At 55.7% G+C, this 57,671-nt stretch carries 54 protein-coding genes (1 of these 54 only partly in view); 35 read left to right on the top strand and 19 right to left on the bottom strand.

Annotated features, from left to right (window positions below; all coding sequences use genetic code 11):
- The first annotated feature begins 87 nt into the window (after positions 1-87).
- Complete coding sequence (locus CXF87_RS20960) at positions 88-516, top strand: DMT family transporter (protein WP_008959383.1); 429 nt, start codon at positions 88-90, stop codon at positions 514-516.
- A gap of 26 nt (positions 517-542) precedes the next feature.
- Entirely contained in the window at positions 543-1,019 is a 477-nt protein-coding gene (locus CXF87_RS20965) for a DMT family transporter (protein ID WP_008959382.1), read from the top strand.
- Positions 1,020-1,037: 18 nt separating this feature from the next.
- Here the strand turns inward: CXF87_RS20965 and CXF87_RS20970 are convergent, their stop codons facing one another.
- Entirely contained in the window at positions 1,038-1,304 is a 267-nt protein-coding gene (locus tag CXF87_RS20970) for a DksA/TraR family C4-type zinc finger protein (RefSeq protein WP_008959381.1), read from the bottom strand.
- Positions 1,305-1,364: 60 nt separating this feature from the next.
- Complete coding sequence (locus CXF87_RS20975) at positions 1,365-2,117, bottom strand: DeoR/GlpR family DNA-binding transcription regulator (RefSeq protein WP_232774985.1); 753 nt, start codon at positions 2,115-2,117, stop codon at positions 1,365-1,367.
- A gap of 134 nt (positions 2,118-2,251) precedes the next feature.
- Between CXF87_RS20975 and CXF87_RS20980 the strand changes: the two genes are divergently transcribed.
- Genes CXF87_RS20980 through CXF87_RS21000 form a run of 5 tightly spaced genes read left to right on the top strand, consistent with a single transcriptional unit; the run spans position 2,252 to position 7,542 of the window.
- Complete coding sequence (locus CXF87_RS20980; RefSeq protein WP_101148087.1) at positions 2,252-3,256, top strand: ABC transporter substrate-binding protein; 1,005 nt, start codon at positions 2,252-2,254, stop codon at positions 3,254-3,256.
- Positions 3,257-3,258: 2 nt separating this feature from the next.
- Positions 3,259-4,971 carry an ABC transporter permease gene (locus CXF87_RS20985; RefSeq protein ID WP_101148088.1) on the top strand — a complete coding sequence of 571 codons (1,713 nt, stop codon included), beginning with the start codon at positions 3,259-3,261 and terminating at the stop codon, positions 4,969-4,971.
- A complete protein-coding gene (locus tag CXF87_RS20990; protein WP_101148089.1) occupies positions 4,959-6,020 on the top strand; it encodes an ABC transporter ATP-binding protein in 1,062 nt (353 codons plus the stop codon). The genes CXF87_RS20985 and CXF87_RS20990 overlap by 13 nt, the downstream gene beginning before the upstream one ends.
- Positions 6,017-7,108, top strand: coding sequence for an MBL fold metallo-hydrolase (locus CXF87_RS20995; RefSeq protein ID WP_101148090.1), 1,092 nt, complete (start codon positions 6,017-6,019; stop codon positions 7,106-7,108). Before CXF87_RS20990 ends, CXF87_RS20995 begins: the two co-directional genes overlap by 4 nt.
- Positions 7,096-7,542: a phosphatase domain-containing protein gene (locus tag CXF87_RS21000; protein WP_008959374.1), complete on the top strand. Its 447-nt coding sequence runs from the start codon at positions 7,096-7,098 to the stop codon at positions 7,540-7,542. Before CXF87_RS20995 ends, CXF87_RS21000 begins: the two co-directional genes overlap by 13 nt.
- A gap of 11 nt (positions 7,543-7,553) precedes the next feature.
- Here the strand turns inward: CXF87_RS21000 and CXF87_RS21005 are convergent, their stop codons facing one another.
- The 4 genes from CXF87_RS21005 to CXF87_RS21020 form a co-directional block, all read right to left on the bottom strand.
- Positions 7,554-9,617 carry a cache domain-containing protein gene (locus CXF87_RS21005; protein ID WP_157826573.1) on the bottom strand — a complete coding sequence of 688 codons (2,064 nt, stop codon included), beginning with the start codon at positions 9,615-9,617 and terminating at the stop codon, positions 7,554-7,556.
- Between the two features lie 164 nt (positions 9,618-9,781).
- Positions 9,782-10,951 carry an MFS transporter gene (locus CXF87_RS21010; protein WP_101148092.1) on the bottom strand — a complete coding sequence of 390 codons (1,170 nt, stop codon included), beginning with the start codon at positions 10,949-10,951 and terminating at the stop codon, positions 9,782-9,784.
- Positions 10,942-11,946, bottom strand: coding sequence for a GlxA family transcriptional regulator (locus tag CXF87_RS21015; protein ID WP_101148093.1), 1,005 nt, complete (start codon positions 11,944-11,946; stop codon positions 10,942-10,944). The genes CXF87_RS21010 and CXF87_RS21015 overlap by 10 nt, the downstream gene beginning before the upstream one ends.
- Positions 11,947-12,066: 120 nt before the next feature.
- Positions 12,067-12,750, bottom strand: coding sequence for a GntR family transcriptional regulator (locus CXF87_RS21020; protein WP_101148094.1), 684 nt, complete (start codon positions 12,748-12,750; stop codon positions 12,067-12,069).
- A 154-nt stretch (positions 12,751-12,904) separates the two neighbouring features.
- Here CXF87_RS21020 and dctP point away from each other — a divergent pair, with 154 nt between their 5' ends.
- The 19 genes from dctP to CXF87_RS21115 all read left to right on the top strand — a co-directional run bounded on the left by dctP (position 12,905) and on the right by CXF87_RS21115 (position 33,092).
- A complete protein-coding gene (dctP, locus tag CXF87_RS21025; RefSeq protein WP_101148095.1) occupies positions 12,905-13,900 on the top strand; it encodes a TRAP transporter substrate-binding protein DctP in 996 nt (331 codons plus the stop codon).
- A gap of 102 nt (positions 13,901-14,002) precedes the next feature.
- Positions 14,003-14,524: a TRAP transporter small permease subunit gene (locus CXF87_RS21030; RefSeq protein WP_101148096.1), complete on the top strand. Its 522-nt coding sequence runs from the start codon at positions 14,003-14,005 to the stop codon at positions 14,522-14,524.
- 2 nt (positions 14,525-14,526) lie between these two features.
- The gene (locus CXF87_RS21035; protein WP_101148097.1) at positions 14,527-15,861 is read left to right on the top strand and encodes a TRAP transporter large permease; all 1,335 of its coding nucleotides are present in this window, start codon (positions 14,527-14,529) and stop codon (positions 15,859-15,861) included.
- A gap of 11 nt (positions 15,862-15,872) precedes the next feature.
- Positions 15,873-17,249 carry a malonyl-CoA decarboxylase gene (locus CXF87_RS21040; protein WP_101148098.1) on the top strand — a complete coding sequence of 459 codons (1,377 nt, stop codon included), beginning with the start codon at positions 15,873-15,875 and terminating at the stop codon, positions 17,247-17,249.
- Positions 17,246-18,781 carry a malonate--CoA ligase gene (locus CXF87_RS21045; protein ID WP_101148099.1) on the top strand — a complete coding sequence of 512 codons (1,536 nt, stop codon included), beginning with the start codon at positions 17,246-17,248 and terminating at the stop codon, positions 18,779-18,781. The genes CXF87_RS21040 and CXF87_RS21045 overlap by 4 nt, the downstream gene beginning before the upstream one ends.
- A gap of 143 nt (positions 18,782-18,924) precedes the next feature.
- On the top strand, positions 18,925-19,383 hold the full coding sequence (locus tag CXF87_RS21050; RefSeq protein ID WP_232774986.1) for a DUF2170 family protein: 459 nt from the start codon (positions 18,925-18,927) through the stop codon (positions 19,381-19,383).
- Between the two features lie 83 nt (positions 19,384-19,466).
- Positions 19,467-20,162 carry a PspA/IM30 family protein gene (locus CXF87_RS21055; protein WP_101148101.1) on the top strand — a complete coding sequence of 232 codons (696 nt, stop codon included), beginning with the start codon at positions 19,467-19,469 and terminating at the stop codon, positions 20,160-20,162.
- Between the two features lie 36 nt (positions 20,163-20,198).
- The gene (locus CXF87_RS21060; protein WP_101148102.1) at positions 20,199-20,921 is read left to right on the top strand and encodes a DUF2491 family protein; all 723 of its coding nucleotides are present in this window, start codon (positions 20,199-20,201) and stop codon (positions 20,919-20,921) included.
- 20 nt (positions 20,922-20,941) lie between these two features.
- Entirely contained in the window at positions 20,942-21,355 is a 414-nt protein-coding gene (locus CXF87_RS21065) for a DUF350 domain-containing protein (RefSeq protein WP_101148103.1), read from the top strand.
- 26 nt (positions 21,356-21,381) lie between these two features.
- The gene (locus CXF87_RS21070) at positions 21,382-21,990 is read left to right on the top strand and encodes a DUF1190 domain-containing protein (protein WP_101148104.1); all 609 of its coding nucleotides are present in this window, start codon (positions 21,382-21,384) and stop codon (positions 21,988-21,990) included.
- 18 nt (positions 21,991-22,008) lie between these two features.
- Positions 22,009-23,175 carry a glutathionylspermidine synthase family protein gene (locus tag CXF87_RS21075; protein WP_101148105.1) on the top strand — a complete coding sequence of 389 codons (1,167 nt, stop codon included), beginning with the start codon at positions 22,009-22,011 and terminating at the stop codon, positions 23,173-23,175.
- Between the two features lie 165 nt (positions 23,176-23,340).
- A complete protein-coding gene (locus tag CXF87_RS21080; protein ID WP_101148106.1) occupies positions 23,341-25,362 on the top strand; it encodes a methyl-accepting chemotaxis protein in 2,022 nt (673 codons plus the stop codon).
- Between the two features lie 33 nt (positions 25,363-25,395).
- Positions 25,396-26,463: a chemotaxis-specific protein-glutamate methyltransferase CheB gene (gene cheB, locus CXF87_RS21085; RefSeq protein WP_101148107.1), complete on the top strand. Its 1,068-nt coding sequence runs from the start codon at positions 25,396-25,398 to the stop codon at positions 26,461-26,463.
- Complete coding sequence (locus CXF87_RS21090; RefSeq protein ID WP_101148108.1) at positions 26,460-27,869, top strand: CheR family methyltransferase; 1,410 nt, start codon at positions 26,460-26,462, stop codon at positions 27,867-27,869. Before cheB ends, CXF87_RS21090 begins: the two co-directional genes overlap by 4 nt.
- 1 nt (position 27,870) lies before the next feature.
- Positions 27,871-29,979: a hybrid sensor histidine kinase/response regulator gene (locus CXF87_RS21095; RefSeq protein ID WP_101148109.1), complete on the top strand. Its 2,109-nt coding sequence runs from the start codon at positions 27,871-27,873 to the stop codon at positions 29,977-29,979.
- 42 nt (positions 29,980-30,021) lie between these two features.
- Complete coding sequence (locus tag CXF87_RS21100; RefSeq protein WP_101148110.1) at positions 30,022-30,378, top strand: response regulator; 357 nt, start codon at positions 30,022-30,024, stop codon at positions 30,376-30,378.
- A 69-nt stretch (positions 30,379-30,447) separates the two neighbouring features.
- The gene (locus CXF87_RS21105) at positions 30,448-32,121 is read left to right on the top strand and encodes a diguanylate cyclase (protein WP_101148111.1); all 1,674 of its coding nucleotides are present in this window, start codon (positions 30,448-30,450) and stop codon (positions 32,119-32,121) included.
- Entirely contained in the window at positions 32,111-32,671 is a 561-nt protein-coding gene (locus CXF87_RS21110; protein WP_101148112.1) for a chemotaxis protein CheW, read from the top strand. The genes CXF87_RS21105 and CXF87_RS21110 overlap by 11 nt, the downstream gene beginning before the upstream one ends.
- Position 32,672: 1 nt before the next feature.
- Complete coding sequence (locus tag CXF87_RS21115; protein ID WP_101148113.1) at positions 32,673-33,092, top strand: hypothetical protein; 420 nt, start codon at positions 32,673-32,675, stop codon at positions 33,090-33,092.
- Between the two features lie 10 nt (positions 33,093-33,102).
- Here CXF87_RS21115 and CXF87_RS21120 read toward each other — a convergent pair whose 3' ends face one another.
- The 11 genes from CXF87_RS21120 to CXF87_RS21170 form a co-directional block, all read right to left on the bottom strand.
- Complete coding sequence (locus CXF87_RS21120; RefSeq protein ID WP_101148114.1) at positions 33,103-34,308, bottom strand: molybdopterin molybdotransferase MoeA; 1,206 nt, start codon at positions 34,306-34,308, stop codon at positions 33,103-33,105.
- Positions 34,301-34,822: a molybdenum cofactor biosynthesis protein B gene (gene moaB / locus CXF87_RS21125; RefSeq protein ID WP_035580813.1), complete on the bottom strand. Its 522-nt coding sequence runs from the start codon at positions 34,820-34,822 to the stop codon at positions 34,301-34,303. Before moaB ends, CXF87_RS21120 begins: the two co-directional genes overlap by 8 nt.
- A gap of 5 nt (positions 34,823-34,827) precedes the next feature.
- Positions 34,828-35,160: a DUF1244 domain-containing protein gene (locus tag CXF87_RS21130; RefSeq protein WP_101148115.1), complete on the bottom strand. Its 333-nt coding sequence runs from the start codon at positions 35,158-35,160 to the stop codon at positions 34,828-34,830.
- 88 nt (positions 35,161-35,248) lie between these two features.
- Positions 35,249-36,349: a formate dehydrogenase subunit gamma gene (locus CXF87_RS21135; protein WP_101148116.1), complete on the bottom strand. Its 1,101-nt coding sequence runs from the start codon at positions 36,347-36,349 to the stop codon at positions 35,249-35,251.
- An 11-nt stretch (positions 36,350-36,360) separates the two neighbouring features.
- Positions 36,361-36,975, bottom strand: coding sequence for a formate dehydrogenase FDH3 subunit beta (fdh3B, locus tag CXF87_RS21140; protein WP_022521832.1), 615 nt, complete (start codon positions 36,973-36,975; stop codon positions 36,361-36,363).
- A gap of 106 nt (positions 36,976-37,081) precedes the next feature.
- Positions 37,082-39,934, bottom strand: a complete 2,853-nt coding sequence (locus CXF87_RS21145; protein ID WP_101148117.1) for a molybdopterin-dependent oxidoreductase — start codon at positions 39,932-39,934, stop codon at positions 37,082-37,084.
- Between the two features lie 24 nt (positions 39,935-39,958).
- Positions 39,959-40,159: a twin-arginine translocation signal domain-containing protein gene (locus tag CXF87_RS21150; protein ID WP_008959353.1), complete on the bottom strand. Its 201-nt coding sequence runs from the start codon at positions 40,157-40,159 to the stop codon at positions 39,959-39,961.
- A gap of 81 nt (positions 40,160-40,240) precedes the next feature.
- On the bottom strand, positions 40,241-40,855 hold the full coding sequence (locus tag CXF87_RS21155; RefSeq protein ID WP_008959352.1) for a TorD/DmsD family molecular chaperone: 615 nt from the start codon (positions 40,853-40,855) through the stop codon (positions 40,241-40,243).
- A 4-nt stretch (positions 40,856-40,859) separates the two neighbouring features.
- On the bottom strand, positions 40,860-42,587 hold the full coding sequence (locus tag CXF87_RS21160) for a 4Fe-4S dicluster domain-containing protein (RefSeq protein ID WP_101148118.1): 1,728 nt from the start codon (positions 42,585-42,587) through the stop codon (positions 40,860-40,862).
- A 198-nt stretch (positions 42,588-42,785) separates the two neighbouring features.
- Positions 42,786-43,412 carry a DUF3306 domain-containing protein gene (locus tag CXF87_RS21165; RefSeq protein ID WP_101148119.1) on the bottom strand — a complete coding sequence of 209 codons (627 nt, stop codon included), beginning with the start codon at positions 43,410-43,412 and terminating at the stop codon, positions 42,786-42,788.
- Positions 43,412-43,849 carry a DUF3305 domain-containing protein gene (locus CXF87_RS21170; RefSeq protein WP_008959349.1) on the bottom strand — a complete coding sequence of 146 codons (438 nt, stop codon included), beginning with the start codon at positions 43,847-43,849 and terminating at the stop codon, positions 43,412-43,414. The genes CXF87_RS21165 and CXF87_RS21170 overlap by 1 nt, the downstream gene beginning before the upstream one ends.
- Positions 43,850-44,025: 176 nt before the next feature.
- Between CXF87_RS21170 and CXF87_RS21175 the strand changes: the two genes are divergently transcribed.
- Genes CXF87_RS21175 through CXF87_RS21195 form a run of 5 tightly spaced genes read left to right on the top strand, consistent with a single transcriptional unit; the run spans position 44,026 to position 48,840 of the window.
- Positions 44,026-44,895, top strand: coding sequence for a formate dehydrogenase accessory sulfurtransferase FdhD (locus CXF87_RS21175; protein WP_101148120.1), 870 nt, complete (start codon positions 44,026-44,028; stop codon positions 44,893-44,895).
- Positions 44,892-45,503, top strand: coding sequence for a molybdenum cofactor guanylyltransferase MobA (gene mobA, locus CXF87_RS21180; RefSeq protein ID WP_101148121.1), 612 nt, complete (start codon positions 44,892-44,894; stop codon positions 45,501-45,503). The genes CXF87_RS21175 and mobA overlap by 4 nt, the downstream gene beginning before the upstream one ends.
- Positions 45,500-46,771 (top strand): molybdopterin molybdotransferase MoeA, encoded by a 1,272-nt coding sequence (gene moeA, locus CXF87_RS21185; protein ID WP_101148122.1) that lies wholly within the window; start codon positions 45,500-45,502, stop codon positions 46,769-46,771. Before mobA ends, moeA begins: the two co-directional genes overlap by 4 nt.
- Entirely contained in the window at positions 46,768-47,808 is a 1,041-nt protein-coding gene (gene moaA, locus CXF87_RS21190) for a GTP 3',8-cyclase MoaA (protein ID WP_101148123.1), read from the top strand. The genes moeA and moaA overlap by 4 nt, the downstream gene beginning before the upstream one ends.
- Positions 47,809-47,811: 3 nt before the next feature.
- Positions 47,812-48,840, top strand: a complete 1,029-nt coding sequence (locus CXF87_RS21195; protein ID WP_101148124.1) for a CobW family GTP-binding protein — start codon at positions 47,812-47,814, stop codon at positions 48,838-48,840.
- Here the strand turns inward: CXF87_RS21195 and CXF87_RS21200 are convergent.
- Complete coding sequence (locus CXF87_RS21200) at positions 48,820-51,870, bottom strand: bifunctional diguanylate cyclase/phosphodiesterase (RefSeq protein ID WP_101148125.1); 3,051 nt, start codon at positions 51,868-51,870, stop codon at positions 48,820-48,822. The genes CXF87_RS21195 and CXF87_RS21200 overlap by 21 nt on opposite strands.
- 191 nt (positions 51,871-52,061) lie before the next feature.
- On the opposite strand from CXF87_RS21200, the gene CXF87_RS21205 reads away from it, so the two are divergent.
- On the top strand, positions 52,062-52,964 hold the full coding sequence (locus tag CXF87_RS21205; protein WP_101148126.1) for a LysR family transcriptional regulator: 903 nt from the start codon (positions 52,062-52,064) through the stop codon (positions 52,962-52,964).
- 58 nt (positions 52,965-53,022) lie between these two features.
- Here CXF87_RS21205 and CXF87_RS21210 read toward each other — a convergent pair whose 3' ends face one another.
- Entirely contained in the window at positions 53,023-54,540 is a 1,518-nt protein-coding gene (locus CXF87_RS21210) for an NCS1 family nucleobase:cation symporter-1 (protein ID WP_101148183.1), read from the bottom strand.
- Between the two features lie 636 nt (positions 54,541-55,176).
- Here CXF87_RS21210 and CXF87_RS21215 point away from each other — a divergent pair.
- The 3 genes in view from CXF87_RS21215 to CXF87_RS21225 are tightly spaced (at most 40 nt apart) and all read left to right on the top strand, a layout consistent with a single transcriptional unit that may run on beyond the window.
- Positions 55,177-56,043, top strand: coding sequence for a nitrilase-related carbon-nitrogen hydrolase (locus CXF87_RS21215; RefSeq protein WP_101148127.1), 867 nt, complete (start codon positions 55,177-55,179; stop codon positions 56,041-56,043).
- Positions 56,044-56,074: 31 nt separating this feature from the next.
- Positions 56,075-57,514: a dihydropyrimidinase gene (hydA, locus tag CXF87_RS21220; protein ID WP_101148128.1), complete on the top strand. Its 1,440-nt coding sequence runs from the start codon at positions 56,075-56,077 to the stop codon at positions 57,512-57,514.
- Positions 57,515-57,554: 40 nt separating this feature from the next.
- Positions 57,555-57,671, top strand: partial view of an NAD(P)-dependent oxidoreductase gene (locus CXF87_RS21225; RefSeq protein ID WP_101148129.1) — the 5' end (the start) only. Its footprint extends 1,263 nt past the window's final position; the window shows 117 of its 1,380 coding nt (coding positions 1-117); it begins with the start codon at positions 57,555-57,557; its stop codon lies off the right edge, out of view.

Consider the following 57,671-nt stretch of genomic DNA (forward strand, 5'->3'; position numbering starts at 1 on the left):
TGCAATAGTCCTTTGCTGTTTTGACGCATTGTAGCAATAACGCTAACTCTCTACAGTACGCGCTTCTTTTACTTAGCGGAGCCACCTATGCGTCACGCACTTATTCTGCTCGGCGTGCTAATTGCCGGGATGGGGCTATCGGTCGAAGCCGGCTTGCTAGGCCCGCTTGGCGAGCAGGTTGGACACTTATCGGCCACCTTGTCGATTTTTATGGTGGGCGCGCTACTGCTCTCACTAGCACTGGTGTTTGCGCCTAAACGACAGCTGGGAGCCCTTTTTAAGCAGCCGCGCTGGCTACTGACGGGCGGCATCTTAGGCCCGGTCTACGTCATTGTGTTAACGCTTGCGACGCCGCTGGTAGGTGTTGGAATGACGATGGTGGGGATTTTGTGCGGCCAGGTAGCGGCCAGCGTCGCTATCGACCACTTTGGCTGGCTGGGAAGCGAACAGCGTAAAGTCGATGGCTACCGTATTGGCGCCTTGGCGATGATTCTTGCCGCCCTGTGGTTAATGTAACGGCTAACGTATTCAGGAGCTAAACCATGCTACTCCCTCTTATCTTTATCTTACTGCTCGTCGGCGGTGCGGTACTGGCAGCTCAGTCCTCCATCAATGGCCGTTTGGGTGCAAAAGCAGGCGTCATCGAGAGTTCTTGGCTGACCTTTGTGATCGGCGCCGTCCTGACCTTTTTATTGATGTTCTTTTTTGAGCCAGCACAGCAAGCGACGCTCTTCAGCGTACCCAAATGGCAGCTAACCGGCGCCCTGTTTGGCGTGGTCTATATGTTGGCAATTGTGTTTGCCGTACCCCGAGTAGGCACCGCAGCGGCCACGGTAGCGGTCATTTCTGGCCAACTGTTGATGAGCCTGCTGATTGATCATTTCGGCTGGTTAAGCAATGCCGTGCGACCGTTAGATGCGTCACGCTACATTGCGATGGCGCTGCTCATAGGTGCTATCGGCTTAATCTATCTAAGTCACCAGCAGCGTCATCGTCGACTGGCAAGCCAGCCAAGTTAGTTATTCAGGCTCACCACTTTAACGTAGCTGGCTATCTTTGCTGCCGCGGCGATTATAGCCACTAAAGCTCGACTGCTTTTTATCTAGCTCACTCTGGCATTCCACGCAGAGCCGAACGCCTGGAATTGCCTTGCGGCGCGCTTCGGGAATGGGTTCGCCACACTCCTCACAAGTCTCAAGACTTTCACCGCGAGGCAATTGGCTACGCGCACGCTGCACCGCATCTTCCAGCGTGCTCTCCATCTGCTCTTGTTCGGCGCCATCTTTCGCCCATCCACCTGCCATCATCGCGCTCCTCGCTTCGGCACTAGCAATCTATCAGCATAGCAGTAACGAGAATCGCCGTTAGCCTAAAAACTTAACGCCTTGTGCCGCCAGTGGGCTTCTTAATTTATCGGGTAGCGGCACATCGGTGACTACGGCGTCATAGTCACTCAGTTGCCCCGCGGCGCAGCGTAGTGGCAGGTCAAACTTGGTTTTATCCAGCACCAGCACACGATAACCGGCATGGGCTAATAGCGCCTCGCGCGCCATCACTTCGTCGTCGTTGTAGTCATAAAGCTGGCCATGGCTATCCATTCCCCCCACCGAAACAATCCCCACATCGGCACGGTAGCGTTGAAAAAAGCGCCAGGCATCGCCGCCAATCACATCCTGATCGCGACGACGCACTCGCCCACCCGCCACCACTAGCTCACACTTCAACTGGCACAGCTTAATCAGGGCATGCAGGTTATTGGTCATGATATGCAGACCTTGCTTATCACTCAGCGCATCGGCCAACTGTTCAACCGTGGTGCCCGTGCCTAAAAAAAGTGCTTGATGATTCTGTACCAAGCTCGCTGCCCGCGCCGCAATCTGCCGTTTACCCGCCACATTGACAATCTGACGCTGGTCGTAGCCGATGTTTTCCTGCTCGGGAAACGGCAGCACCTCACCTTGGCGGCGCAGCACCAAGCCCTTATCAGCCAGGTGACGAATATCCCCACGCAGGGTTTGCACAGAAACCCCAAACTCATCTGCCAGGCTGTCTACCGACTGGCGCCCTTGTGAGTGGATCCGCTGTAATAGCTGTTGTCGACGTTCGAACTGGCGCATAGCCCCTCTCGGCACAACGAAAGCAAAAAGTGCGGCAAACGAAAGCCATAAAATGTTGAACGAAAGCATAGTGTCACTTTGTTGTAAGCAGATGACAGTAGCTTAGGTGGGGTTCACTCACTGGAGGTTTACCCATGTTGAAGCGCCCCCTGTTATCTATTCCAACATCTGCCCTGACGGCTGCCGTCGCGGTAGCCAGCTTTTCCCTGTCGGCCCAGGTAGCGGCGAACGAAACGCTAACGCTCTACACCAGCCAGCCCAATAGCGATGCTCAACAGACCGTTGACGCCTTTGAAGCCGCCCACCCTGATATTGAAGTGGAGTGGGTACGCGACGGTACCACGCGCTTGATGACCCGGCTGCGCTCGGAGCTTTCGGCCGGAGTGAGCAACCCCGACGTGCTGCTAATCGCCGACAGCATGACCATGGAATCACTCAAGCAAGAGGGTCATTTACAGCCTTACCTCAGCGATGAGCGCCAAGCCTATGACGCTGACCTGTATGACCCAGAAGGCTACTACTACGGCACCAAGCTGATCACCACAGGGATTGTCTATAACACCGGCGCCAAGCATCAGCCGCAAAGTTGGCAAGATCTGCTGGGGCCTGACTACGAAGGGTTGGTCACCATGCCCAGCCCGCTCTACTCCGGCGCTGCGCTTATCCATATGGCGGCGATTAGCGCTAATTCAGAACTAGGCGCCGAATACTACGACTCTCTGAAAGCCAATCGCACCGAAGCACAGGGCGGCAATGGTGGCGTCTTTAACGCCGTGGCTGCAGGTACCAAGCCCTACGGCATCGTGGTGGACTTCCTACCAATCCGTGAAGCCGCCAAAGGCTCGCCGGTCGAATTCGTGTTCCCGGAAGAAGGCGTGAGCGCGGTGACCGAACCAGTCGCCATTTTGGAAGGTGCTGAGAATGTCGATGCTGCGCAGAAGTTTGTTGATTTTGTGCTTTCCCAGCAAGGCCAGGAGCTGGTCAGCCAGCAGGGCTATCTGCCTGCCCACAACGACGTTGCTCCACCGGAAGGCTTCCCCGAGCGCGATAGCATTACCCTGATGCCGGTTGATACCGAGCAGGCATTGGCGCAGGAAGAAGAACTCAAACAGCGTTTTAGCGACCTCTTCGGCGGGTAACCATGACGCCCGCTCTCAACTATGACAACAAGTACGGCAGCCAGCATCGCTGGCTGCTTTCAAGTCTGCTGATCGCCATTGTGCTGCTCAGCCTGGCGCCCAGCCTGCGCCTGCTGATTGAAGCATTGAGCGACCTTACCCAAGGCCGCCAGTCACCCCTGTGGCAGGTGCTCAATAGCGCCAGCACTTGGCGGGCACTCTGGCATAGCCTGTATACCTCGGGGCTCGGCATGCTGATCGCTCTGGTGCTGGGCAGTCTATTCGCCTTTGCCATCACGCTCACCAATGTGCGCGGAAAAGCGTGGCTGGTGTTCTGCTTTATGCTGCCGATGATGATTCCGCCGCAGGTCACCGCTTTGAGCTGGTTGCAGCTATTCGGCCCGGCCAGCCCCCTACTGAAAAGTATTGGCATGGCACCGCCGCTAGGTAGCCCGCAACCACTCTACTCCGCTGAAGGCATCGCCTTATTACTGGGTATCCAGAGCGCACCACTGGTGTTTCTGGCCCTGCGCACCAGCCTGCTTTCGCTGCCCCGTGAGCTTATTGAAGCCGCCCGCATTAGCGGCGCCAAACAGACCCAGGTATGGGGTCACATTATTCTACCCGTGACCCGTAGTGGCATGATTGCCGGGGGCGCGATGGCGTTTATCTCGAGTCTCGGCAACTTTGGCATTCCCGCCATGCTGGGTATTCCTGCAGGCTATTACGTGCTGCCCACGCTGATCTACCAGCGTATGGCCAACTTCGGCACCGGGGTGCTGGCAGAAATGGCCGCCCTGTCGCTGCTGATTGGGTTATTGGCGCTAGCCGGGGTGGCGCTGCAGCAACAGCTTATGAACCGTAGCCGCTTCGGGCTGGGCGGCCATAGTGGACGCTCCCACGATTTCACCCTGGGCCGCTGGCGTCCTCTGGTCACCGCTACATTAGTCGGGATCTTATTGATCATCCTGGTCGCGCCGCTGCTCGCTCTGGTCATCAGTTCGCTAGTGCCCGCCATGGGCGTTCCGTTAAACGCCGAGACCGCCACCCTGAACGCTTACGCCGAAGTGGTCGGCCGCCAAGGCGCCACATGGCGAGCGGTAAACAACAGTCTAATGCTTGCAGGTAGCGCGGCAGGGGTGCTGATGTTGCTTAGCCTGCCATTAGCTTACCGGCTACAGCGCCTACCGGAACGCTGGCGGGGCGTGGTCCTCAGCGCTATCGAAATACCCTATGCGCTTCCTGGCGTGGTATTGGCCATTGCTTGCATCCTGCTATTTGTCCGCCCGCTGCCGATTATCAACGTAGCGCTATACGGCACCCTGGGACTGATTTTTATCGCCTATCTGGCGCGGTTTTTGGTGGTTTGCGTCAAACCCGTCGCCGCCAGCCTGGCGCAGCTGGATCCTTCCCTTGAAGAGGCGGCTCAACTCGCGGGTGCAGGCCCCTGGCGCCGTCTTGGCGGCATCATCTTGCCGCTGGTCGCGCCCGCGCTGTTCGCAGGCGGCTTGCTGGTGTTCTTGCTGGCGGTCAACGAACTGACCGTGTCAGCGCTGCTCTGGAGCGCCGGAAATGAAACTCTCGGCGTGCTGATTTTCAATCTCGATGAAGGCGGCGAAAGCGTGCTGGCCTCAGCGGTATCAGTGCTGGTGGTGATCATGGTCGCTTCACTGATGCTGACACTCAGCTTGCTGGCACCGCGTTTACCCAAAGGAGTCATCCCATGGCAGGGCTAACGATCGATCGTGTCACCAAACGCTTTGGCGAGCAGACGGCAGTCGATGCACTGTCGCTGACGATCAACCCAGGCGAGTTTGTCGCCCTGCTCGGCCCCAGCGGCTGTGGCAAAACTACCATGCTACGCATGCTGGCAGGTTTTGAGACGATCAACGACGGCAGCATTCAATTAGGCAATCGCACCCTGGCCAGCGCCGATACCCATATGCCTCCAGAGCAGCGCAATATGGCCATGGTGTTCCAGTCCTATGCGCTATGGCCGCATATGAGCGTGGCGGACAACGTGGGCTACCCGGTCAAACTGCGAGGCCTGCGCGGGGCGGCGTATCACCAAAAGGTGCAGCAGGCCCTTGCCCTGGTAGAGCTTGATGCCTACGCCAACCGTATGCCCCAGGCCCTTAGCGGTGGCCAACGCCAGCGGGTGGCCCTGGCGCGCTGCCTGGTTAGCGACCCGTCGGTGGTACTGCTGGATGAGCCACTGGCCAACCTTGATCGCCACCTACGCGCCACCATGGAGCACAGCTTCCGCGATTTTCACCAGCGCACTGGTGCCACGCTGGTCTATGTCACTCACGACCAGACCGAAGCCATGGCGCTGGCAGACAAAATCGCCGTAATGAAAGCGGGCAAACTGGTTCAGTGGGGTGCCCCTGAAACCCTTTACAGGCAACCGCGCACCGCCTGGATAGCGGGATTTATCGGTCAGGGCAGCCAATTAAAAGTTGCCGCTGGCAATCCTGGGAAATTGCTTGAGGGCTCCTCCTTGATGCGTGGTCTGAACGCTATCGAGTCCGAGCGCACCCAAACGGTACTGGTGCGCCCTGAGCATATTCAGATCAGTACGACGCCCTCTTCCTCAGCGACTCCTACTCATAGCCAGCTTACCGCTCAGGTAGAAAGCGTAATTTTTCGCGGCGAGCGCTATGAGCTCACACTGCGCTTGCCCAGTGGCGGAACCCTGCTGGCCTACCATCACAGCCCGCCTGACCTGGGTAGTCAGGTTGCCGTCGACCTTCATCAGGGCTGGTGTCTGGAGCCCGATCAATGAGTGTCCATATTGAGATTCTCAGTGGTTTAGGCGCCAAAGGGCCAGCGGCGATAGTCGTGGAGGCTCAGGGAAAACGCCTGCTGCTAGATGCAGGCGGCGCGCTCCACCCGGATGACACCATCTCCTGGGCGAACAACCTGGATATCGACGCAGTGCTGATTAGCCACGACCATATTGATCATATCGGCGGCGTGGCCGAGTTAGCCGAGAACGTGCCGCTTTATTGCACGCCGCTGGTAGCTAAATCATTGCCCAAGAACCGGCTATGGCACCCCCTGCCAGAACGCGGCTCGATAGAGGTGGAAGGTATTACCGTCACCACCGGTCAAGCAGGGCACTCGTTAGGCGGTGTTTGGCTGCATTTAGCGGTGGAAGGGGGTGTTTTCTACAGCGGCGATGCCTGCTTTGAATCGTTGGTGTTTCCGTTTGATACACCACCAACAGCGCGTCTTGCGCTGCTGGATGCCTCCTACGGCAGTTTTGATCAACCCCAACCTGCGTGCATTCAAGCAATCAGCAAACACTTTACCCAGCCTTTGGCATTTCCCGTGCCTGCCACCGGCCGTGCATTGGAAATGGCGCTGTGGCTGCTTGAGGAAGCTAAATCACGAGGGTTAACGCTCGCGATTGATGCGGAGATACGCGCCAACCTCACCGCCCTGCTGGCAATGCCAGCCGCCCTGCGTCGCCCAGGTATTGATGCTGCAATCAACAATGTGTTGGCACGACAAAATGATGAAAATGCCACGCTGCGGCTGATAAGTGATCACGATGACTCCCCCCAACAGTGGCCCGAACACCGGCTACTGCATACCGGTTACTTAACGCCTGAACGTCAAGTTCAGCTAGCGGCAGGGGAAATAAGCTGGCAACGCTGGAATGTGCATCTGCGCGCCTCGCATCTGGTGGCGCTAGCCGATCAGATGGACGCCTCTCAAGTGGTGCCACTATTTACCCAGCTTAGAGATAACGAATTAAAGGCGTGGCAAGGTCTTCTAGGCAATCGCCTTTACACTTCCCAGCGCTTCAAAACTGATTCTCGTACAACCCACTTTTCCTCTTTAAGGAGTTTTGCATGTCCGCAGTGATTGTCGATGTCGACGGCACCTTAGCCGAATTTCATCCTCACCAAGTTAGCGACTGGGTGCTCGGTAGCCAAAAACAGTGGGAGCCCTTCTTTGCCCATATGGCCGAAGCACCTGTGATTGAAGCGATCGCCAAGCTGGTCAACATTCTTAAGGCGCAGGGTCAGCAGATCGTGATTTGCAGCGGTCGGCCGGACAGCCACCGTGAGCATACCCTGCGCTGGCTTGAGCGGCATAGTATCCCCTTTGATGCCATGTACCTACGCCCAGAAGGCGATGACCATGTGGATGATGAAACAGTGAAAGAGGCGCTTCTAGAACGTATGCGCAGCGACGGTTTTGCGCCTTGGCTAGTGCTGGATGACCGCGACGCCGTAGTCGCCCAATGGCGCGCGCTTGGATTAACCTGCCTCCAGTGCGCGCCAGGGGATTTTTAGGCCAATCAAGATTAGACGATAGGCAGGCAGGTGATCGAGATCACATCATTTCGGTAATGATCGTTACGCTTGTATTCTCGATAGCCAGTTGAGGCAACCATGGCGGACAAATAGCTGTTGCCCTCGTACTCTAGTCGCTGAATCAAGCGCTCTCCATCTCGTAAGCCAAGTACTTCTGCATAGCAGCCATCTAGCAGCTGAGGTAGGCAAATAGTGGCTAATGTAGAAGAGATCACCTGACCTTCCGCATCTATAAACAGCGCAAAAGGTGGCAGCGATTGCGCCCTGCTGACGGGGAGGTTATCCGCCAGGATTTGCCGAAATTCCGGGGTCGCATCGAATACAGTGGCAATGCCGCCAACAATCGTATTGCTGTTAAAATCGACCACGGGCGCGCAATAAAGATAAGTGCCGCCATTGGCATAAAGCTCACTCTCACTAAAGGCTGAAACCACATAATCTTGATCAGAATCCGTCATGAGACACGCTGCCAGCGGCAGGGATTTAGGGACTTGCGTTCCAATCAAACTGGCAGCGTTATTATTAGACACCGCGACGATCATGCCCTGTCGATCAAACAATAAAATATTGGTGTAAACGGTATAGAGAGTGTTAATAGCATGAATAACCGCTGAGAGCTCCTTACGCGCTTGCTCATCACCTTTCGAGGCGGCGAGTAACTGGCTGCGAATACGCTCATCAAGTGCCCACCAACGTACATCATTGGCACGTTCGTAAAGATTGCGATCCATAATGCTGACCATGCTAAAGGCCCTCATGGTGGCATCAGCAGTGGCGGTTAAACTCATTCCTTGCCGCAAGGTTGAAATGGAGTCTTCAAACAACTGATCAGTTAAATGACCAATCTCACGAATCTGATGCAGTACCGGTACGAGCTCTACTGCTTTGTGGCGCACTGAAATAATATGGCCATTGATAACCGCCAGATTCAGCTGTTGCGCAATTATCGCGGCTTGGTGGCGAATATTGCTTAGCTGCCCTTTTACTACATCACCATCGGCGGATGAATGCATAACGTTGCGCTCTATCATGGTATCTCTCGATAGCTCAGTGAGGGCAAGGCAGCGCCAGCCTAAACCTGCGTATCCTTGATAGGTAGCACCGGTCACTTGTCGACATGCATACGCTTTTCCATTGAGCATGATGACATCCACGCCATTGACGCCTACTTGCCACAGCGATTCGTTTAACGCTAACTGGGGTAAACTTGAGGCCACCACCCGGCCACTCTTATCTAAAAGTGCAAGTTCAAACTCACCATCGGCAACCTCTTCAAAAATACCATGCACTTCTTCATTCAGGTTAAAGCTCAGCGCAAGATATCCTAAGCGCTGTGTTGATTCATCATTATAAATGGGTGAAATAAAAAGCAGGGATCGTTGCTGGTGAGGGTCTAGTGGAGTGGTAGCAAAATATTCAACGTAGCCACCCTCTAATTGAGACGATGCAAGTTGAGACAAGGTTTGATTCAGGCCGTTATCGTGAAACGTCGTACCCTCAGGAAACGTAAGGCTTGTGCGCAGCGTGCCATCTAAATTAAACAGCATTACATCATCATAAACCGAGTATTTAGCAACATAGCGCGCTAAATGCTGATGAATATTTCCATCTACTGCACGGCTCTCCATATACGCGCGAAGGGTACTATCGGTCGAGAGAAAACCGATATCAGCAGAACGCTCAAATAGATTGCGTACCAGCATATCTATCGCGATTGACGCCCTGCTTCCCAGCACCATTTCATACTCGCGGGCATACTCTTCAGTTAGCGCAGCGGCAAGTTGGACTCGCAAGAGACGAAACCGATCTTGGACTTCGGTGACACGATCCAAGACGCCATTACCCCCACTACGACTGGCTACCTTACCCACCAAAGCAATAATGGCTAACCAATTATCCAAGTGGGATAGCTGGCTGTCGTAATGTTTAACGTAAGCGGGAGGTTCCAACGCACGAGGCGCATGCGCTCTGCTAGCGGTAGAGTGCGTACCAGAGAGAGAAAGTCGAGCGTCAACTCGACTAGTCAAGCTTGGTGATAAAGAGCGGGTAGTCATGGGGCCACCTTGCTATCAAAGCATCTGCCTAGACGTTACAACCAAGAGACGTTAAAACCGAGAGACATTAAAAAAGAGCCAAGTGACTTACTATAACCTTTTGCCACTCAACTCAAAGCATTAAGTCTAATAGAAGAGCATCTGCAGAGTGTGTAAGCACACGTTCAAATCTTCGATGATGCCATGCTGCTTTTTCGCTGCCACAGCAGCACCATCAACGGTACCAACGCAACGGGAATCAACAGCAAGTTAAGTGTCGCCCAGCCTAAGCCGCTGACCAAGGGCCCAGCGAGCAGCGCAGTGATAGCCGCGGTGCCAAACACCAGAAACTCGTTGGCTGCTTGTGTTCGCGCTTTATCCACCGGACGGTAGCTTTCGGTGAGCAGCCCGGTGGCGGGCAGAAAAGTAAAGTTCCAGCCAAGCCCCAGCAACATCAGCGCCACATTGAAACCGGCTAAACTGATACCTAATTGTGCGACTAAAGCACTCGCCACCAGTAGCAAGCAACCTGCCACAATGACTTGTTTGGCGCCGAAACGGGTAGCCAAATGCCCGGTAAAGAACGAGGGCAGAAACATCGCCACTACGTGCCACTGAATGGTCATTGAAACGTGGTTAAAGTGGTGTCCGGCTCCCGCCATAGCGAGTGGTGTGGCGGTCATGGTCAGGTTCATCACGCCGTACCCAACCATCGCCGCGCTTACTGCCACAATAAACCCAGGCTGGCGCATTATCTTACCCAGCGGCAGTGCGATGCCTTCGCCATGGGTGCGAGATGCGGGTGGTAGTTGTGTCCGCATCAACACCACCAAGGCCAACGCGTAGAGCGCGGCTAAACCCACAAAGCTGCCCAGAAACGGCACTTCGCCCAGCTCACGGCTTACTCTTGCCAGCCATGGCCCGGCAAACGCGGCCAGCACACCGCCCCCCATTACCAAGCCAATCGCGCGATCACGCATCGGCGTAGGCGCAGCTTCTACCGCGGCAAAGCGATAGAGCTGGCCAAAGCCAATGCCGATACCAATTAACCAAGTTGCCAGTAAAAACAGCCCAAAGCGCTCGCCGATCAGCGCCTGCACAGCAACCAGCGCGCCGATTAGACCAACGAGGTTGCCCAGCATGAAACCGCGCTTACGGCCCAACCTTGCCATGATCAACGAAACAGGAATGGTCGCGCACATCAGTCCAAGCCACTGGGTGGCAACCGGAGCGGTCGACCAAGACGCGTTTGGGGCTAACGATGCGCCAATCAGTGGCGAGACGGCAATCAGCAGGACATTGCCGGTGACCAGCAGCGCTTGGCAAAGCGATAACAGTGTGACGGTTAAAGGCATGAGGCGCTCTCCTGAAGTGGATCGGTATGGGAAGACGCAAAACGTTGGCGATAGACCGAAGGTGACACACCGTAGTAGCGCTGAAACTGACGGCGCAACTGCTCTGCACCGCCCAGTCGCCAGCGTTGTGCGAGCCGCTCAAGGGAGACCGGCTCGCGTTTACTGAGCAGTGCCAGGCGCGCTTGTTCAAGGCGTAGCTGGGTCAGGTAAGCACCCGGGGTCGTATTTAGGTGGCGTCTAAACAGTCGGGTTAAATGACGCGTGGAGACGGCCACCAGATCGGCCATGCTCTCAAGCCCGTGGTCTACGCTGGGGTCGGCGTGGAGTTGATCCAGCAAGCGGCGCAGCGGCCCTGCCTCTTGTTGGTGTCGCAGTATCTCGCTGAACTGCGACTGGCCCCCTGGGCGCTGCAAAAATACCACCAACTCACGAGCCACTCGCCCAGCAAGATCAGCACCGTGATCCGCCTCTACCAGCGAAAGCGCCAGATCAATACCCGCCGTGACGCCTGCGCTGGTGTAGCGACCGTTGCTTTCGATATACAGCGCATCGGGCTCGACGCTTAGCGCGGGGTACTCCTCAGCCAGTTGAGGTGCATGACGCCAGTGGGTGGTAACGCGACACCCATCCAGCAACCCTGCAGCGGCTAACAAAAATGCCCCGGAGCAGATAGAACCTAGCCGCCTCACCTCTGGGGCGATCTCACCAAGCACCTGCTTCACGGCGGCTATGTCACGCTGCTGCATCACGCCACTGCCGCCCGCTACCAATAGCGTATCCAGGGGCAGTAAACGAGTAAGTTGCTGGTAGGTGTGGGTGGCATGCACGGCCAGGCCGCCGTTGGTGACAACCGGGCCGACGGCATCGGCAATCAGGGTCAACTGATAGAGCGGCTGGGGGCTTAACGCATTGGCGCTGGCAAACACCTGCCAGGGGCCGCTGACATCCAGCAGCTGGCAGTCGGGGTAAGCCAATAGGGCAATATGACGAGTCACTATCTCTCTCCGGGGGTATCGAAGCATTAGAGAGAGTGTCAGCGCTGCGCTCGATGTCGGCAAGGACCATTACCCCACCGATTCGGACATGGGGCTAGGTCAACCATCAGCGGGCCAAAATTAGCCCGTTCTTTCTAACGGTGCCTCCATACGGCGGACGCTGGAAACGAAGTCACTAAAGCGCTCGCCCTGAATCAGTACATGGTCACTAAGCGCTTGCTGTGCAGCCAAGGGATCACCTTTTTCAATCGCTTCCACGATGGCTTGGTGCTCGCTAAGGGAATTATTTACCCGTTGGCGTACCTGTAACTGCAGGCGCCGATAAGGCTTTAAGCGCTGTTTCAGCTGACGCGCTTCGCTGGCCAAAAAGGCATTGTGGCTAGCGGTGTAGATACAGTCGTGAAAACCTTCGTTTTCGTAGTAATACTCATCGCTATCACCGGCCAGCGCCGCCGCTTCGCAGCGTTGGTGTGCTTCGCGAAGCGCGACCAGCTCGGGCTCGGTGATCCGGCGGGCCGCTAGGCGCCCGCACATGCCTTCAAGTTCCGCCATGACCTCGAACATCTCGATCAATTGATCAATTCCTACCTTCGCCACAAAGGTGCCTTTTTTGGGCGAAACCGTCACTAGGCCACTCGCCACCAGCTGCTGAAAAGCTTCACGCACCGGCGTCCTCGAGACCTGAAACTCACGCCCCAAAGCTTCCGGGTCCAGGCGCTCTCCCGGCAAACGGCGGCCATTGATGATGTCATCCTCAAGAGAATCCCTTAATCGCTGAGCGTTGGAGCGCTTGGTGCCCGTCATGTTTACCTCCATGGATCGCGACTTATTTCAGGCCATTAAAATTGTCATAAAGTTGACATTAGCATATTTAAGCGCTATTGAAATATATATCAGATCTTCTGATAAACATATAAAGCTCATCCAAACACACAACAACAATTGTTGGAGACGCCACATGCAACGCTATTTAATCTCAACTGCCGCCGCCCTAGGCCTCGCCATTGCGGCGTCACACGCCTCTGCCGATACCGTACTGCGTGCTTCGCATCAATTCCCCGGTGGCCAAGGGGACGTGCGTGATGAAATGGTGCAAATGATGGCCCGCGAAGTAGCCGATGCAGATGTCGGGCTGACCATTGAAGTCTATCCCGGCCAATCGCTGTTTAAAGCGCGTGAACAGTGGGGCGCCATCGCCCGTGGTCGCCTGGACATCACTTCTCTACCGCTGGATTACGCTAGCGGCCGCCATCCTGAATTCTCGGCTACGCTGATGCCGGGGTTGGTGCGTAATCAGGAACATGCCCAACGCCTGAATGACTCTGAGTATATGGAGATGATTAAAGAGGTCATTCGCGAAGGCGGCGCTCGGGTACTTGCAGATGCTTGGCTATCGGGCGGTTTTGCCTCTAGCGAGCAGTGCGTTACGTCCCCCGATACCGTCGAGGGCCAGAACTTCCGCGCCGCCGGGCCTGCGTTTGAACAAATGCTGGAAGCCGCCGGTGCCTCCATCGCCTCGATGCCCTCTTCCGAGGTTTATACCGCCATGCAAACCGGCGTGCTGGATGCCGCCAATACCTCATCAATGTCGTTTATCTCCTTCCGGCTTTACGAACAGGTTGAGTGCTTGACCGAGCCCGGCGACTTCGCGCTGTGGTACATGTACGAACCCATTCTTATTTCCGAGCAGGTATGGCAAGGGCTCAACGAAGAGCAGCAAACAGCCCTGATGGAAGCAGGTGAAGCCGCCGAGGCGTTCTTTGCGGAAGAGGCCGCCGCCATTGACCAGGAGATGGTCGACCTCTACGAAGAGAATGGCGTGGAGGTGGTCAGCATGAGCGAGGACGACTACAACGCCTGGCTCGATATCGCTAAGGAAACCTCCTACAAAAACTTCGCCGAGAACGTTCCCAACGGCCAAGCCATTATCGATGCGGCGCTGGCCGTCGAGTAAGCAATAGCCAATCGCCTTACGGCACGGCCATTCCGACAGGAATGGCCGCGTTCTACTGATGATTGCTTGGCTTGGTGAGATAACCAGCTTGACGAGGGAACTATGGCACCTGCAACGACACACACTGCCCTTGCGCGGCGGGGCATCATTGGCGGCTACATTCGCGTCATGGACAAGCTCTCGCGGCTTTCTGCCTACTTGGCCTGCGCCCTGTTTATCGCTGGCGTACTCGTGATTTGTCAGATGGTATTTATTCGCTACTTACTGGGAATGAGCACCAGTTGGCAGACTGAATTCACCATCTTCTCAGTAACGGCAGCGATGTTGATGGGCAGCCCCTATGTATTGATGACTGGCGGCCATGTCGCCATCACGATTGTTCCCGATGCGCTAGGCGGTATTACCCGCACTATCATGCGCTTGATCGCGTCGCTGTTTGGGTTAGGTTTTTGCGCTGCATTGGCGTATGCCAGTTGGGTCTATGTTTTTGAGGCGCTCCACGGCGAGTGGACCACCGGCTCGGTATGGAATCCGCCACTGTGGCCCGCCTTACTGCCTATGGCGGTCGGCGCCACCCTACTTTCGCTGCAGTATATAGCTGAAATTTTGCGTGGGGAGAACTGAGTATGGATCCCATCACGTTAGGCATTATCGTTGCCATCGCGCTGATTGCTCTGATGGCCATTGGCACCCCTATCGCTTTCGCCCTGGGCGGTGTATCGCTGCTGGCACTGATCTACGACCGTGGCCTTGCTGAGCTCACCTACTTCGGGGAAACCTTTTTTGACCGCATCGCAGAGTTTGGTTTTGTCGCCATTCCGATGTTTATTTTGATGGGCGCCGCAGTGGCCTCCTCCCCCACCGGGCGTGACCTGTATCGCTCGCTGGATCTGTGGATGGGCAAACTGCCCGGCGGTCTGGCGGTTTCCAATATTGGCGCCTGCTCCATTTTTGCGGCTCTGTCGGGATCATCCCCCGCCACCTGTGCGGCAATTGGTAAAATGGGCATTCCTGAAATGCGCAAGCGCGGCTATCCCGATGGCGTGGCAGCAGGCTGTATTGCAGCGGGCGGTACCCTGGGCATTTTGATTCCGCCGTCGGTCACCATGATCATCTACGGCATTTCCACCGAAACCTCGATTGGTCGGCTGTTTATTGCCGGAGTGGTGCCGGGCTTCATGCTCGCTGGCCTGTTCATGATCTGGACCATGATCGCCTGCAAGATGGCCGGTGGTTATAACAACCCAATGGCAGAGTCCGTCGAACGGCTCAAAAACAATGTTAAACAGAATGTCGATACCAACCTAAAGGCCTTAGTGCGCGTGCTGCCCTTCCTTGGCGTGGTCGCGGGCATCCTGTTTGCCCTCTACGGCGGGGTGGCAACGCCTTCTGAAGCCGCTGGCGTTGGGGCATTTCTCTGTTTGGCGTTGGCCATCCTGATTTACCGCATGTGGCAGCTGGGCCCCATCAAGCTGATCATGCGCGACTCGCTGCGTGAAAGCGTGATGATCATGTTGGTGATCGCCACCGCCGAGGTATTCGCCTACGCCCTCTCCTCCATGTTCATCACCCAGACGGTGGCAGCCGCGATTGCTGGTCTGGAGATTAACCGCTGGGCACTGATGGGGGTGATTAACCTCTTTTTGCTAGTAGCTGGCTTCTTCCTGCCGCCCGTGGCCGTGATCGTAATGACGGCGCCGATTTTGTTGCCCATCATCCTGGCGGCTAATTTTGATCCCTATTGGTTTGCGGTAATTTTGACCATCAACCTGGAGATCGGCCTGATCACACCGCCGGTAGGTCTCAACCTGTTCATTATTAAAGGCATCGCGCCGGATATCTCACTGCGCGACATTCTGATGGGGAGCTTGCCCTACGCGCTATGCATGGTGCTGGGAATTTTGTTGTTATGCCTTTTCCCAGGCATCGCGCTTTGGCTACCTAACTTGATCATGGGGTAAGGAGTTCGACCATGAACATGATGTTTTTGCAGGAGCTGTTTAACAACATCACCCAGCGTGATGCCTTGTTACGGCGACGTCAGCCTGAGACAGTGACGCCCGACCATCAGCAGTTGGTCAACGCTTGCCACAAGTTGCTGGAAAGCGATGGCGAAGCCTCCAGCATTGCGCTAGCAAGCCGTGCTTTGGCGATTTACCAGCGGCTCCCGGCAACTGAAAAAAATAGTTTCTTTGACCGTTTAATAACAGACTTTGCCGCCGACCCAGGCCCTATTGATGCGGCCTATACGGCGTATCGGGAAGCCCGCGACAACCCCACTTTACAGCGGCTATTTGAAGCCAGCGAACCTAGGCGCCAGGAACTTTTCCGGCGTTTAAATCTGGCCAGCGATGGTACCTATGAGTTGGTTAAAATGCGTGAAGATCTTCTGTCGTTGCTGCGTGAGCAGCCTGAGCTGAAGGCCATTGACGACGATTTTGCTCACCTGTTCGGCTCCTGGTTCAATCGCGGCTTTTTGATGCTCAAGCGCATTGATTGGAATACCCCCGCTTCGATTCTTGAGAAGATCATCCGCTACGAGGCGGTACACGAAATCCAGGACTGGGACGATCTACGTCGGCGGCTGGATGCACGTGATCGCCGCTGTTTCGCCTTTTTCCACCCAGCGATTGGCGACGAGCCGTTGATCTTCGTGGAAGTCGCCCTGCACAAGGGACTGCCCAGCCGTATTCAGCCTATTTTATCGGGAGAAAGGGCGGGCGAAAGTAGCGCTAAAAAAGCAATCGAAGAACCTGAAGACGCTGATACCGCGGCGTTCTTTGGTATTAGCAATTGCCAGACCGGTCTGCGCGGCATCTCCTTTGGTAACTTTTTGATCAAGCAAGTGGTGCAGGAGTTGTCTCAAGAGCTGCCGCAGTTGAAATACTTCGTCACTCTTTCGCCGGTGCCCGGCTTCGCCCAGTGGTTACAAGAACAGCGCGATGATGAGCAGTTGCCCGAGTCACTGCGTCAGTCGCTAAAAGGGCTTGAAACGCCTGGCTGGCATCAAGATAAAACCCGTGAGGAGCCATTGAAAGCCGCGATCCGCCCGTTGGCGGCGCGCTACTTAGCTGAGGAGAAGAACCGCCACGGCCTGCCGCTGAACCCGGTGGCCCGTTTCCACCTTGGCAATGGCGCAGAGCTGCATCGTATCAATTGGCTGGGCGATATCTCCGAGAAGGGCATTAACCAGGCCGCAGGCTTGATGGTCAACTACCTGTACGTGCTGGACGATATCGAACGCAACCACGAAAACTATACCGCCAAGGGCACCGTTGCCTGCTCCAATGAGGTGCGCGACCTCGCTCGTCGTGCCCGCAAGCTGGCCAAGGGAGAGACCACCAAATGAGCCATAACCTGTTTGAAACCTTTGCGGCCAAGATGCGCGAGCGCGCTGACGCCGATTTCATTACCACTCGTGAAGGCCGCCGCTACAGTTATACCGATGCGCTGAGCATAAGCGCGAAACTTGCCGGTGCGTTGACTGAGCTGGGCGTTAAGCAAGGCGACCGTGTCGCTGTGCAGGTGGATAAAAGTCCTGAAGCGATACTGCTTTATTTGGCCTGCCTGCGCATTGGCGGGGTCTACTTACCCCTCAACACCGGCTATACCGGCGATGAAATCCGCTACTTTTTGAATGATGCCGAGCCTGCGTTGTTTGTCTGCCGATCCAAGATAGAAGAGGAAGCGCGAGCGCTTGCCGTTGAAACCGGCTGCCCGGCCGTGGCCACTCTAGGCAGCGCCGCCGATGGCAGCCTGATGGAAGCTGCCCGCGCAGCAACGCCAAGGGAGGATATCGTGGCACTGGGCGAGCGTGACCTGGCCGCTATTCTTTACACATCCGGCACCACCGGGCGCTCGAAAGGCGCTATGCTGACGCACAAGAACCTCGCCTCCAATGCTGAAACATTGGTGAAAGCGTGGCACTTCAGCGCCGATGACCGGCTGATCCATGCGCTGCCGATCTTCCACACTCACGGTTTGTTCGTGGCCTGCAATGTCACTTTGATGGCAGGCGCCAGTATGCTGTTCTTGCCGAAGTTTGATGCCGATGTCATTTTCGAAGAGCTGCCCCGTGGCACTGTGATGATGGGCGTTCCTACCTTCTATACGCGCTTGGTTCAGGATGAGCGCCTGACGCCTGACGCTACTGCTAACATGCGGCTGTTCGTCTCCGGCTCTGCCCCGCTCACCGCCGAGACCCACGAGGCGTTTGAAGCCAAAACCGGCCATGCGATCCTTGAGCGCTACGGCATGACCGAAACCAATATGAACCTCTCCAACCCCTATGAAGGCGCACGGCGAGCAGGCACCGTGGGCATGCCGCTACCCGGTGTGGAGATGCGTATTACCAATCGCGAAACTGGCAATGAAGTGCCTTTAGGTGAGATCGGCATGCTGCAGATTCGCGGTCCGAATGTGTTTATCGGCTACTGGCGGATGCCCGAAAAGACCCGCGAGGAGCTGTTAGACGATGGCTTTTTCATTACCGGCGATCTCGCCATGGTCGACGAGCAGGGCTATGTGCATATTGTGGGTCGCGACAAAGATCTGGTGATTTCAGGCGGCTACAACGTCTATCCCAAAGAGGTGGAGCAGGTGATTGATGAACTTGACCAAGTTGCTGAATCCGCGGTCATCGGCCTACCTCATCCCGACTTTGGTGAGGGCGTGACCGCGGTGGTGGTGCGCCAGCAAGGCAACCTTGAAGAAAATCAGCTTAATGAAGATAAGGTGATCAGCCATCTAGACGGTCGGCTAGCCAAGTATAAGCAGCCCAAACGGGTCTTCTTTGTCGATGAACTACCCCGCAACACCATGGGCAAAGTGCAGAAAAACGAGCTGCGCAAACAGTTTAACGATACCTATCGCACGCCATAGCTTTCTTTCCTGCCCGTATACGCCTGCCGCCCTTTTGCCCCGCCGCGTGCGGGGCTTTTACCAGCGCTTTGCTGGGAAAAGGAACCATTTGCTCTACTAAGTGTTAAGGTGAAACTACTTAACGAACGATGGAGCAAATCACCTTGACTACGCCTACCGTCACAAGTGGCATTACTGCCAGCGAACTATATAAGTTAGTCAGCCAACCAGCTCCCGCCAGCAGCGAAAATGCGACCCTTGAATGGCCCGAAGCGACCATTAGCCTGGATGAGACGAACCAGACGCTGATCTGGGAGCTCAACGACTACGGCAGCTTGCCGATTACCCTCTCGCGCAGCGAAAATGAGTGGGTCGCCATGGCGCCCATTGTGGCCATCGACAGCGTCAAAAACAGCGCCGAACTTAACGAAGTGCTGCTGCGCCAGGGCATCTCGTTACCGCTGGCCTCTGTGGGTATTGTCGAGATCGACGGGCACGACTTTTATGTGGCATACGGACAGCTGTTTGGCGACTCCAAGCTTGAGTCAATTTGCGCTGAGCTGCACGCCACAGCCAGCGCAGCCATGGACGTCGCCGAACTGATACAAACGCACTTCGCCTAACGTTTACCCATTGTTCGTCTATTATCCAAATCACCATTATCAATTAGTGTCACCACCCAGGTGACGTATAAGCGAGATTATTTATGTTAAGCAAAATCATGACCGCCCTACGTGGCAAAGCGACTGAAACCGGTCAAACAGTGGTAGATTCCCAGGCACTGCGCATTTTAGACCAGGAAATCCGCGACTCGGAAAATCACCTGAGCCAGTCTAAAACCGAGCTCACCCGCTTGATGGGCCAGCGCCAGCTGAACAGCAATAAAGCCGACACGCTGGAAGCCAAGATTGCCGAGCTGGAAAAAAGCGCCGAAGCCGCGCTGGATAAAGGCGAAGAACAGCTCGCCGTTGAAGTGGCAGAACGTATGGTGGCGCTACAGGATGACCTGGAGGCAGAGCGCGCGATTGTTAGCGAGTACGATGCCAGCATCGAAAAACTGCGTGGTGCCATTCGCGGTACCGACAACCAGCTTCGCCAGCTCAAGCAGCAGGTGAGCGTCGTTAAAGCCACCGAGTCAGCGCAAAAAGCCCAATCTGCCGTCGCGTCTCGCCACTCTGGTCAGAACAGCGCGATGAGCAGCGCTATGGAATCACTCGATCGCATCAAAGAGCGTCAGCAGCTTAATTCGGCGCAAATGCAGGCCGCTGACGACATGGCCGCGGAAGAGAGCGGTAGTTCGCTGGAAGCCCGCCTCAAGGCAGCCGGGATTGGCGGTCAAGAGCGTAAAGCGGATGATGTGTTAGCGCGCCTGAAAGCCAAGAAAAACGCTCCACAAGAGTAAGTTCTCTCTAAAACCAGCTCATTAGCGAGGCAGGCCATGCTTAACAACTTGAAAGCACTTTTTCGCGCGACTACACAGAAGCAGCCTGAGCAGGCAACGGGCCGCCCGGTAGCCGCAGGCCTGCCGATGGGTGTCAGCCAGGAAGATCTTGAAGGCTTGCGGCTGGATGGTCGCGTCAATATTAAGCTGATTGGCCTGCGCGCCCATGCCGATGCGCTGTTTCACTGGGACGACGATGCCTATCACCACATTGCCGCCGTCGGGCATGTCGATTTAGGCCAGGGGGCGCACCTCGTGCGTTTCTATCTGGATAACGATACGTGGCTGCAGGCCAATATTGAGAACGGTCAGGTGCTTGAATATAAGCTGTTCGACTTTTACCGTGTTGCCCATCTCTCGGATGCCGAATTTGATAATTTGATCAACGGGGAAGATAAGCAGCCCGACAGCCTTGGCGCTCAAACCGTCTCGCTTACCTCGACCACTGAGGAGCCACGCACCTGTACGTATCAGCGAGTGTGGGGGGATAGCGACAGCCTTTGGTCGCCACCGGTGGTTTTTGAAGAACAAGTAATGACCACCGAGAGCGTGTCTGCACGCCATGTGACCCATCATGCGATGCTCTATGAGCGCACTATTCTAGATACTGAACGCATGGAATACCTGCTGCTGAGCGCTGAAAACGACGGTGAAGGCAGCTTTATGCTGGTTCAAAACGTGGGGGTTGATGTGGCCTCCATCGATATCGACGCTATGTAATTTCAAAGGAAACGACCACCATGGTGAATTATCTCTACGGCTTGCCGTCATTTATCGCCTATCTAGTGACCGCGATTGTACTGCTTGCCGCTTTTATGTACTGCTACAGCCGCATTACCCCGCACCACGAGTGGACACTGATTCGCGAAGGAAATGCGGCGGCGGCCTCCGCCTACGGCGGTTCCATTCTGGGCTTTACCATTCCGCTGTATAGCGCAATGGCGCACTCGATCAACTTTATCGATTTTGTGCTTTGGGGCATCGTCGCTTTTATCGTTCAGTTAGCCACCTTCTTTGGCGTTAAGCTGTTTCTGCGCAAACAGGGCGAAAGCCTTTCCCAGCACATCACCGAAGGCCATCAGGCCTACGGCATTTTAATGGCCAGTGTGGCCGTGGCAGTCGGCTTGCTCAACGCCGCTTCGATGACTTGGTAACGACGACGTGGTAAAGGAGAGCCTGCATGTCTAAACACGATCACACACCCCATCTGCCCCGCCGTAAACGTAGTGCGCGTCTGTCATTGGCGATGATGGGCGCCAGCGCCTTTGGACTCACCGCCTGTGGTCAGCCGCCCCAGGAAGAGCAGATCACTGAGATCGAATTTGACGAGCCACGTAGCTTTGAAAGCGTAGAAGCCTGTGTCGCGGAGAATGTCTATACCCGTAGCGCCTGCGAAGACGCCTACGAAGCCTCTTTAGAAGCGGTGCCGCGTTATAGCACCCTGGAAGAGTGCGAAGCTGAGAATGGTGAAGGCGCTTGTACCGCGCCAACCGACGAGCAGTCTCAAGCGGCGACGGGGAGCACTGGTGGCAGTTGGTTCATGCCCGCCATGATGGGTTATATGGTGGGCAGCATGATGTCCAACACCAACCGTGGCCGCTCTTTTGAACGGGTTTACCAGGAGCCCGTGTACCGCAACCGGCAAAATCAGGGCAACTGGAATACGGCCACTAATCAGGCGACCCAGCGGGTAAACCAGCGAAACGATGCCATGCGTAACTCGGTAGCGACCTCTCAGCGTCGAGGCTTTGGCTCACGCTCTTCAGCCCGGGGTGGCTGGGGCTCCTAGCCTTCATCGGATACTACCATGCTGCGAATCGATATCCCTGAACGAAGCAACTGGAAAGCCCTGGCTCACGAGCTGGGCTTTCATTTTCATACCATCGATGGTGAGCCTTACTGGAAAGAAGACGCCTACTACCAGTTCACCATGGAGCAGGTAGAGCGGGATATTGAAGGCCCTACCGAAGCGGTGCACGAGATGTGTATGGAGCTGGTCGATAAAGTCTGCCACTCCAATGCCTTAATGCAGCGCTTAGCACTGCCAGAACATATGTGGGACAGCATCCACAACTCATGGAAATCGGGTCAGCCGCATCTCTACGGGCGAATGGATTTTGCCTACTCTGGCGATGGCCCAGCGAAACTGCTGGAACTCAACTACGACACCCCTACCTCGCTCTACGAAGCGGGCTTTTTTCAGTGGGTGTGGCTTGAGCAAGCGATCCAGCAAGGCATTCTTCCCCGCCATGCTGACCAGTACAACTCGATCCAAGAGCGGCTGATCAATGCCATGGCGCACCTTGGTGACCGCATTGAAGCGCGCACGCTCTACTTCTCCTGTATCAAGGATAACGCCGAAGAGCGCGCCACCGTGCACTACTTACAGGATGTCGCAGTGCAGGCGGGGCTCAAAGCGCCATTTATCTACACCGAAGATATTGGCCTGCGGCCAGGTGCCGAGCATTTCGTTGATCTGGATAACCAGCCCATCCACGCACTGTTCAAGCTCTACCCCTGGGAAGAGATGGCTGACGATGCGTTTGGCGAGTACATCCCGCAGCTAAACACCCACTGGTTTGAGCCGCCCTGGAAAGCGATTCTCTCTAATAAGGGAATTCTGCCGCTGCTATGGGAGCACTTTGAGGGCCACCCCAACCTGCTACCGGCGTTTTTTGAGGATGCCAATAGCCCGCCGCTGCCAGCAGGCTGGGTGCGTAAGCCATTCTTCTCTCGGGAAGGCAGCAACATTGAGCTGATCACACCAACCGGCCATCGCGAGGCCGTAGATGGCCCCTACACCGACAGCCCCTGGATTCGCCAGGCCTATCACCCCATGCCGCGCTTTGGTAATAACCATGCGTTAATCGGCAGTTGGGTGGTCGGGGACCGCGCGTGCGGCATGGGTATTCGCGAAGACGTTGGCCGCATCACCAAAGACTCCTCCTGCTTTGTGCCCCACGCCATCGTGTAAACGCAAGCACCCAAACTAGTCAATACAGGCTAGACAGCTCTCACAAAAAAGCTGAAATCGTTGCTACCACCCTAAGTAAAGTGGTAAGTATCACTCTACTTTTTACCCTGAGCGCTATTAAGCAGCGTCGTTAGGGACACCGTTTATTTTGGAGCAACGGCAAACATGATGGCGCGCTGGAAATCCCTACCTCTACGGCTTCGGCTATTTCTCTCTTTTGGAACGGTCTTAGCGCTCGCAATGCTCCTGGCACTCTACCTTCAGGCTCGCTCACAGAGTCAGGCGCGGCTGGATAACTTGCTAAACAATGAGCTACCGGCTCAGGTCGAAGCGCTTGCCGCCCATATCAATCTTAGCCTCAGCAAGGACTTGGCCGTTTCTGAGAGCCTTGCTAACAGCTACTTTATTGAGCAGTGGGTGCAGGATGGGCTACCTCAAGAACGCCAGGGTGAGATTACCACTTACCTCACGCGATTAATGGCACAGCTGGATACTGAACTACTGTTTATCGCCGCGCAGTACCAAGGCCGAGGCTATTATTTCCAACTGCGCAACGGTGAATTTCTGCAGCGCATTATTCAACCGCCGGGTAATGAAGACGACTGGTACTACGATTTTACTGATGGCAATGCTTCTTACGAATTGAATTTGGATAGTGATACTTTCTCGCCCGATGATGCCTTTGTGTACGTTAATTACCGCAGCGCAGTAGACGCCGCTAACGGGCGGCCTTTAGTGGTGGCCGGTGCCGCGCTTGATCTTTCTGAAATGGCCGCGCTCGTTGAAGACTTTCAGCTAGGTGAATACGGCCGTGCCTCGTTGCTTAGTGCCGAAGGCGAACTGCTTATTCGTAGTGACGCAGCCACTATGGATACTCTGCCTGCACAAGCATCGCAGCGCGTTCAAAATGGCGACCAGCTACAGATACACGACATTGAGCGTGACGGCCAAACCTTATTGGTCAACACGCTTTGGTTACCCGAGCTGCAGCGCTATCTAATGGTCGAAGTCGATAAAGAGACCTACCTGACGTCTACCCGTGAGCGCTTTCTGGAATCAAGTGGTATCGGGCTGTTCATTTTGCTGGTGGGTTTACTGGTGCTCTACCCACTAACCGGCACGCTGGTACGACCAGTGGTTCAATTTCAGCGCCAGTTGAAAGAGATCACTCACAGTTTAGATCTAACGCGCCGGGTCAGCACCGATGACCGAGCAGAGCTAGGCGATTTAGCGGATCAAACCAATGAACTCCTTGAACGCCTCTCCCGCGCTATTGTGGCGGTAGCTAAGAATTCACAGGCACTGACACAGATAGCAGAACGACTTGCCAGCACCGCCGGCCTTTCCGGTGTGCACGGCAGTGATATTCATCATGAAGCTAGCCAGACCATGGCGGCGGCAGTCGAAGAGATGGCCTCATCGGTAGCCGAAATCACCTCCACCATGGAAGAGCTTTCCACCTCTTCGACTCAAATAGCCGATCACTCCCAGTCGGTGGTCGATGTGGCCAACCAAACGCTAGAGCGTAGCCGTAAAGGCAGCACCGCCATGCAACTGCTACAGTCCAAAATGCAGGACATTCGTAGCGATAGCGAGCAGAGCCTGGCCGAAATCATGGTGTTGGGAACCAAGTCCAAACAGATCAGTAAGGTCATGGAGCTGATCAACACCCTGGCAGCCCAGACCAAGCTGATTGCCTTTAATGCCGCGTTGGAAGCCTCAAGTGCAGGTGAGTCAGGACGTCGCTTTTCGGTGGTGGCCAATGAAATACGTCGCTTGGCGGATAGCGTGACTGACTCTACCCAAGAGATTGAAAGCCATACCGATGATATTCAGACGGCGATTAATCGTTTAGTGATAGCGTCTGAAAAAGGTGCTGCTTCCATTGAGCAGGGCGTTGAGGCAAGTATGAGCACCGCTCAGGATCTGGAGGCGCTGCTTAAAGCGGCTAGTCAAACCAGTAGCGCAGCACAACAGATATCGCTTTCCACCCAACAGCAAAAAACAGCCAGTAGCCAAGTAGTGATCGCCCTACGCGATATTGATACCGCCAGTTCACGCAACGCTCACTCAGTGCGCAGTATTACTGAGATCAGCCAAGACATGATTCATATGTCGGCAGAGCTTAAGGAGCTGGTAGAGGAGTTCAACTTGGCTCAAACAGAAACAGCCCATAAAAATACTTAACAATACTTAAAGAACCGCTGATAAGGATACCGGATGACTGTAATTCGGGTAGTCATTGCTGACGACAGCCAAGTAGCCCGCGACGTGCTACGCGATATCCTTAGCCGTGACGGTGACATTGACATCGTGGGTGAAGCCACCAACGGCCGCGAAGCGGTAGAGCTTGCTAAACGCCTGGTGCCGCAACTGATCACCATGGACCTCAACATGCCGGTGATGGATGGTCTAAGTGCCATTGAAGAAATCATGCACACCAAAGGTATCCCTATTTTGGTGATCAGCGACCGTTCTGATGCACAGTCTGCTTATCAAGCAATAGAGGTGGGCGCATTGGAAGTCATGCCGAAACCCTCGCTGGATGAGGCGGATGGAGACCGTCTGTTAGAGCGTGTGCGCTTGCTCGCTGGGGTGTCAGTCATTACTCGCTTGCGGCGTCGCAGTAAGGCGCCTGCCCCACTTACCCCCATGTCAGCACCGCTCACCCCAACGCGGGGCCTACCAAGGGATTTTCAACACGTCATCGCCATTGCTTGCTCCACCGGCGGCCCTCAAGCCTTAGTCCGTGTACTACGCCTACTACCCGCCGGATTTCCAGCCCCGATTGTGATCGCACAGCACATCAGCCATGGATTTATCAATGGCATGGCCCAGTGGCTAGCGTCGCTGTGTGCCATGCCGGTCAGTGTTGGCCAAGAGGGCGAGCAGCTGCGCCCTGGGCACATTTACCTGTCACCTTCTGAGTGTGATTTATGCGTGACCCCACGGCACCGTTTTCGGCTTCAACCCAGCCCCGAAATATCTATCTACCACCCTAGTTGCGATGTGTTGTTGGCAAGTGTCGCTGAGGTTTACGGTAGCGATGCTATCGGCATTATTTTGACGGGCATGGGGCGCGATGGCGTTAATGGCATGCGGGCTATTTATCAGGCAGGTGGAACCACCTTCGCCCAGGATGAAGCCAGCTCAGTTATTTATGGTATGAACCAAGAAGCGGTCAAAGCGGGTGTTATCCAATATGAATTACCGCTCGACAGCCTTCCTGACCGGTTGATGCGTGATTTAAGCGCCTTCACCCATCGCCGTCCGGAGCCCTCGGAATGAATGCGTTGGCCCCTTTTAAAAGCCTGGTTCATGAACGCTGCGGTTTGCATCTGGAAGGCTTGGCGGAAGCCCGGCTCTTCCGGGCAATCGCTAGCTTAAAAGCCTCCACCGGGCTCACCGACACTACCCCGTTAATCAGGCGCTTAACCAGTGATCCAGCGCTGTTTGAGCAGTTTGTCAGTCAGTTGACGGTTAATGAAACCTATTTTTTTCGCGAACCGGATCCCTTGAACTGGCTGGTTAACACCTATTTACCTACGCGTTTAGCCGCGAGGAATACACCCCTATCTATCTTCAGCGCTGGCTGCTCTTCTGGCGAAGAGCCCTATAGCGTCGCCATGCTGCTGCATGAACGTTTTGGTGAACGCGCAAAAAAGCTGGTGACAATCACCGGTGGCGACCTGGATCATCAAATGCTCGCCAAGGCACGCCAAGCCGTTTATGGCGGCATGGCGTTTCGCGCCCTTTCGCCCGCCTTCAAGGAACGTTACTTTAGCCCTTATCAGGGGCGTTTTAAGCTTCACGAACCACTGCGCGAATGGGTGACCTTTCACTCCTTCAATTTACTAAATGCCAACGAGAGCAGCCCAGGCGGCCCGTTCGATGTCATCTTGTTTCGCAATGTATCGATTTACTTTGACGAGCAGACGCGGCGCCATATTCATCAGCAGCTCAGCCAATTACTGGCACCGAACGGTATTTTACTTTGCGGGGTCACCGAAACCTTAGGTAATGATCTGGGCGTTTTTGAACTGGCTGAAGCTCAGGGAGTCTTTTATTTTCGCCGCGCCGAGCAATCTCCGGCCTTTTTTACAGCTCCTCATCAGTTGCCATCGGTCGCCATCAATAACAAAGCGGATGAACGAATTGAAAGCAGCGATGACATCGCTAGCGGGGATGACTTACTTCCCGCAATACCCCATGAGCCAGCAGCGGAAAGCAAAACAACAGACAGCATTACCCAACAGCTTTACACCGCCCATAGGCTGCTCGATCAAAACGCCTTCGACGAAGCCGCTACGCTGCTAGAGGCGCTACTTAAGCAACAGCCGTGGTCAATTGATGCGCTGTTACTGGCCGGGTTAGTCGCCCGTTGGCAACAACAGCCCCACCTAGCCTACGACCACTTTAAGCGAGCCATTTATGTGGCGCCGGAGTGCTGGCCCGCGCACTTCTATTTAGCCGAGCTTTATCGCCAGGGCGAACTCACCGACGAGCCGTTACAGCGTCAACGACGCTATGCCGCCGTGGCTCGCTTGCTAAAAGCCGCGCCGACCTCAAACGGTGGGCTAGCGACCATCGCCCCGCCACTACCACCGGGCGATGCACGCTTTCTAGCCGAACGGCATCTGAAAGCGGTTAACATGACACTGGCAACGACCAGTTACACACAGGGAGTGGATTAACATGGCGCTGGATATACGCCGTTTTATACAGCGCTTTGTGGAGGAGGCTGCCGATCATTTGCCCCGCCTGCGCGAAGGGATTAATGCCTTGGAGCAGGGTAACGCTGATCGCGAGCAGATCAACGAGCTGTTTCGCGCTGCCCATACACTGAAAGGCTCATCGCGCATGCTGAAACTGGTGCCCATCACGGCACTAGCGCATAGCACCGAAGAACTGCTCAGCGCTTTACGCGAAGGCACGCTCACCATAACGCCTGAGATTACAAGCTTGCTCAACCAAGCGGTTGATGAGCTGACAGACTTTGTTGGTCGGCTGGCTGAAGGGGCCACGGGTGAAGAGCTACCCGCGGCGGATGCGGCGCTATGCAGTGCGCTGGAAAACGCCGCGCATGGCCAACTGCCCACTCAGCCTAGTGCACCACCCGTTCCCGTTACGTCAACCGCCGCCCAGCGCCCTCCCTCAACGCCAGTGACGGAGAGTGAATTACGTCTCAGCGATACGGTACGCGTGCGCCTGAACCGACTAGACGACGTGATCCGCTTGATGGGCGAAGTCCTTTCTGGCCACCATCACCTCCACTCCCTCGTCGATCAGGCGCGTGAGCTGAGCGCTACGCTTCCTGCCGATCAACAGTCGCCGTTTCAAGCCTTTCACCGAGAGCTGAAAGATAGCGTTTTAACGCATGATTCGCTGATGAGCGACCTGCATGATCGCGCCCTGCAAATGCGTATGCTGCCGCTCAGCGTGGTATTGGACCCTTTCGCGCAGATGTCGCGTGAATTAGCCCAATCTCTTGGCAAGCAGGTCGACTGTCGCGTACGCGGTAGCGAGATCGAACTTGATCGCCAAATGATTGACCGCCTTTCTGACCCGCTTATCCACCTGCTACGCAATGCGTTAGACCACGGCTTGGAGCCCCCCGCCGAGCGCCAGGCGGCGGGTAAACCACCCCGCGGCCAGCTAGTCATCGAAGCGAGGCAAGACGCTGGCTGGGTGGTGATTGAGATGCATGATGACGGCGCCGGTATTGCGCTTGAAGCGGTGCGCCAAAAAGCGCTCGCTAAACAGCTGGTCAGCGAAGAACAGTTGAATGCGCTCAGCGAACAAGAAACGTTAGAACTTATTTTCCTGCCCGGCTTCTCTACCAAAAGCATGATTACCGACTTTTCTGGCCGCGGCGTGGGTATGGATGTGGTAAAACGCACCGTGGTGGATGAGCTTAACGGCGATTTACAGCTTTCAAGCGTCAGTGGCCGAGGCACACGCTTCACGCTACGCTTGCCGCTTTCGCTGGCGATGATGCGGGTATTGCTGGTCCGTGTCGTTGGCGTCACTTTGGGGGTGACGGCGCCTTACGTATCGGAACTCGTCGAGTGTTCAACAGATACCTTTATTGATGCCGCTGGGCAGCGCACGCTAATTTTACGCAATGAATTTGTCCCCGTCGTCTCCCTGGCGCAACTACTTAAACTGCCTAACACCGCCTCAAGTAATGAATTTTCCCTGCTACTGGTCGTTCATCAACGCCATCAAAAACTTGCCCTAATCATAGACTCACTGATTGATGAACGCGATATGGTCATCAAGCCACTGCCTGGGCATCTACGCCATTTACCGCTGGTATCGGGGATGGTGTCCATGGGGCGCAATGCACTGGTGAGCCTGCTGCACGTACCCGCCTTATTGGAGGCAACCCGACGTCGTGTTGTGCACCCAAGCGTTGAGCGCCCATCATCAACCAGCGCGCAGCGAATTTTGGTGGTCGACGACTCGCTAAACACCCGTGAAATTGAAAAAGATGTCCTCGAAGCATGGGGCTACCATGTGACGCTGGCCGAAAATGGCCGTGACGGCTTAGCCAAAGCACTGGCTGAGCCGTTTGACGCGGTACTGACCGATGTGGAAATGCCGGTAATGGACGGCTTTGCGCTGACTGCCAGACTGCGCGAAAATGAGGATTATCGTCATCGGCCCATTATTATTATTACCTCGCGGGAAAAAGAGGCCGATCGCCGACGCGGCATTGAAGTCGGCGCTGACGCTTATATCGTCAAGGGCAGCTTTGATCAAAACAACTTGGTAGAGACACTTCAGGCTTTACTGGGCTAACCGCGAATACCACTTATAGAACAATCATGACGAGGTTATGGGATGCACATTCTGGTCGTAGACGACGATCCACTTGCCGGGGAAATGACGGCCGCACTGATTGAATCACAAGGTTATGAAACCTTAATAGCCTTTGATGCGATGGGCGCCGTCGAGCAACTGGACACACACAGTGATATCGCGCTGATTGTCAGCGACATGCATATGCCTTTGATTAGCGGGTTAGCGCTGCTGGACATGCTCCGTGAGCAAGATAATGACCTGCCGTTTATCTTACTCACCGGCGATACGCCAGATGCAGAGCTGCGCCAGACGTCAGGCCTCAACGCCTGTCTGAGCAAAGATGCAGAGCTGGCTAGCAACCTGGAAACCGCCATCAAACAGGCGCTTAATAAATAAGCAACGCAAGGTGGAAGGAATAATGGATGGAATGGATCGCCGCTTTCGATCACTCACGCAGGTAGTTTGATGTCTAAGCCCGCCCCCTCGCTGCACGATAAGCTAAATCAGCTGCGTGAGCGTTTTATTGAGCAGTTGCCACCCCGCTTAGCGACAACCACGGAGCAGTGGCAGTATAGCCGCCTGTCGGCGGAAGAACAGACGCGACTAGCACCAGAGCTGCATCGTTTCTTCCACAGCCTAAAAGGCACCGGTCGCTCACTGGGTTTTGAGCGCCTTGCGATGCTTGCAGAACAGGCAGAAGAGGCCCTCACTACAGCGCCTCCACGTGGCGATATTGATGCTTACATCAGCCAACTGTTACTAAAACTTGAGGCTGAACAACAGCACCTGCGTTCTCACCATGGTCAACAGAAAGCGCTGGCGGCAGTGAATAGCTTCGAGTTTTCTAGCCAAGCCCAGCCTTTGCGTAATAAGCGCCAGCGGTTAATTTACCTGTGTGACGATGAGCCCGACCAGGTCGATCAACTGATTCATCATTTGCGCTGCTTTGGCCATGAAGTCGTGCATTTTATCGACACGGAAGCATTTTTTAACGCCGTGTTAACCTGTCGCCCAGACGCGGTGATTATGGATGTCCACTTCCCCTTAGGACAAACTGCCGGCACTGAAACCATCACCAGCTTGAATAAACTCACTGGCGAGCCACTCCCTACCATTGTGTTGTCTGCCTATGGCGATTTTCACTCGCGCCTCAGTGCCGTTCGAGCAGGCTGCGACGGGTACTTCACCAAGCCGGTGAAACCGCTAGACCTAATGCTGGCCGTAGATGAAATCACCGCCCCAACGGCAGAAGAGCCTTTGAAGGTGCTGATTGTGGATGATGAGCCCGAAGCAGCTGCGTACCACGCCTTATTGCTTGAAGAAGCCGGTATGATTGCCCAGCAGGTACACCACCCCGCTGATGTGCTTCATGCATTGGACCACTTTAGTCCTGATTTACTATTGGTCGATGTGTATATGCCTGTCTGTTCGGGTGAAGAACTGGCAACCATTATTCGTCAGCAGCCGGAACACTTGGGCCTGCCGATCATTTATCTCTCAAGTGAAACGGATAGCCAAAAGCAGATTTCCGCCATGGCCGCTGGCGTTGAAGCATTTCTGACTAAACCCGTGCAGCCCGAAGAGCTTGTTTCAGCCGTGCGACTGCGCGTCGAACGCCTGCGCTTGCTGCGCTCATTAATGACCCGCGATAGTATGACCGGGCTGTATAACCACAGCACGACGACCGAACTGATTAATAAGACCCTCGCTCAGGCGCACCGTGAAGATAGCCAGCACGCCATGGCGATGATTGATATCGACCATTTCAAGCAAGTGAATGATACCCATGGCCACCTAGCGGGTGATCAAGTGATTATCACCCTGGCAAGGCTGCTTAAAAGTCGCTTGCGGCTCTCGGATATTATCGGCCGCTACGGCGGTGAAGAGTTCGTCGTATTGCTGAAAGGCGTTAGTGGGGAGCAGGCTGCTAGGCTCATCGAAAGCTTACGTGAAGACTTTGCACTGGTTGATTTTCACGCCGGTGATGTTCGCTTTCGCTGTACGTTCAGCGCAGGTGTTAGCAGTTTTCCCGAGCAGCCGTCGACCGAGTCGCTGCGCCTAAGCTCCGACCAGGCGCTTTACCGCGCTAAAGAGCTGGGTCGTAATCAGGTGAGTACGGAGTTAGCTGATGAATTCTGAAACCTCCCGCGACAGCCACGCTAATGATCAGCAGCAGATCTCCCAAACATTGGAAGAAGCGTTAGCTGCCCACCATGATGACGAAAGCGTTGTGGATGTTGATGAGCCCACGCAGCAGCTAGTGTTATTTCGTATTAACGGCCAGCGTTTTGCGCTGCCCGGTAGCGCGGTGAGTGAGATTTTACCCAGCGACCAGCCTGTCTATTATGTGCCAGGGCTACCCGCATCTACCGAGGGTGTGCTGCACCTGCGTGGCAAAATTGAGTCGGTAATAAATCTGCAGCCGCTGCTCGATTTACCCACACTGGAAGGCACGCCTAGTGGCATGATTTTGTTGGTCAGTGCATCGGGTATTCGCAGCGGCGTGCGCATAGAGCAGCTTGATGATGTGTGTGAAATCGCCCAGAGCCTGCTACAGCCACCCCCCGAAACGCTCTCCAGTACATTGCTTCCTTACGTTAGCGCGTTATGGCAGATAGATGAGCGCCAAGCGCTTGCCCTGCTTGACCCGGAGGCGTTGTTTAGCGCCTACCAACAAGGATTGGGTTAAGGTGCCCCTGGAACGCGAGCATCATGAGCAAGCCCAAGTCGCCTTGGTGCTATTTTGGGTAGGGCCTTATCGTGCTGCTCTGGAAGCGTGTCACGTGCTCGCCATGACCGCACGCCCTACAGCACTGCTCACTGCCAACGCCCACTCGCTACTCTATGAAGGCGGCGACCATCACCCCCCACCTAGCCGCTGGTTAACCTTGCGCGATACTCAAACAGCCAGTGACCACGCCGCCAGCACTTGGCAATTGGGCGTGGACGGCGACATCACGCTTCAGCACCTGCCCGCCAGCACGCTCTACCCACTGCCGAAACTACTCCAATCCCGCCGCTTTTCGCCAGCGCTATGCGGTTTCACCTTTGAGCAGCAACAACTTGTGCTACTGCTGGATGCAGGCAAGCTTAGCCTTCACAAGCCCTAGTCCACCAGCCCTAGACCGCCAGCCATAAGCAGCTAATCACATCGCCTTCTGCGATTTCGCTATTAGGGGGAATCACCGCGAAGGCGTCCGCGTTGATACACGACGAAAGCACGCCAGAATTCTGGTCCTCAAAGGCCATCGCCGTCACGCCGCGGGGGGTAAATGTCAGCGTCACACGCATATAGTGCTCGCGTGGCCCAGTGGCGGTGGCAAACCCAGCGCTGGCGGTAATCGTCGGTAGTGTTCTCAGCGCAGGACAGCTAAGCATTGCCCCCAGCAATGGGCGCAAAAATAGCCAAGCACCGACAAACCCTGATACCGGATTCCCTGGCAAACCAACAAATCGCGCCTGGCTGCCGTCATCCCGCGGCAAGCGGCCGAGCGCTAACGGCTTACCGGGGCGAATCGCCAGCTTCCACATATCGAGCTGGCCAATCGCTTCCAGCGCGGCTTTGACGTGGTCCTCTTCGCCGACGCTCACGCCGCCGGTGGTGACCACCAGGTCTGCTTCAGCAGCGGCGGCCGTTAACAGTGCCACGGTGCGGGTGTAGTCATCCGGTACGCTAACGGTACTCACCACCTCGGCGCCAAAGTTCTCTAACAGGCGTCTAAGCATCGGCCGGTTTGAGTTGTAGAGCTGCCCCGGCTTTAACGGCGTGCCGGGATCAATAATCTCATCACCCGTCGAGAGCAGCGCCACACGGGGCCGTTGACGCACACTGACCTGGATAATGCCTTGGCCTGCTAAGTGGCCAAGGGCCGCTGCTTCGAGCCGCTCACCGGCATTTAACAGCACGCTGCCCTGACGCACGTCGCGCCCTTGGCGGCGGACATTATCGCCCGCTGGAATATCGGCAGGCAGCCACGCACGTTCACCGTCAACTTTAACGCGCTCCTGCATCACCACGCAGTCAGCCCCAGGAGGAATCTCTCCGCCGGTAAAAATACGCGCGCAGCTTTCAGGCGCAAGCGCTTTCGCCTGCGTGCCGGCAGCAATGCGTTGACTCACCGGCAGCCACCGTCCCGCATCAGCGGCGCGCAAGGCGTAGCCATCCATCGCGCTATTATCGAAGGGTGGCACATCCAACTGTGCGGTGACGGCGGCGGCCAACACACGCCCTCCGGCGGCTTCCAGCGGAACGCTCTCTGCACCGAGTGCACTAACGTCTGCTAGCAGCGCTTCAAGCGCGGCGGATATCGGCTGCAAATCAGCCATGCTGACCTCGGCCTGGGATGACCAGGTTGGCGAAGTTGCAGGGCTTGTGGCGGCTATCCAACTGCTCGGCCAGAATGCCGTCCCAACCGGTGCGGCAGGCGCCGGTCGAGCCAGGTAGGCAGAACACTACCGTGGCGTTAGCTAGCCCACCTAGGCAGCGGCTTTGAATAGTGGAGCTGCCGATTTCCTCACCGCTTAGCTGGCGAAAACGTTCGCCAAAGCCTTCGATGCGCTTATCCAGCAGCACAGAGATAGCTTCAGGGGTGGAGTCTCGGCCAGTAAAGCCGGTGCCACCGGTGGTGATCACCACCTGTACTTCCGTATCGGCGATCCAGTTCGCGACCACCGCACGAATGCGGTAGACATCGTCTGGCACGATGCGTTTTTCAACCAGCGTGTGCCCGGCACTGGTTAATCGTTCAACCAGCGCCTGGCCGCTGCGATCCGTCTCTTCTGTGCGAGTATCGGAGACCGTGAGTACGGCTATATTGAGGGGCACCATTGGCTCACTCATCGACGTCACCCTTGTTTGGCTGCTTTCTTTTTGGCGTGGTGGGCTTCCCAAGCCGCCATTTGCTCTGGCGTGGCTTCCGGTTGATAAAGCTCTTTCCACTCGCTGTAAGGCATACCGTAAACGTACTCGCGGGCCTCATCATAGTTGAGGCTTTCATCCCGCGCTTCAGCGGCGCTAACCAGCCACTTCGATAAGCAGTTGCGGCAAAAATCCGCCAGAATCATCAGGTCGATATTCTGAACATCTTTGTTATCGTCCAAATGTTGTAGCAAGCGCCGAAACGCGGCGGCTTCAAGCTCGGTACGCGTGGCTGGGTCTAACTGATCAAACGCTGACATAACCATTCCTCTAATAAATATGACTTGTGTTCAAGCATAACAAAAGACACCGCCGGAAGGCGGTGTCTTAGCTACCAAAATGTGATCATCAACTGGTTCGCGTCGCCGACGGTTCACCGCCGCCGCCAGATGATTTGCGTGCCGCCACCTCTTCTTCCGATAGCGTTTGGTCTTTGACCTCTTCGTACCAAAGATTATGGTGCTCTTTAGCCCAGGTCTCATCCACATAGCCCGTGGTCATACCTTCTAGCGCGCCTTCGGTACCCAACGTGCCGATATAGATATGCCCGAGGGAAACCGCCGTAAGACCCAATGCGCCCACTGCGTGGATAATATTGGCCCACTGCATGGTGTCACGGCTCTGGTCGAAGTTGGGGAAGTCGAGCACAAAGCCACTGGCAATGACTAGAATACCGACGGTCGCTAACAGCCAATACCAAGCTTTTTCGCCACCGTTGGCAAAGCCGGCATCCACATGCTTTTTGCCAATCATGCCGCCGCCTTTCTTAAACCACACCCAGTCGTGCTTTTTGGGGATGTTGTCTTTGATCAAGCTGACCAGCAGGATCACCAGCAGAATGCCGAAGATTGGTCCCAGGTAGTTATGCAGCACTTTCGTGGCCGCAATCATCCACGCCCAAATCCCATCGCCAAACAGGGGGCGGAACACGAACTTGCCGAACAGTAGCGTCATCCCGGTCAGCGCCAGAATGATAAACAGCGTCGCTACCGTCCAGTGCAGTGCGCGTTTCATTAGCGTCCAGCGCAACAGCAGGCGGCCCGTGCGCGGTGCTTCAAGCTCCTTACGGCCGACGATGAAGTAGAACAGCGCGATCAGCGCCGCCATACCAAATACCGCAATCAATCCAAACGGCGATACCCAGCGGTTACGAATCTCCCGCCAGGTTTCACCGCTTGAGTTGATCAGGCTGTAGTTGCTTTCATAGCGCGAGTCGCGGTAGTTGGGGCCAGTCTCACCACTACGCACCTGACGCCACTGATCAGCGGTAATGCCAGGGGCAGCGGTGGTCATTTCGCGATCAGGGTCTGCTTGAGCTACTGCCACTTGTGTAAAGCCGAGGCTTAGCACCAAAGCAAGCGCCACCAACATAAAACGCCAAATGCCCAGGGCGAGCCCTTTACCTGAGCTTGGCACCCCACCGGGTGCCTGTGCAGTCAACAGGTTCATGACACGCCTCCTTACCCTTTATGGGCAGCATCATAGGCTAGGTTGTCGGCGCTGGCCTGGGGATTGTTGGACCAGGCGCCATCTTTATGGCCACGGTGTACAACGCGCTGGCGGAAGATATCGGCAACGTCTTGGGCATCACCGGCAAGCAGTGCTTTGGTAGAGCACATTTCTGCACATAGCGGCAGTTTGCCTTCGGCAATACGGTTAGAACCGTACTTCTCGTACTCTTCTTCTTTGCTTTCGGCCGGGCCGCCCGCGCAGAAGGTACATTTGTCCATCTTGCCGCGCTCGCCGAACGCATCCTGCTGGGGAAACTGCGGGGCGCCAAACGGGCAGGCGTAGAGGCAGTAGCCACAACCGATGCAGAGGTCTTTATCGTGCAGAACGATGCCGTCATCGGTCTTGTAGAAGCAGTCGGTCGGGCAGACGGCCATGCAGGGGGCGTCGTCACAGTGCATACAAGCGACGGAAATGGACATTTCATCCGCTTCGCCATCATTCAGTGTCACCACGCGGCGGCGCTGGATACCCCACTCGACATCGTTGGCATTTTTACAGGCGGTGACACAGCCGTTGCATTCAATGCAGCGTTCTGCGTCACACATAAATTTCATTTGAGCCATGGTGTTCTCCTCATGCCGGTGCGGGATGGCTCCCGCACCGCCGTACTGTCAGGTCGGGCGCGTCTTTTGTTCTAAACTCAGTTTTCTAGACTCAAGTTTTCTAGACTCAGGCGCGCTCAATGCGGCAAATGGTGCACTTGGTCTCTTGCATCAGTGTCACCGGATCGTAGCCGTAGGTGGTGGCGGTGTTAGCCGCTTCACCGATGATGTACGGGTCAGACCCATCCGGGTAACGGTCGCGCAGGCTTTCGCCTTGGAACATGCCGCCAAAGTGGAACGGCATGAATGCGACGTTACGATCAACGCGAGGCGTGACCAGCGCTTTAACTTTCACCCGGCCCCCTTCAGCCCCTTCAACCCAGACATCATCACCATCTTTGATACTGAGGTCGTTGGCATCGGCCGGATTGATCTCGACAAACATCTCTTGCTGCAGCTCGGCAAGCCACGACATGGAGCGCGTCTCTTCACCGCCCCCTTCGTACTCAACCAAACGCCCGGAGGTGAGAATCATCGGGTAATCCCCGGTGTTGTCACGATCCTGAATGGTTTTGTACATGGTCGGCAGGCGCATGATCGAGTCAAAGTCCTCCCAAGTAGGGAAGCGTTCAACCAGATCGCGGCGCGTGGTGTAAAGCGGCTCACGGTGCTTCGGCACTTGGTCGGGGAAGGTCCAGACCACAGCGCGGGCCTTGGCGTTGCCGTAGGGCGCACAACCATGCTCAATCGTGACACGCTGGATACCGCCGGAGAGGTCGGTTTTCCAGTTTTTGCCTTCCGCCGCCTGCTTCTCTTCGGCGGTCAGGTCGTCCCACCAGCCCAGATCCTTGAGCAGTTGGTCGTTGAACTCCGGATAGCCGTCGTCAATATCGCCGCCGACAGGCGCTGAACCTTCCGCCAACAGGTTGATCCCGTCACGCTCGATACCGAAACGGGCGCGGAAGCCCATGCCGCCTTCCATCACAGGAACACTGGTGTCGTAAAGATTGGGCGAGCCCGGGTGTTTAAACTCAGGTGTACCCCAGCAAGGCCACGGCAAGCCGTAGTAGTCACCATCCGCCGGGCCACCCTCTGCGCGCAAGTTCTCGAAGCTGAAGGTGTGCCAGTTTTTCTGGTGCTCTTTGAGGCGTTCAGGGCTTTGCCCGGTATAGCCTACCGTCCACATGCCGCGGTTGATTTCACGCAGAATATCGTCGATCAACGGCTCGTCGCCGTTCATCTGGTAGTTTTTCACCAGCTCATTACCAATGCCCAGCTTGCGGGCAAACAGGTACATAATTTCGTGGTCTGGCTTGGACTCAAACAGCGGCTCAATCACGCGGTCGCGCCACTGAATCGAACGATTGGTGGCGGTAACACTGCCGGTCGTCTCAAACTGGGTGGCTGCTGGCAGCAAATAAACGCCATCGGTACGGTCATGCATGACGGAAGCGACGGTGGGATAAGGGTCAACGATGACCATCATCTCCAGCTTCTGCATCGCCTTTTGCATTTCTACACCGCGGGTTTGGGAGTTAACCGCGTGGCCCCAGTAGAACATCGCTTTCAGCGCGGTGCGCTGGGAGATGTTTTCGTCGTCTTCGAGCACGCCATCGACCCAACGCGACACGGTAATGCCGGGGCTGTACATGGGCTGACCATCGGCGTATTCGGTATCGTCATAGCGGCCTTTAATCCACTCGTAGTCGACATCCCATACCTGTGCCCAGTGTTGCCATGCGCCTTCCGCCAAGCCGTAGTAGCCCGGCAGCGAGTCACAGCCAAGGCCAAGGTCAGTAGCACCCTGCACGTTATCGTGGCCACGCAGGATGTTGGCGCCGCCGCCAGCGACACCAATATTGCCCAACGCCAGCTCCAGAATGCAGTAAGCGCGGGTGTTGTTGTTGCCGGTGGTATGTTGGGTACCGCCCATACACCAGACGACACAGCCCGGGCGGTTGTCGGAGAGACGTTTGGCGACATCGTACATCTCGGCTTCGGGGACACCGGTGACTTCTTCGACGACGCTGGGCGGGAAGTTGGCGACTTCGGCGCGCACTTCATCCATCCCGTAAACGCGCTGGTTGATGTACTCGTTATCTTCCCAGCCGTTCTCGAAAATGTGCCACAGCAGGCCCCAGATATACGCCACATCTGAGCCAGGACGCAGACGCACGTATTTATTGGCTTTGGCGGCAGTACGGGTAAAGCGCGGGTCGACCACGATGATGTCGCAATTATTGCGCTCTTTGGCGATCAAGAAATGCTGCATCGCCACCGGGTGGGCTTCACTAGGATTAGAACCGATAAACAGCATCGACTTACTGTTATGCATGTCATTGAGCGAGTTGGTCATCGCCCCGTAACCCCAAGTATTCGCCACGCCTGCCACGGTGGTGGAGTGGCAGATACGCGCCTGGTGGTCGGTGTTGTTAGTGCCCCACAGCGAAGCAAGCTTGCGCATCAAGTACGCCTGCTCGTTACTAAACTTCGCAGAGCCCAACCAGTAAACGCTGTCCGGGCCGTGTTCTTCGCGCAGCTCAAGCAGTTTGTCGCCAATTTCGTTAATGGCGTCATCCCAGCTCATGCGCTCCCACTCACCGGCCACCAGTTTCATCGGGTACTTAAGGCGCCGCGTGGAGTGACCGTGCTGGCGCAGCGAAGCGCCTTTTGCGCAGTGTGCGCCGCGGTTGATAGGGTGGTCAAAAGCAGGTTCTTGCTTGGTCCAAATGCCCTCTTGAACTTCGGCATAAACGCCACAACCCACCGAACAGTGGGAGCAAATGGTGCGCTTGGTCTCTACCGGAGAGTCCAGTACCGGTGTTTTGTCCGCGGCTTCAGAGCGCTGCATCATCGGCGCCCCCATGAAGCCGACAGCGGCCACGCCGCCTGTGGCTGCACCGGTGCGCTTAAGGAATTGACGGCGGGAAATTCCCAGTCCAGAGGCCTTGGGGGTGTCTGTTTTGCGAGTTAAACGCATGGCAAATCTCCTGGCATTCCGCCGTCAGTCACGCAACGAGGCGTAGTAAGCGCGGACGTGGTCGGTCTCACGGTAGTTAGCCGTTTGTTTTTCGTTTTTCACTGGGGCAGTGTCAGCCTGTGCCAGGGTGACATGACCGACTGCCGCTGCAGCGCCAGCAGCGGCGGTTCCCAACCCAACGGTTTTCATAAAACGGCGGCGCTCAGGATTGTGTGACGGGTGCATGGGTTTCTCCTCTTGCATGCCTTTATAGCGGGTCTTTTTATGCTGTTTTTTGATTTTTACTGATTTTTTATGGAGCCTGCGTTAAGGCTCAACAATACGCACCGGCGTATGACCCGCATCAACACTCAAGCGAGCCTCCTCACTCTCCATAAAAGCGCCACCCAACTGCCCCAGCGCTGCATAGAAAGCGGTGTCTACCTGCCCCAGGTCGGCAAAACAGCTGGCCGCCCAAGGGGCTAAATGTTGGCTAAAGAAATAGGCCTGCTCGTGACTAGCTGAGTCAATCAGCATTGCCATCACTTCGCATAGTGCCGCCAAGTGATCTTCTGGGTCACGGTTATGTTCACTGCGCACAAAGCCGAGCACCTTCAAATCCTTACGCAGCGCCACCAGCGCCGCTTCCATCAATTCGCCATTGCGGTACCAAGAAGCATACGGCACCACCTCACCCTGAATGACGCCGACCAGGAGGCGGAAGTGAGCACGCTGCAGTCCCTCGACGTCGGTGTTCTTGGCGGCGGCTGCCAGCGCATGCCAACACTCGGCCAAACGGCTGCCGTCTTGTTCGATGTCCAGTTCAGCCAACCAATCTAGCAACTCAGCATCCGGAGTCCGGCGTAATAATGTGGCCAATAGCCGGTAAATATCGGCACGTAGCGCATCCGCTTCTTTCAGCGTGGGCAGTGCATCCGTCATCGGCTTATACCTTCAGTTGCGCGTCGGGATCGCGAATCATGGTTTTCCAGACATCCTTAACGCGGCAGTCTTCACACATTTCCAGACGAATCATCGCTTCGCCAGCAAAGTAGGGGTGGTTGACCAGCTTCTCTTTAATAGTAGCTACCGTGCTGACAGTAGCAAACGGCTTGCCGCAGTTGATGCATTCAAAGGCTGCTTCTTCGTGACAAATATGGCGCGTTTCGCGAGCCTCCGAGGCCAAGAAGCCGGGCATCAGTGTAATTGCATCTTCGGGGCAGGCTTGTTCACACAAGCCGCACTGCACACAATCCGCCTCAAGGAAACTCAGCGCGGGCGTTTTGCCACCCGACTTGAGCGCGGGGGTTGGGCAGTTGCTGACACAGGCGTGGCACAGCGTGCAGGCATCGCGATCCACCTGAATGGCGCCGTAGGCAGCGCCCACCGGCATAGCAACCCGCTCGTTGCTGGGGTTACCCAACTCTGCTAACCGTGCCAGCACGCGGTTCAAGCGTGCCCGCTTTTCGGGTTCAGGTAGACTAAGCGGCGCCTCAGTCAGTGGAGTAAGCGCCGGAAGCGCGTCGCGAGCGGCGTGGTCGGCTACCTCAATCAGCGTCACACGGGCGCGGTCATGGCCCAGCGCGTCCAGCAAGGCATGTGCCTGGGCGACTTGATCAGTCAAAAAGGTACTCAAGCGGACAGGCATATCAGGGTGCAGCTGGATACGCACTTCAGCGGCACCGGCAGCCAGGGCGGTTAGCCACTGGTCGTGGCCTGCGGCTCCCAGCTCTTCTAACGGTGCGTCGATGATATGGCCTGCGGGCACTACACCCGCAGCCCGCTCGGCATCTTGTGAGTCATGGGTAATAAAACGCAGCACCGGCACCTGACCACCGGCTTCACGGTAGGCTGCCAGCCAAGCGGATAGGGTGTCTTGCTGGCGGCGCGTTTCCGGTAGACGAAATTCGATAGCGCCCGTAGGACAAGCGCTGGTGCAGCTGCCTACGCCTTGGCAGAGGAAAGGATCAATCTCTATATGGGACTCAATCCGCCCCTGAATGCTGGAGATGGCATCCGCCGGGCAAACATCCAAACAGCGGGTACAGCCAATGTTGCCGCTGGTGGAGTGCGCACATAAATCACTGTTGACTTGAAAATAGCGCGGCTTATCGAATTCGCCCACTAGCCCCACAAAATCGTCGAGGATATCGCTGCGCTGCTCAACGTCCTGCCACTGCAGTACTACATAGCCTGGAGGCGGCAGCTCCCAGCGCTGGGTATGCGAAGTTGGAGCAAGATCGAGGATTAAGTCAAAACCGTCGCGCTCAATCAGTGCACGAGCAATATCCAGCGAAGCATCTTCATCATCAAGTTGAACGTTAAAGGCGCCCAGATAGCCATTGATACGCAATTGGCTGAGCTGCCGCTGGGTCAGCGTCTGGGTGACCAGCGGCTCGCTAGACCCGAGAGGATCGTCAGTACCGTTTCCTGGGCTGTTCGCGTCAGATTCAATGACAAGTAGCGTCAGCGATGCCAAGCCGCGCCCCTGTAGGGCGCGAGCGGCAGGATGAACGTCGGCTTCGGTGCCTATTAACAGCGCATGACCACGGCTGTGATAGGTCACATTGGCAGGCGTTAGGTTAGCTGGCCACGAGATACGTCGGCGTACCGTTTCCCGAGCCTCGGCATTGCGCTGGTCGTCTATCGACGCCAGTTGGATTCGTTGGTTCATGCGCTCTCACGGTCAGGGAATCATTCTTATTATATTTTTGAGTTATATATTTAACTATTGTGGCATAACAATGCGTTGAAGCTAAGTTCAGCCTATGTGCAATGCTGATATTTGCCAACCTAATTACCGTCAACGCTGCCAACGCTAGCAACTAAATCAATGCTCAACTTATTGATTTCTATATACTAAGGAATAATGTCATAATTTGGTATGAGTGTCAGATAAATAATCAGACTGGTCGTCTAGTGAAGTCTCTTTTACAACGTTGTTACTGGCCGTGCAAGGTGCGGTGTGCTCTTCGTCTGCAGCTGTCGATGGCTCACTGGCGGCCACTTCAGCCGGAGACTCGGTGCTGCCCTCGTCTACTGGCTTATCAAGCGCCTCTTCCACTTTATGCGTCCAGCGGCGCAGTTTACCGGCGAGATCTGCCGCCATCGGTTTCAACAGCTTATTGTAGTCGGCGTCGTAGTCATCCAAGCCATCGCGCACGTTGTAGTTACCGGTGGCCCATAGGCGTTTTAATGCTTGTCGGCGTAAAGGGCCGCTAACGCCCGGCGCCATATACGCACTGAAATCGCTGCCTGCTTCCAGCGTGTCAGGGTCTGGCAAGGTGTGGTCGAGACTGCCGGGGTCTGGCTCCTCAGCTGGCGTTACCAGGGGTTGTTCATTTTCAGTGTTAGGTTGCTCGGCCTCATTATGAAGCACTGCCTCCTGGTCAGCAGATGCCTCATCTAAGGGCTTAGTATCTAGTGAAGAGGACGCCGACGCGTCCTCTTCTTTTTGCACATGGCGCTTTAGTCGCGACCAGCGTTCCAGGCGACTCATTACGGCTGCTCCTTGGAGGGCGTGTCTTTGGCGCGCCCAGCCCCTTTGCGTTTTTTCTTGCGCATTTCCATTGGCGCTTCCCCATGGCGTGCCAGATAACTCTCGAGCCAGACCTGAATGGCCATTGGCATCGGTGCTTCGAGCACCTGTTGCTCGCCATCCATCCAACCAGCCGCAACGTCCTGGCTAGCGGTAATCGCATCCGGCTGGGGTGTTTGTCCGGTAAAGCCTGCTCGCACAAACAGTCGCGGAGTAGTCGACGTTAGATTGAAACGATAGGCAGCACGCTCGGTCATCGACAGCTGCAGGTTAAGGACATTATCACCCTGATCGCCCAGCGTTAGCTCAGCAATGCGCCACTGTGTCAGTGTAAAACGCTTCACCTGCTTGGGCTCAGCTACCAAGGTAATACTGATAGGGCGTAGGTTATCGCTCATATTTTAAAAACCCTGCACCTTGCATGGATGACATGTGGAAAAATAGCACTTAGAAAATAGTACTTAGAAAAATCGCACTTATAAGGATAGCGCTTGAATGGGTAGACAAGTAAGCATCCCCAGCGCCATCATCGTCAACCCTGTCGTTTTGCGAGAACTATTTCGCGAGGATTACCATGCCCGCCCTTCAGCCTGCCCTTCAGATAAGCCGAGCCCGCTTACCGGCCACCACCGAGATCAGCATCGTTGATGAATATGGCGATGCGCGTCAGCAGGCCATCGCCGCTGAACGAGCACTCACCGTGTATCTCAACAAACGTGAAATCGTCACGCTGATGACGCTGGGCGATGACCCTGAAGCGCTGGTGGTGGGCTATCTACGCAATCAGGGGCTACTGCGTGCCGCGGCTGATTTAGCCGCCGTGCAGGTCGATTGGGAAGTAGAAGCCGCGGTCGTCATTACACGCCACTTGCCCGAGGATTTAGAGGCGCGCTTAAGCACTCGCACGGTGACGACCGGCTGCGGCCAGGGCACGGTCTTTGGTAAACTGCTCGACCAAACCGCTCTGACGGCGCTTCCCGATACGCCGTTAGCACAATCCACGCTCTATCAACTGCTGCAAAATCTCAACGCCTATAATGAGACCTACCGCAGCGCGGGCGCCGTTCACGGCTGTGCGCTTTGCCGCCAAACCGAGGTGCTCGACTTTGTTGAAGACGTAGGGCGGCACAACGCGGTGGATACCCTGGCCGGGCGCCAATGGTTGCAACAAGCCGACAGTGCCGATGCTGATATTTTCTATACCACAGGGCGCCTGACATCTGAGATGGTACTCAAAGTGGCGCAAATGGGCATTAGCGTACTGGTCTCGCGCTCCGGTGTTACCCAAAAAGGCGTCGAGCTGGCTGAACGCTTCGGCGTGATGCTGATTGCCCGCGCCAAAGGCCGCCACTTTCAGGCGATTAATACGCAGAATCGCTTGGCGCTGGATGCGATACCTAATCGACCATCTCATGCCCGTTCATCTAAAGAGGCAAGCTCATGATTCCCACTCACGAACTCACCGGCATGATTCTCGCGGGCGGCGAAGGGCGCAGAATGGGTGGCCGGGATAAAGGGCTTGAGCCGTTCGCGGGCCTGCCATTAGTCGGCCATGTCGTAAAACGCCTTGAAGGCCAAGTAGCCGAGCTGCTGATTAACGCCAACCGCAATGCTGACGCCTACCGCTTCTTCGCCGATCGCGTGATTGCCGATGAAGAAGGCGGCTTTAAAGGCCCACTGATGGGTATTTACAGCGGCCTACGCGCGGCAAAAACGCCTTGGTTACTAGTCGCCCCCTGCGACTCCCCCGCCCTGCCTGACAATTTAGTGGCGCGCATGGTGGCAGGGATTGGCGATCATGATATCGCCGTGGCCTTTGACGGCGAACGGCTGCATCCAGTGGTTGCCCTGCTACGCACTTCGCTGGCAGATGATTTGGCCGCCACGCTTGCCGAAGGCGAACGCAAGATTGACCGTTGGTACGCCCGCCATGCGTGGTGCAAGGTCGATATGTCGGACTGTCCCGATGCGTTTGCCAATCTTAATACTGAGGAAGAGAAGCTGCGTTTGGAAAGTCTGCTGGCAGCCGTCTCAGGGAAGGTGTCGACATGACGCTCTCCTGCTTTGACCTTGGCGAGCGCATGCTTAGCGTGGATGAAGCGCGCCAGGCACTCACCACCTTGATTGAGCGCCCGCTGGGCAGCGAACAGATTCCGCTAGCGCAGGCTCACGGCCGTCGGTTGGCTGCGGCCATCCAGGCCCCCATTAACGTGCCACAAAATACCAATGCGGCCATGGATGGCGTAGCGCTCGCCTTGGCTAAAGAAGGTGTTGGGGCCAAGCAAACCCATTGGCCGCTGGCCGGTGAGGTGTTGGCCGGGCAGTATCGCAGCGAATTAGTACCTGCCGGTCACTGTGTGCGCATCACCACCGGTGCCCCGTTGCCGCCGGGCACCGATACCGTGGTGATGAGTGAACAGCTGCGCGAACCAATAGATGATAAGCCTGCGCATGTGATTATTGAGTCGCCCGAGCTTCTCAAACACGGCCAACATGTTCGCCAGGCCGGTGAAGATATTGCCACTGGCGACACGGCGCTACCTGCGGGAGCACGGCTCAATGCCGCCTCAATGGGACTGTTAGCATCATTGGGTTACGCACAGGTTACCGTGTGCCAGCGCCCCAGAGTGGCGATTTTTTCCACCGGCAATGAAGTCACGGCCCCCGGCGAACCACTACCCAAGGCCGGCATTTACGATGCTAACCGCTTCACGCTGACCGGCTTACTCACCGAGCAGGGGGCAGAGGTGATCGATCTGGGCATTCTGCCGGACGACTTAAACGCGACCAAAACCGCGCTTAAGCAGGCCGCCGAACAGAGCGATTTAGTGATTACCAGCGGCGGCGTCTCAGTGGGTCAGTCCGACTTCACTCGCGCTGCACTGGAACAACTGGGCCGCCTGGCTTTTTGGCGCGTGGCACTGCGCCCAGGGCGCCCCATGGCCTGCGGCTGGCTGGGCGAATCGCGCACCCCATTTGTCGGCTTGCCCGGAAACCCGGTCGCTGTCATGGTAACCTTTGGCCAGTTTGTGACACCGTTGCTGGACCGTCTTCATGGACAGCCCATGGCGCTACCCTATCGCCTGCATGCGATCGCCGATAACCTGTTAAAAAGTCGCTTAAAGCGTACTGACTTTATTCGCGGCGTTTACCATACTGATGAGAATGGACAGCTACACGTGCGCAGTACCGGCGCCCAGGGTTCGGGCATTTTAACCTCGATGGTGGCTGCTAACTGTTTGATTGAGCTTGCCGATGACCAAGACGGCGCACAACCAGGCGAGGTAGTCAGCATACAACCACTTACGGGATGGCTATGACCGAGCAACGACACGCTAATCCACAGCGATCTGCCCAGCCAGACACTGACCAGCAACTGATCGACGACTTTGGTCGGCGCATTAGCTATGTGCGTATCTCGGTCACCGATCGCTGCGACTTCCGCTGCGTGTACTGCATGAGCGAGGAGATGACGTTCCTGCCCCGCGCCCAGGTACTCACGCTGGAAGAGCTGGCTATGGTCGCCCGCGCCTTTACCGAACTCGGCGTGGAAAAAATTCGCCTGACCGGTGGTGAGCCGCTGGTGCGCCGTGATATCACCCAGTTGGTCGATGAAATCGGCGCGATGCCAGGCCTTAACGATTTCACCATGACCACCAACGGCGCCAGCCTGCGCAAACACGCCAAGCAGCTGTACGCCGGCGGTTTACGCCGGCTAAATATCAGCCTGGATTCGCTGGATGCCGAACGCTTCAAGCAACTCACCCGCACCGGTGATTTAGCCAAAGTCATCGACGGTATTCATGCCGCTCAGGAAGCAGGCTTTAAGCGTATCAAGCTTAACGCGGTGATCTTGAAAGGGCGAAATGACGACGAAGTCATCGACTTGGTCACTTTTGCCCGCCGGGAAGGCCTCGATATTAGCTTTATCGAAGAGATGCCGCTGGGCGATGTTTCCGATCACTCTCGGGCGGAAACCTTCTACTCCAGCGATGACGTTCAGACGCTGATTGAATCACGCTACCCGCTGATCCCCACGACAGAAACCACCCCAGGGCCCTCGCGCTACTTCCGGATGGCGGATAGCGACAGCCGGGTTGGGTTTATCTCACCGCATAGTCACAACTTTTGCGATACCTGCAACCGGGTGCGGGTGACCGTGGAAGGCCGCCTGCTGCTTTGTTTAGGCAATGAACACTCGGTGGATCTGCGTGCCGTGCTGCGCCGCCATCCTGGCGATATGCAGGTGCTCAAAACCGCCATTATTAACGCCCTACCGCTTAAGCCCGAACGCCACCACTTCACCACCGATGGCGACGTGCAGGTGGTGCGCTTTATGAACATGACCGGAGGTTAACCGTTGGCAGCCGCTTCACGCGTTCCCGTTCACATCGTCACCGGCTTTTTAGGTAGCGGCAAAACCACGCTTATCCACAGCCTGATTGAACAAAAGCCTGTGGGTGAGAAATGGGCCATTCTGGTCAACGAATTTGGCCAGATCGGCATTGATCAGGCGATGTTTGATGCCCGCGATGATGTGGTGGTGAAAGGCTTGCCCGGCGGCTGCCTATGCTGCCAGCTAGCGTTCGTGCTTCAGGCGGCGCTGGTCAATTTATTGGCGCGCAGCAAGCCCGACCGAGTGATTATTGAGCCCTCTGGCCTTGGCCACCCGGCAGGGTTGCTGGACCTGCTGCGCGGCGAGGCGTTTCAAGACGTGGTGGCGGTGCAGGATATCATCGCCACGCTTGACCCACGCCGATTGGATGAAGCCCGCGTGCGCGAGCACGACACGTTTCAGGATCAGCTAAATATGGCCGACGCCATCGCTATCACCATGGGCGAGCAGGCAAGCAACGCCCAGCACCAACAAGCGCAGCAGTTTATCAGCACGCTATGGCCGGCCCGTAAATGGGTGTACACCGTTGAGGAAGGGGTACTGCCGGTGTCGCTCATCTTGGACAGCGGCCAGGCGCGCCAACAAGATCAGCCTGCGATGCCTGCCGAGCATCAGGCTCTGGCAGCCAGCCCTAGCCTAGAGGGCGCTTTTTTCGATTTTCCGCCCCCTCCTGGCCAGCCCCAACAGCAAACCGCCACTGCCCTGGGTTACACCAGTACGGGCCTGCGCTGGCACCCTACCGAGCGATTCGACCTTGATCATCTCGCCTATTGTTTTAGCGAGCTGCCCACTACGGCGCGGGTAAAGGGAGTATTCCACACCGCTGACGGCTGGAAACGGTTCAACCGCGCGGATGGTGCCCTAAGCGTTGCCAGCAGCGCTTGGCGGCAAGACTCGCGGCTTGAGGTGATTACCCCCGAGAGCTTTGAGCACGCCGCGCTGATCGCGGCGTTACTCATCAAGCTGCATGCCTCAAGCGTAGGACTGAGCTAGCACGGCTGCTTCAATGTCATTAACGGACACCGGCCGTCCGAACAGATAGCCCTGAAAGGCGTGACAGCCATGGGCCATCAGCCACGCCTGCTGTGCTTCCACTTCCACCCCCTCGGCAATCACATCCAGGTTTAAGCTCTTCGCCAGGGCAATGGTACTTTCCACAATCGCCGCGTTTGCTTTGCTCTCTAGCACTTGCTGCACAAAGGATTGGTCAATTTTCAGCTGGTCCAACGGCAGTTGGGCCAAGTAAGCCAGCGACGAGTAGCCGGTGCCGAAGTCGTCCAGCGAAAAACGAACGCCCAAGGCTTTTAGACTGAGCATTTTATCGCGTGCATCGTCACGCGCCTCTACAAACAGCGTTTCAGTGACTTCTAATTTCAGCTGCTCTAGCGGCGCTTGAGTGCGCTGAAATACCTGCTCGACCCGCTGCAGAAAGTTGTTCTCGCGGAATTGTAATGGGCTGATGTTCACCGAAATCGTGAGCCTATCCAGCAGCGGCGAACCTGCCCACTGGGCTAACTGCTGGCAAGCCTCTTCCAGCACCCACTCCCCGACATCATTAATCAGCCCTGTGCTCTCTAGCAGCGGTATAAACTCGCCCGGCGAGACTAACCCACGCTCAGGGTGCTGCCAGCGCAGTAGGGCTTCAACGCCTATTAATCTACCCAGACGATCAACCTGAGGTTGGTAATGCAGCTGCCATTGCTGATGCTCAAGCGCTTGGCGAAGATCCGACTCTAGTTTTACCTTAGCTAGCAGTTTTGCCTGCATGGAAGGGTTAAAAAAGCGCACTGCTCGTCGGCCGCTGGATTTCGCCTGGGAAAGTGCCATATCTCCCTGTTGAAGATAGTCGTCTGCACTGCGCTGGCTATCTGCGATGATCGTAATACCTACGCTAGCGGTGACTAACGCACTCTCTTCCCCCACGCTGATCGGCTCATCCAGCGCAGCCAGCAGCTTATACGCGATATGTTCAGCCAGTTGCTGAGTTTGCCGGGGGCTACCATCAATCCCTTCAATCAGCACCGCAAACTCGTCGCTTCCCAACCTTGCCAAGGTGTCGGTATCTCGCAACATTTGCCCAAAGCGCCGGGCAACACTTTGCAACAGCTGGTCGCCCGCATGGTGGCCTAGGGTATCGTTAACATGATTAAAGTTATCAATATCGATCAGGATTAACGCGCCACAGCGCTGATGGCGGTTAAGCTCTTTTAACGCTGTACCAATACGGTCAATAAACAGTCGGCGGTTAGCAAAGCCGGTTAACGGGTCATAAAAGGCAAGCTGGTGGATCTCCTGCTCGGCCGCTTTACGCTCACTAATATCGCTCATGGTCGCCACGTAGTGAGTCAATTCACCGCCGTGGCCATACACGGCGCTAATGGTCAGCCATTCAGGAAACAGCTCGCCGTTTTTGCGCTGATTCCATATCTCCCCTTCCCAGTTACCCGTTGCCATAACGCTACGCCAAAGCCGACGATAAAACGCAGCGTTATGGTGGCCGGAACTAAACATACGCGGGTTTTTGCCAATCACCTCCTCGTCGCTGTAACCGGTAATACGCTTAAAGGTGTCATTAACCTTCAGGATATTGCCCCGCGCATCGGTCACCATAATGCCTAAATGCGCCTGGAATGCAGCAGCGGCGATTTGCAGTTCAACCTCGGCTTGCTTCGCGTCGGTAATATCGCGGGTCACAGAAAGCACTCCTTCAAAGTATTTTGTTTTGCTTGCCAAGGGGCTAACAGTGGCATGAAAGTAACGTTGCTGTTGGCCTAGCATCAGCGGGTATTCAAACGTCGCCACCTGACGGGTTTGCTGAACTTGATGAAAGATGGCGTCAAAGGTGTTTGCCAACGCGGGGGGCAACACCTGCTGATAGTGCAATCCTAGAGCTTGCTGGCTACCCAAGAGTAGCTTGTCCTTTTCGATGGCATGGATAAAGCGAAATCGTCCCTCACCATCAAATACAAAAATCAGGTCTTGTAGGGAGTTAATCAGCGCATCCATCCGCATCTCACGGGTCTGCAACTGATAAGAGAGCGCGAGGCGGTTCAAATAGTGGCGCACTCCCCACGCCCCCAATAGCACAATAATCGCCATAACGCCCGTTAACACCAGTGTTCGCTGTCGCCAACCTGCTAATAACTGCTGCACATCCACGCCCACCGCCACCAGTACCGGATAGTGACTGACTCGTTGCAAATGGATCAGATGCTCCCGCCCATCAATGGGTGAAAGCGCGGTAAATGTTTGTGACGCTTCTTGCGTCTTGAGCCACTGTTGCGTAGCAGAATCTTCAATTTGCCTGCCCACGGTAGCGCCGTTTGTGGGCATGGGATGTCGGGCAATTAATTTGAGATTAGAGTCCACCAAGGTCATGCTTTCGCCGTCATAGACGCGCATTTGCTGCAGCGCTTCGATCAGGGTCTGCGGCACCAGCCGAGCAACCACCAAGCCGTTAAAATTACCGTTTGCATCATTTACCCGCCGAGCGTGATAGAGGTAGAACTGCTGGTTCTGTGATGACCAGTAAAGCGGCGTAACCAGCTCTTGCTGCTTGCCTTGCTGGAAAGAGCGAAAAAAATCAGTCTCACTAATATCAAGACCCGCATGCCGGTTATTGCTACTACTTACCCAGACACGCCCTTGGGCATTGAGAACGCCAAGCTCATCAATTAGTGGCATATAGCCAGCCAAACTTTCTAAAGCATACTGTATGCTCGCCGTATTATTGAGGCCCGCCCCTCCGACACTCTCCACTCGCTCCGCCAAGGTAAAAAGTGCCTGCCCACTCTGCCCCAGCATACCCTTTGCCCACTCGGCCACTACATTCGAACGCGAAATAGCTCGAGACTCAGCCGAGCGGATCTCTTGCTGGTACTGCCCTTCCAATAACCAACCGAATAGCAGCAACATAATGCATAGAGCCAACGCAAATATGACGATGGCTTGCCGCTGCTGTTGGCGATACATCGGAATTGCTTGAGTACTGCGGGTTAACTCATCACTGCGAGAGGAGCGCATCAAATATTGGCCTTATTCAAGTGTCGCGCAGGCGCACCTGATACAGTGTAAAAAATAACAGTGAAAGATACACCACAGCGACTTCATGGTCGCAATGCTAGATAGTGGCGCTTCGCTTTTTTGATGTATATCAATTTTTTGTCTAACCCAATGCAGCAAAAAAGCCCCCTTTTCCTGATCAAGAGGCAGCTATGGCATCGCTAGGCCAAATGAGCGACTACGAAATACGCCTAATTCGTATTTTCAAGACGGTCGTCGAGTGCGGCGGCTTTACGGCGGCGGAAACGACACTCGGTATTAGCCGTTCAGCGATTAGCCAGCACATGAATGATTTAGAGGGAAGGCTGGGTTTTTCACTCTGCCAGCGGGGGCGCAGCGGGTTTAGCTTAACAGAGGAAGGTAAAGAGATTTATCAGGCGGGACTCACGCTATTAACGGCCCTGGAAACCTTCAAAAGCGACGTTAACGCCTTACACCAAACGATTAAAGGCGAGCTGAATATTGGCATTACCGACAACCTAGTGACGCTTCCGGCCATGCACGTAACCAACGCACTGGCTGAACTTAGCGCGCCGGAACATGAGGTAACGCTGCATATTCATATGGAGCCTTCCGACGCCGTTATTCGAGGCGTAATGGATGGCCATTTGCACGTCGGCGTAGTACCCGCGGTGAACCTACCCACCAGCTTAGAAACCCGACACCTTTATGATGAGCCTTCCTACCTTTACTGTGCCGCAGGGCACCCGCTGTTTGCGGAACACGATGACACACTCAGCGTTGCAGATATCGCACAACACGCAGCTATTTCACCTCGTTATCCGCTGCCGGTTGAGGCACGCCAAGCCCATGATGCGCTCACGCTACGCGCTTCGGCATCCGACCGCGAAGGTGCTGCCTTTTTGATTTTGACAGGGCGTTTTATTGGCTTTCTACCCGAGCATGTTGCCGAGCAATGGGTAAGCGCAGGCAAAATGCGGGCGTTGCATGTTGCCACGCAGCACTACCGCATTCCGTTTGTGTTGGTCACTCGTCATGACCGCCGCCCTAACCGAGTGGTCGATGCTTTTTTAGGCTTAATTAAAAGTAGCTAATCTAAAAGCCAGGCTTCCGTGCCGAGCTTTAAACATAGCTATTGGCTACCACTACTGATTAACGCTGCTCGGTGACCTCGCTGGCCATTAACGGCGCAGGCCCTGCCTGTGGAGACGATGCCACTACTTGGCTGGCAGCGTAGTAAACAATCGCCCCTAGCGCCGACCCAGTGAACCAACCATAATCGTAGAACCAGTTCATCGTGCCTGTCACCAGTGAGATCAAGGTGAGCAGTACCGGCACCCCAAACGCGACAAAACCGGCCAGGTTCACCGCTGGATAGGCGTGGTTGTCCAGATAAAGGCTCGGCACGTCCAAGCGCTGTTTTTTGATCAAAAAGTAGTCGACCGCCATGATGCCCGCTATGGGGCCGAGCAGGCTGGAGTAACCGAGCAGCCAGTTGGAGTACATCTGCTCGAGTGACACGCCCGGAGGAATCACACCTGCCTTTTGCAGCAGATCGTACCCCATCAGCAAAACGCCCACCGCCCCGGTCATCAGTACACCGCGGGTCTGGTTAATCAGTTTGGGCGCAATATTCTGGAAATCATTGGTTGGCGAAACAATATTCGACGCTGTGTTGGTGGAAATCGTGGCAATGATGATCAGCAGCATCGCCATGACGACCCAAAAGGGGCTATCGATATAGCCAATCAAACGCACCGGATCGGCAACGGTCTGGCCCACCAGCGTCTCAGACGCCGCGGTTAATACCACACCGAGGGCGGCAAAGAAGAACATCGTCAGCGGCAGCCCGATGATTTGGCCAGCAATCTGGTCTTTTTGGCTTTTGGCAAAACGGCTGAAGTCAGGAATATTCAGTGACAGGGTGGCCCAAAACCCCACCATGGCGGTCAAGCCCGCAAAGAAATAACCATAAACGGAAGCTCCCTCAGGGCGCGAAGGCGGCTGCGCCAGCAGCTCGGTCATCGACATATTCGGCCATGCCCATATCATCAACCCAACACCTACTGCCAACAGCAGCGGTGCGGCCAAGGTTTCCAGCCACTTGATTGATTCTGCCCCGCGAATCACCACATACAGGTTCATGGCACCGAACACGAAAAAGCCAATCACTTCCCCCACGCCGCCAAGCGCAGCCCAAGCGGGAATCAACTCAGACAACAGCAAGTGAATCGCCAGCCCACCGAACATGGTCTGAATACCAAACCAGCCACAGCCGACTAATGCCCGCACCAGGCAAGGCACATTGGACCCTAAGATACCGAAGGAGGAACGTAAAACGACGGGAAAGGGAATGCCAAATTTAGTGCCAGGAAAAGCGTTTAAGGTAAGCGGAATCAACACGATGATATTCGCTAATAGAATGGCAAACAGTGCCTCGCCAACGCTCAAGCCAAAGTAGGCGGTCAATACGCCGCCCAGCGTATAGGTGGGAACACAAATCGACATCCCGACCCACAGCGCCGCAATGTTCCACTTGCTCCAGGTGCGCTCGCTGGCCTGGGTAGGCGCAATATCCTCGTTGAAGCGAGGACTATTGCGCACATCCTCACCGACTTGAAGTTCAATCAACCCCTCTCTGTCGATCATCTGGGTTCTTGAGCCAGTCATTTTATTCTCCTCAGCAGCGATATTGCCGATCGCATTCACGGGTTCAGCTCTTGTTACAGCAATAAACATGCCTAAAAACAAAGCATGGCCGTTAACTTATTGAACCAAAAGCTGACTTAAATGGCAGACAGACAATCACTCCCCATTGAATTGTTATTGTTTTAATCAACACACACTAACTCCCCTAAAAAACATAGCTGGTTAAAAAAATAGCGCACCAAAAAGAAACGTTAAATTTCAGATAAACCATGAATAAATATACTAAGCGATTGATTTATAAAATAATAAATAAATCACCATTCATGTGCACGCATTCACCAAATGAGTAAAAGCAATGATAAAAAGCAATAATCCCATATAAAATCAATTAGTTAATAAAAACGAATACCCACAGTAAAAAAACCTTGAAAAGCGACTGCATAAGGGACTATGTTCAAAAAGCTGTCAAATATGACAACTTTACTCATAACAATAATCCGTCGGCATTTAGTCGATATCACTACACGCCAAGCAACCCACGCTAATGGCTCATCCATAGCGGCTCACAAACATTAGCAATACCTGATTACTGCGGACCGTTACTCACCACTAAAAACGAGCCAGCGGTTGGCGCGTAGGATACGAGAGGGCTTTTGTATGCAGAAAATGAAAATCGGCCTGATTCAAATGGGCCTAAAAACCAGTACAGATTTGGAACCGGCGGCGATTCGCGATGCCATGAACGAGGCGCACCTGCCGATGATTCAGCAAGCGGCTGAGCAAGGTGTGCAAGTACTGTGTTTCCAAGAAGTGTTCAACCAACCCTATTTTTGCCCCAGCCAGGATGGCAAATGGTACGCCGCCGCCGAGCGGGTGCCGGAAGGCCCCACCTGCCAAATGATGCAGAAGCTCGCGGCTGAGCACCGCATGGTCATTATCGTGCCCATCTTTGAGGAGACCGAGACCGGCGTTTACTACAACACGGCAGCGGTATTCGACGCCGACGGTAGCTATCTAGGCAAATACCACAAGACACACATTCCCCAAGTCGCTGGCTTTTGGGAAAAATTCTTCTTTAAGCCGGGCCAATCCAACTGGCCGGTGTTCGATACCGCCTACGGCAAGATCGGCGTGTACATCTGCTATGACCGCCACTTCCCTGAAGGCTGGCGAGCACTGGCCCTTAACGGTGCCGAAGTGATCTTCAACCCCTCCGCGACTGTGGCCGGGCTATCCCAATATTTATGGGAGCTTGAACAACCCGCCTCGGCCGCCGCTAACGGCTGCTTCATCGCTGCCATCAACCGCGTAGGCAGCGAAGCGCCTTGGAATATCGGCGACTTTTACGGCTCCAGCTACATCGTTAACCCACGCGGCAAGATCGAAGCCCAGGCCAGCGAAACGGAAGACGAGCTGCTGGTACACGAGATCGATTTAGACATGGTGCGCGAGGTGCGCAACAACTGGCAGTTCTTCCGTGACCGCCGCCCGGAAACCTATACCCGCTTAACCGACGGCGAATAAGCCCCTCAGTCAATTACCCCAGGAGCGAACCATGAGTTTATTGATCAAGGGCGGCACCGTCGTCACCCACGCCGACACCTACCGCGCTGACGTGCTCTGCGTCGATGGAAAAATCCACGCCATTGGCACTGACTTAGAAGTACCCGAGGGCTGCGAGACGGTGGATGCCAGCAACCAGTTGGTAATGCCCGGCGGTATCGATCCCCACACCCATATGCAGATGCCCTTCATGGGCGCGGTGGCCAGCGAAGATTTCTACACTGGCACCGCCGCGGCCATGGCGGGCGGGACCACCACTATTATCGATTTCGTGATTCCCAGCCCCGGCCAGTCGCTGTTGGAAGCCTTTGAGACCTGGCAGGGCTGGGCGGAAAAAGCAGCCACCGACTTCGCTTTCCACGTGGCGATTACCTGGTGGGATGAGAGCGTCAAAGAAGAGATGGGGACGCTGGTGCGGGAGCACGGCGTTAACAGCTTCAAGCACTTCATGGCCTACAAGGGCGCGATCATGGCCACCGACGATATCCTGGTGGAGAGTTTCTCGCGGTGTTTAGAGCTTGGGGCGATCCCCACGGTACACGCGGAAAACGGCGAGCTGGTCTACCACATGCAGCAAAAGCTGCTCGCCCAGGGGATGACCGGGCCGGAAGCACACCCGCTTTCCCGACCGCCCCAGGTGGAAGGCGAAGCCGCGAGCCGGGCGATTCGTATTGCCAGCACCCTGGGTGCTCCCGTTTACTTGGTACACGTATCCACCAAGGATGCAGTAGACGAAATCGCCTACGCGCGTCAGCAGGGCCATCCGGTGTTTGGCGAGTGCTTAGCGGGGCACCTGGTGATCGACGACAGCGTTTATCAGAATCCAGACTGGGCAACGGCGGCGGCCCATGTGATGAGCCCACCCTTCCGCCCCAAAGGCCATCAGGAAGCACTCTGGCACGGCCTACAATCTGGCAATCTGCAAACCACTGCCACCGATCACTGCTGCTTCTGTGAAGAGCAAAAGGCCGCAGGAAAAGACGACTTTACCAAGATCCCTAACGGCACCGCCGGAGTCGAAGACCGTTTGGCCGTGCTGTGGGACGAAGGCGTGAATACCGGCAAGCTCTCGCCTCAGGAGTTCGTCGCCGTCACCTCCACCAACACCGCCAAGATCTTCAACCTCTATCCACGTAAAGGCGCCATTCAAGTGGGCTCCGATGCCGATATCGTGGTGTGGGACCCGAACGGTACGCGCACGATCTCCGCTAAAACCCACCATCAGAACGTCGACTTCAACATCTTCGAGGGCAAAACGGTGCGCGGCATTGCTCGCCACACCATTAGCCAGGGCAAGTGGACATGGCGCGATGGCGAACTGCACGCAGAGCGCGGCGCAGGACGCTACTTGGAGCGCCCCGCCTACCCCGGTGTATTCGAGCTACTCGCCAAACGCGCCGAGCTGAATGCGCCAATGGCCGTTAAGCGCTAACCCCGGCCCTCATCAAGAACAGAGCAATGGAGAAACGACCGTGACCCATTCACTTGATCATCTGCCCAGCGCAAAAGAGGTCGGCACCTACGACCCAGCGTCGCTGGCACATAATTTCAGCGACCTTCATCCACCGCTGACGCCGCGCCAGGCCATC

The sequence above is a fragment of the Halomonas sp. MES3-P3E genome, assembly GCF_002836035.1.
Classification (GTDB): domain Bacteria; phylum Pseudomonadota; class Gammaproteobacteria; order Pseudomonadales; family Halomonadaceae; genus Vreelandella; species Vreelandella arctica.

Excerpts from the sequence above, each read along its gene's own strand:
- moaA (WP_101148123.1), top strand. The coding sequence starts at position 46,768 with ATGACCGAGCAACGACACGCTAATCCACAGCGATCTGCCCAGCCAGAC.
- CXF87_RS21215 (WP_101148127.1), top strand. The coding sequence starts at position 55,177 with ATGCAGAAAATGAAAATCGGCCTGATTCAAATGGGCCTAAAAACCAGT.
- CXF87_RS20990 (WP_101148089.1), top strand. The coding sequence starts at position 4,959 with ATGGCAGGGCTAACGATCGATCGTGTCACCAAACGCTTTGGCGAGCAG.
- CXF87_RS21210 (WP_101148183.1), bottom strand. The coding sequence starts at position 54,540 with ATGACTGGCTCAAGAACCCAGATGATCGACAGAGAGGGGTTGATTGAA.
- CXF87_RS21030 (WP_101148096.1), top strand. The coding sequence starts at position 14,003 with ATGGCACCTGCAACGACACACACTGCCCTTGCGCGGCGGGGCATCATT.
- moaB (WP_035580813.1), bottom strand. The coding sequence starts at position 34,822 with ATGAGTGAGCCAATGGTGCCCCTCAATATAGCCGTACTCACGGTCTCC.
- CXF87_RS21150 (WP_008959353.1), bottom strand. The coding sequence starts at position 40,159 with ATGCACCCGTCACACAATCCTGAGCGCCGCCGTTTTATGAAAACCGTT.
- CXF87_RS20970 (WP_008959381.1), bottom strand. The coding sequence starts at position 1,304 with ATGGCAGGTGGATGGGCGAAAGATGGCGCCGAACAAGAGCAGATGGAG.
- CXF87_RS21205 (WP_101148126.1), top strand. The coding sequence starts at position 52,062 with ATGGCATCGCTAGGCCAAATGAGCGACTACGAAATACGCCTAATTCGT.
- CXF87_RS21145 (WP_101148117.1), bottom strand. The coding sequence starts at position 39,934 with ATGCGTTTAACTCGCAAAACAGACACCCCCAAGGCCTCTGGACTGGGA.
- CXF87_RS21135 (WP_101148116.1), bottom strand. The coding sequence starts at position 36,349 with ATGAACCTGTTGACTGCACAGGCACCCGGTGGGGTGCCAAGCTCAGGT.
- mobA (WP_101148121.1), top strand. The coding sequence starts at position 44,892 with ATGATTCCCACTCACGAACTCACCGGCATGATTCTCGCGGGCGGCGAA.
- CXF87_RS21080 (WP_101148106.1), top strand. The coding sequence starts at position 23,341 with ATGATGGCGCGCTGGAAATCCCTACCTCTACGGCTTCGGCTATTTCTC.
- hydA (WP_101148128.1), top strand. The coding sequence starts at position 56,075 with ATGAGTTTATTGATCAAGGGCGGCACCGTCGTCACCCACGCCGACACC.
- CXF87_RS21035 (WP_101148097.1), top strand. The coding sequence starts at position 14,527 with ATGGATCCCATCACGTTAGGCATTATCGTTGCCATCGCGCTGATTGCT.
- CXF87_RS21165 (WP_101148119.1), bottom strand. The coding sequence starts at position 43,412 with ATGAGTCGCCTGGAACGCTGGTCGCGACTAAAGCGCCATGTGCAAAAA.
- CXF87_RS21060 (WP_101148102.1), top strand. The coding sequence starts at position 20,199 with ATGCTTAACAACTTGAAAGCACTTTTTCGCGCGACTACACAGAAGCAG.
- dctP (WP_101148095.1), top strand. The coding sequence starts at position 12,905 with ATGCAACGCTATTTAATCTCAACTGCCGCCGCCCTAGGCCTCGCCATT.
- CXF87_RS21170 (WP_008959349.1), bottom strand. The coding sequence starts at position 43,849 with ATGAGCGATAACCTACGCCCTATCAGTATTACCTTGGTAGCTGAGCCC.
- CXF87_RS21045 (WP_101148099.1), top strand. The coding sequence starts at position 17,246 with ATGAGCCATAACCTGTTTGAAACCTTTGCGGCCAAGATGCGCGAGCGC.
- CXF87_RS21065 (WP_101148103.1), top strand. The coding sequence starts at position 20,942 with ATGGTGAATTATCTCTACGGCTTGCCGTCATTTATCGCCTATCTAGTG.
- CXF87_RS20965 (WP_008959382.1), top strand. The coding sequence starts at position 543 with ATGCTACTCCCTCTTATCTTTATCTTACTGCTCGTCGGCGGTGCGGTA.
- CXF87_RS20980 (WP_101148087.1), top strand. The coding sequence starts at position 2,252 with ATGTTGAAGCGCCCCCTGTTATCTATTCCAACATCTGCCCTGACGGCT.
- CXF87_RS21000 (WP_008959374.1), top strand. The coding sequence starts at position 7,096 with ATGTCCGCAGTGATTGTCGATGTCGACGGCACCTTAGCCGAATTTCAT.
- CXF87_RS21075 (WP_101148105.1), top strand. The coding sequence starts at position 22,009 with ATGCTGCGAATCGATATCCCTGAACGAAGCAACTGGAAAGCCCTGGCT.
- CXF87_RS21005 (WP_157826573.1), bottom strand. The coding sequence starts at position 9,617 with ATGACTACCCGCTCTTTATCACCAAGCTTGACTAGTCGAGTTGACGCT.
- CXF87_RS21020 (WP_101148094.1), bottom strand. The coding sequence starts at position 12,750 with ATGACGGGCACCAAGCGCTCCAACGCTCAGCGATTAAGGGATTCTCTT.
- CXF87_RS20975 (WP_232774985.1), bottom strand. The coding sequence starts at position 2,117 with ATGCGCCAGTTCGAACGTCGACAACAGCTATTACAGCGGATCCACTCA.
- CXF87_RS21160 (WP_101148118.1), bottom strand. The coding sequence starts at position 42,587 with ATGAACCAACGAATCCAACTGGCGTCGATAGACGACCAGCGCAATGCC.
- CXF87_RS21105 (WP_101148111.1), top strand. The coding sequence starts at position 30,448 with ATGTCTAAGCCCGCCCCCTCGCTGCACGATAAGCTAAATCAGCTGCGT.
- CXF87_RS21040 (WP_101148098.1), top strand. The coding sequence starts at position 15,873 with ATGAACATGATGTTTTTGCAGGAGCTGTTTAACAACATCACCCAGCGT.
- CXF87_RS20995 (WP_101148090.1), top strand. The coding sequence starts at position 6,017 with ATGAGTGTCCATATTGAGATTCTCAGTGGTTTAGGCGCCAAAGGGCCA.
- CXF87_RS21100 (WP_101148110.1), top strand. The coding sequence starts at position 30,022 with ATGCACATTCTGGTCGTAGACGACGATCCACTTGCCGGGGAAATGACG.
- cheB (WP_101148107.1), top strand. The coding sequence starts at position 25,396 with ATGACTGTAATTCGGGTAGTCATTGCTGACGACAGCCAAGTAGCCCGC.
- CXF87_RS21055 (WP_101148101.1), top strand. The coding sequence starts at position 19,467 with ATGTTAAGCAAAATCATGACCGCCCTACGTGGCAAAGCGACTGAAACC.
- fdh3B (WP_022521832.1), bottom strand. The coding sequence starts at position 36,975 with ATGGCTCAAATGAAATTTATGTGTGACGCAGAACGCTGCATTGAATGC.
- CXF87_RS21175 (WP_101148120.1), top strand. The coding sequence starts at position 44,026 with ATGCCCGCCCTTCAGCCTGCCCTTCAGATAAGCCGAGCCCGCTTACCG.
- CXF87_RS21155 (WP_008959352.1), bottom strand. The coding sequence starts at position 40,855 with ATGACGGATGCACTGCCCACGCTGAAAGAAGCGGATGCGCTACGTGCC.
- CXF87_RS21120 (WP_101148114.1), bottom strand. The coding sequence starts at position 34,308 with ATGGCTGATTTGCAGCCGATATCCGCCGCGCTTGAAGCGCTGCTAGCA.
- CXF87_RS21090 (WP_101148108.1), top strand. The coding sequence starts at position 26,460 with ATGAATGCGTTGGCCCCTTTTAAAAGCCTGGTTCATGAACGCTGCGGT.
- moeA (WP_101148122.1), top strand. The coding sequence starts at position 45,500 with ATGACGCTCTCCTGCTTTGACCTTGGCGAGCGCATGCTTAGCGTGGAT.
- CXF87_RS21010 (WP_101148092.1), bottom strand. The coding sequence starts at position 10,951 with ATGCCTTTAACCGTCACACTGTTATCGCTTTGCCAAGCGCTGCTGGTC.
- CXF87_RS21110 (WP_101148112.1), top strand. The coding sequence starts at position 32,111 with ATGAATTCTGAAACCTCCCGCGACAGCCACGCTAATGATCAGCAGCAG.
- CXF87_RS20985 (WP_101148088.1), top strand. The coding sequence starts at position 3,259 with ATGACGCCCGCTCTCAACTATGACAACAAGTACGGCAGCCAGCATCGC.
- CXF87_RS21070 (WP_101148104.1), top strand. The coding sequence starts at position 21,382 with ATGTCTAAACACGATCACACACCCCATCTGCCCCGCCGTAAACGTAGT.
- CXF87_RS21200 (WP_101148125.1), bottom strand. The coding sequence starts at position 51,870 with ATGCGCTCCTCTCGCAGTGATGAGTTAACCCGCAGTACTCAAGCAATT.
- CXF87_RS21095 (WP_101148109.1), top strand. The coding sequence starts at position 27,871 with ATGGCGCTGGATATACGCCGTTTTATACAGCGCTTTGTGGAGGAGGCT.
- CXF87_RS20960 (WP_008959383.1), top strand. The coding sequence starts at position 88 with ATGCGTCACGCACTTATTCTGCTCGGCGTGCTAATTGCCGGGATGGGG.
- CXF87_RS21130 (WP_101148115.1), bottom strand. The coding sequence starts at position 35,160 with ATGTCAGCGTTTGATCAGTTAGACCCAGCCACGCGTACCGAGCTTGAA.